This is a genomic window from Streptomyces sp. NPDC057743, from assembly GCF_042798755.1.
Classification (GTDB): domain Bacteria; phylum Actinomycetota; class Actinomycetes; order Streptomycetales; family Streptomycetaceae; genus Streptomyces.
Genome location: NZ_JBHVJX010000016.1, coordinates 1 through 56,925 on the forward strand (window position 1 = coordinate 1; position 56,925 = coordinate 56,925).

Here is a 56,925-nt window from a genome sequence, read left to right on the forward strand (position 1 = left end):
GGACCGACTCGCTTCACCCGAACGAGACATGGTCCAGCACCGTCCGAAAACCCCCAGCTCATCCGCATAGAGACACGGCAGAAGTGCCAGAGAAAGCTCCTGCCGTTCCGCCGCCTCCCGCTGCCGGCGCTCGCGGGCGGACCGCAGCTCCTCGGCGGGGTCCGTCTCGACCGCCGGCGCATCGAGCGAACTGGGCTCCAGATCCTCGTCGTGCTCGATCTCCTCGACGAGGTCGAGCAGCCGCTCGCGCTCCGTGCTGAGCATCCGGCGCTCCAGCCGCCCCAGCACGGCCTCCTGCAACTCCTCGGGGAGCTCGGCCAGTTGCAACCGAGCCCGCTTGGAACGGTCCTCCGGATCGCCCCGCAGCGACCGGAGCACGTCGCTGGCCAGCCGGTCCACCAGCGTTGCCGGGTCGAGGAGTTCCCGGCGGCGGCGGTCGGCGTCGGCGGTGGCGTAGCGGAGCCAGCCCGGTGTGGCGCGGCCCGGTTCGACCTCGGGCGCCGCCGCGTCCTCGCGTACGGTGCCGAGCATGGCGGCCCGGACGGACTCCTGGGCCGCGGACTCCGCCTCGCGTTCGACCGTCTCCTGGGGGAGGCTGACCGCGCCCAGGTCGCGGCCGGCCCGTAGGGCGCCCAGGCCGTCCGGGTTCTGGACGGTGTGCAACAGCTCGTGGGCGAGCAGGCGTTGGCCGTCGGTGGTGCCCGGGCGGTAGCTGCCCTCGCGGAAGAAGATGTCCTGGCCGACGGCGAAGGCGTCGGCGCCCATCAGCTCGGCGAGCCGCCCGGCGTCCCGCCCGGTGTGCAGGCGGACCCGGCCGAAGTCGTGCCCGAGCTGCTCCTCCAACTCCCGCCGGACGCCCGGGTCGAGGGGGTGGCCGGCGCCGCTGACGATGTTCTTCGGCTCGGGCGTCGCGGACTTGGCGGACCGCTCCCTGCGCCGGCGGCGCCGCTCCTCCTGCGCCGACCGGGCGTCCTGCGACGCCGACCGGGACGGGCCGCTCATCGCGCCGCCCCCCGCCCCGCCAGGCCCGCGTGGACCGCCCGGGCCAGGGCCTCGCCCAGCCGTACCGGGTGGGTGGTGGCCGGCAGTGGCGGCAGGCCGCCGAGGGCGTCGAGCGCCAGGCCGTCGCCGTCCGCCGCCAGCGGGACGCCGCGCTCCCGCACCAGCCGGGTCAACTCGGCCCGGAACGCGGCTGCTACCCGCCGCGGATCGACACTCCGGGCGTCGAAGCCGTCGAGGACCAGTTCCCCGATGTCGATGCGGAAGGTGCCGGTGGGTGAGGCGGGTTCCGACGGCGCCTGCGGCCGCGCCTGCGGCGGTGGCTGCGACCGCGGGGCGGCGGACCCCCGCGCTCCGTCACGGCCGTCCCGCGTGCCGTCGCCGAACTCGTGGCTCACGTGCTTCACGGGGCTCACGTGGTTCACACCCATCCGTGCACCTCCGACGGAGTCAGAGAGCGTTCCAGCTTCAGATACTCGGTGCGGGCCGCGGCCAGCATGTGGCGCATCTGGAGGCGGTCGCCCTCCTCCGCGGCGAGGAAGGCGCCGGAGAGCGCGATGTTGCGGATCGAGCCGCCGGCGACGGTGAGTTGGGCCAGCAGGGCCGGGTCGATGCCCTTGGTCGGCGCCCGGGCGGGCAGCACCCGGCGCCAGATCTCGGCCCGTTCGCGCTCGGTGGGGAAGGGGAAGTCGACGACAAAGCGGATGCGGCGCAGGAAGGCCGAGTCCAGGGCCTTCTTCATGTTGGTGGTCAGCACGGCCAGGCCGCGGTACGCCTCCATGCGCATCAGCAGATAGCTGACCTCCAGGTTGGCGTAGCGGTCGTGGCTGTCCTTGACCTCGCTGCGCTTGCCGAACAGCGCGTCCGCCTCGTCGAAGAGGAGCAGCGCCCCACCGCGCTCGGCGGCGTCGAAGACCCGGCTGAGGTTCTTCTCGGTCTCGCCGATGTACTTGCTGACGACCTGCGAGAGGTCGATCAGGAAGAGGTCCAGGCCCAGTTCCTTGGCCATCACCTCGGCGGCCAGCGTCTTGCCGGTGCCGGAGCCGCCCGCGAAGAGCGCGGTCACGCCGAGGCCGCTGCGCAGCGCCCCCGCGAAGCCCCAGTCGTGGTAGACGGTGGCGCGCTGCCGCACATGCGCGACGACCTCCTGGAGGATGCGCAACTGGCGGTCGGCGAGGACCAGATCGTCCCAGCCGGCCCGCGGCTCGATGCGCCGGCCCAGCGCGTCCAGGCCCATCCGGGCCTCGGTGAGCCCGGCCCGCCAGGCGAGTTCGGCGGCGCCGGGCCCGTCGGAGGTCGGCAGGTCGCGCCGGACGGAGGCGGCGGCGGAGCGGACGATGTGCGGGGGGAGCTGGAACTGGGCGACCAGGGCGGCGAGTTGCCGCTCGTCGATCCCCGGAATATCGGCGAACGCCTCGCCCCACAGCCCCAGTTGCTCCTCGTCGGAGAGCCTGGGGACGGTGACGCGCTGGCCGCGCGGGTGGCCGGTCCCCCGCGGCTCCTGGCCGGAGACGACCAGCGGGACGGCGGCGCCGGCGATGAACGCGTCCGCGGCGGCGAGCTGTTCGCGGTCCAGCTCGCCGACCTCGATCAGGAGCGCGGCCGGCAGCAGGATCGCCTCCCGTTGCCAGAGCCGGGCCAGGCGGTCCCGTTCGGCGGGGTCGGTCGGGACGTCCTCGGCGGCCATCGCGTACAGGCCGAGGCCGCTGCGACGGGCCGCGGTCGCCGCGATGTCGGCCCGGGTGCGCAGGTCGCCGCCGACCAGCTCGACGCGTAACGGGGCGTCGGGGCCGGCGCCCGCCCACCCGGCCGCCACCCGGTCGGCGGCCCGCTCGTACGCGGGCGGCAGGCTCTCCGGCGGTGCGGTGCGCCGCAGTTGGCCGTGCAGCCGGGCGTCCAGGTACGGCGCGCCGGCGAGGAAGTGCAGGACGCGTTCGTCCAGGCGCAGCCGGCTGGTGGTCAGCCGGGTCTCGTCCGCCAACTCGATCAGCCGCCAGCGGCGCAACGGGGCGACCGGGGTCAGGGCGCTCCAGTGGGGCGCGTCGAGCGCCGCCAGGGCGAGCGAGAACGTGGGGTGCGGGCGGGCCGGATCGCCGCAGGCGGCGGCGCAGCGGGCGCCGGTGGTCGGGTCCAACTCGGCGGCCGCGGCGAGCAGGACGACCTCCCGCTCGAAGGGGGTGAGCCCGAAGCAGTCGGCGAGGGCGTCGAGAGTGCGGGGGGAGGGGGCGTCGTGGTGGCCCCCGCCCCCGCCCTCGCCCTCGTGCTCTGGCTCGTTGGCGTCGGGGGCGGCCGGTCCGTCGCCCAGGGTGCGGGCGGCATGCGCGTCCAGCCGCGCCAACACGGCCCGGATGGCGGCCGTCAGCGCCGCGCCCTCCGCCTCCGGGCCCGACGCCTCAGGGCCCAGCTCGCCGCCCGGCACGTCCTTCTTTGCCCTCGTCCCCCGCACCGCGCCTCAGCCCTCCCCGCCGTTGTCGCCGCGCGCCGGGCCGTCGGTGTCGCGCGGACCGTCCGCGTCCGCCGCCCGACCTCCGGCCGCCTTACGGGCCCGTGGCCGCGCACGTCCGCCCGAACCCCCGGTCGCGGAGGCGGACTTGCGGGGCGCCGTCCGCTTCGCCGCCTTCTTCCCGCCCGGCGTCGCCGCGTCCGGCGCCGAGGCAGCACCCGGCGTCGCGTCCTCCGCCGGCGCCGCCACCGGCTCGTCCAACGGGACCTCCGGCGGCACCTCCGGCACCACCGTCACCTCCGGCTTCCGCACCGGTCGGGCCGGCGCCGGCTTCTGGTGGCCGTCCAGCAGCACCAGCGACGCCTGGTAGGCCACCGACAGCGCGTAGGGCGTGTTGTTGAGCATCCCCCAGAGCTTGGAGGTCTCGTCCACGTCCATCTGGGTCGGCGTGAAGCGGACCTTCTGCAACGACTCGGCGAGGTCGCTGCCCGCCAGATACGGACGTTCGGCCGCCTCCTCGATCAACTCCCGTGGCAGCACCGGGATTTCGTGCAGCGTCCGCACCACGCTGCCGATCAGCCGCTGGCCGACCAGCTCCTGCTCCTCCCCGTACGCGCTGATCAGGTAGTGCAGGTCGATCGCGGCGGCGGGGCGCTTGAGCAGGGTGCCGTCGGAGGCGCGGGTGACCAGGTCGGAGTTGCGCAACGACGGGTTGTGGGTGACCTGGTAGAGGAAGACGGTGAGGGTCGGGTCGGTCGGGGGATCGGTCGGCGGCTTGCGGGTCTCCACCGAGACGGCCATGTCGATCTCGGGGTGCAGGTTGTGCTCGATCAGCAGCGCAAGGGCCTGGGTGACCGTCGCGAGGGCGAGTGCGTTGCTCATGTGGACCGTCCCCCTGAAGTCCGTTGCTGGGAAGCCAGATAGTCCCCGAGGCTCAGCGCGGGCGCGCGCCGCTCGGGGCGCGCCGGGCGGCCGCCCGCCGCGGGACGTCCGGTGCCGGCGGCGCCGGACGTGCTGACCTCAAGGCGGCCGATCTGCACATGCACCACCCGCTCGGCGGGACCGCGCGCCGCGCGCCGCCCGACCGGGGCCTGGCCGCGGGACGGCACGGGATGGCGGGGCGCCGGCACGGCGTCGGTGCGCGGGCGGAGCGCGCCGGCGGGCGCACCGGAGTCGGTCGGGACGCGCGCCGGGTCCCCGCCCCGGCCCGCTGCGGTGTCCACCGGGCCGGCCGCGCCCGCCCGTCCCCGTGGACGCCCACCCTCGCCGGCGGCCCGGGCCCCGGGCGCGGCCGCCGCCGCGGGACGCAGCAAAGGCGCGGGACCGGAGCGCTCGGCCGCGGGCCCGCGGTCGGCCTCCGACGCCGCCTCGGTGCGCAGCACCGTCTCCCGCTCGGCCCGGGTACGGATCTCCGTCCGCCGCTCGGCGCGCGGGAGTTGACCGGCGTACGGGGCCGGGGCCGGCCAACCGGTCGCCCGGGGAATCGAGGGCCCGTCGTCGGCCGGCTCGCCGTCGGTCGGGCCGGGCAGCGCCGTCACCCGCTCGAACGGGCCGGGCAGCCGCGGCCGGACGAGCGTCGGCCGGCCCGGCCCGGCGGCCACCGGCGGGCCGAACGGATCGTCCGGCGCCGGTGCCGCGGGGGCGTACCGGGCCAGCAGCCGGCCGAGGTAGTCGCCGGACGCGGCAGGTCCACGATCGGGTACCTCGGGCATCTCAGGCATCCGCGCACAGCTCCAGGTAGTAGCGGCGCCGCAGCGGGCTGAGCGCCAGGATCTCGGGCTCGCTCCAGCCGTAGGCCGAGGCGAGCAGGTGGACGTCGAGGAGCAGGTCCCGGGCCCAGGCGTCCAGTTCGGTCCACAGGTAGGCGGCGATGTCCAGTTCCGCCGGGGTGGTCGCGCCGCACTCCGGGCAGGCGATCCGATACGTCAACTCCGCGCCGGCGTCGGCCGCTTCGGCGGCCTCGGCGAAGCGCTTGAGCACCGGCTCGGGCAGTTGGGTGAGCTCCTCCGCGGTGGCCTCCCGACCGGCCCGGTGGGCGGCGAGGGCGCAGCGGGCCGCGAGCAGCCGCCGGGCGTGCGCGTCGTCCGACGGCCGGGCGGCGGCCACCGCCGCGAGGTCGCCGGGCGCGGGCAGCCGGAACCGCACCACCCAGGCGCCCTCCGCCACCCGCAGCCCGCCCTCGGGCGGTCGCGGGCGGGCGGCCGCCAACTCCCCGGCGTCCAGCTCGAACTCCATCGCCGCACCGCAGTCCGTCGCCGCGCAGTCGAGCATGACCTCCAGCCGGTCGCCGAACAGCGCCCGGCGCAGCGCGAAGAGGTCGGCCGCCCGCTCCCCGAGCGGTGCCGACAGCAGGGCGTCGGGGGGCTCGCCGGGGCGAGCCACCCGGTGCAGCAACAGGGCCCGGCCGTCCGCCCGTTCGGCCAGCCCGGCCTCCCAGGTGGCCAGCAGTTCCGCCGGCCCGGTGACCGCCATCGACTACCTCGCCACCACCTCGTCGCCACTCAGGCCGGGTGGGTGAACGAGGGCTCCTGCGGTTCGGGGACCTCCCAGTCGCGTTCCCAGCCCTCGCATTCGAGCTTCAGGCTCTGGATGGCCACCGCGTTGGCGTTGGCGTCCATCTCGCCCAGGACCTGGTACTCGCTCGGCCAGGACCGGTAGATCTTGTGCGAGACGGCGACCTGGCCGGCCTCGTTGAGGACCTGGATGACGAGGTCCTTGCGGAAGTCGGCGAGCGACACCTCCGAGCCGAGGCCGGCGCCGACCTGCCAGACCTTGTTGGCCCAGCGGTCGAACTCCGGGTCGTGGGTGACCCCGCGCTCCAGGGTGATGCCCTCGAACTCCGAGCGCCCCGGGGACTTCCGCGGCGAGCTGGGGTCGCCGCCGTTGCGGTGCTTGACGACCTCGGTGGTGCGCTTGAGCGGACTGATCTTGCTGACCCCCGCGACCGTACGACCGTCCCACAGGACCAGGAACTTGAAGTTCTTGTACGGGTCGAAGCGATGGGCGTTGATCTTGAACTCAGCCATCGGATTCCTTCACGTCGGATTCCTGCACGTCGTTCCTGCGCGCCGTTCTTGCGCGTCGTTCCTGCGCATCGACGCCGCGGCGCGGACCGGCTGCCGACACCGTCCGCCCGCCGCGCCCGGCGCCCGCGTCCTGGAGCTAGAGGTCGAACTGCCCGGCCAGCTGCTGGATCTTGACGATCACGAACTCGGCCGGTTTGACGGGCGCGATGCCGACCACGACGTTCACGATCCCGTTCTCGACGTCCGCCTCGGTCGTGGTGTCCTTGTCGCACTTGACGAAGTACGCCTGCCGCGGGGTGCCGCCCTTGAAGGCGCCCTTCTCGAAGAGGGAGTGCAGGAACGCCGAGGCGTTGAGCCGGATCTGCTGCCAGAGTTGCTCGTTGTTGGGCTCGAAGACCACCCACTGCAGACCGCGCAGCAGGCTCTCCTCCACGTGCAGCGCCAGCCGCCGCACTGGGACGTACTTCCACTCGCTGTCCAGGGCGTCCGAGCCGGCGAGCGTGCGGGCGCCCCAGACCAGCGGGCCGGCCATCGGGAAGGTCCGCAGGCAGTTGATGCCGAGCGGGTTGAGCAGCCCGTTCTCGCGGTCGGTGAGCTTGACGGTCAGCCCGTGCACGCCGGCCAGCCGCGCCCCGGTGCCCGCCGGGGCCTTCCACACCCCGCGCTCGCCGTCGGTGCGGGCGATCACGCCGGCCAGGGCGCCGGACGGCGGGAAGGAGCGCAGCCGGCCGGTGAGCGGGTCGGTCAGCTGGAGGTGCGGGAAGTACAGGGCCGAGTGGTCGTCGCGGACCGCGTCGAAGGCGCCGATCCCGGCCCGGGCGGCGTCCACCCCGGCCCAGGCCGCCGGCGCGTCCACCAGCAGGAACATCCGCCGCTCCCGGCACAGCCGTTGGGCCGCCGAGAGCACCGTGGTCATGTCGTCGACGGACTCGTACGACGCCAGCTCCGGCAGCGCCAGCAGATTGACGTCCGGGAGGTCGCGCAGCGCCTGGAGGCCGCTCTTGCGGGCCTCGCTGCCGATGAGGTCGCGCGGCCCGGGCGGGTCGCCGTCCGCGCCGCCGCACAGCGCGAAGACCGGCGGGTTGACCGACGCCTCCAGCCCGAGGTCGTTGGCGCACTCGCCGACGAAGCGGACCACGTCACCGGGGTCGATGGAGCCGGCCACGACCTGGATGCGGCGCCCGAAGGGGATGACCCGGGTGCCGGCGAAGGCGTGCCGGCCGGGGGCGTCCGGCAGCGACCGCAGCTTGTGCTCCAGCAGCAGCGCCAACTCGGTGACGTCGCACGGCGGTTCGCCGTCGCAGTCCGGGTCGAAGAGCGTGAACTCCCGCTCCACCTCGCCGATCTTCACCGTCAAGTCGACGGCCAGATCGGGGAGTTCGTGGTGGAACGGCTTGGAGACGGTGCCGGACGGGTCCGGGCGGCCCTCGCCCACCGCCGCCACCCGGATCAGCGTCGAGCCGGAGTTGACCGCGGTCTCCACGAAGCGGCCGTCGCCGGGGTCCATCGACAGGCCGGAGAAGGACTCCCGGGCCGCGCCGTGCGCGTCGAGGACCTGGAGGTTGAAGGTGTCGTCCGGGCACGGGGTGTCGTAGTCGATGGCCACCCGCAGGCCGTCGCCCCAGATGCCGGGCTCCTTGGCGTGGACCTCCAGGACCGGGCACTGGCTGCGGCCCTCGGTGGACTCCAGGGTGACGCGGGCCTCCTCACCGGTGCCGGCCTTGGCGACCCGGACGATCACCGCGACGGCGCCGCCGTTGCCGAAGAACTGGTGGACGGCGTAGCCGACCGGGCTGCGCGAGGTCAGCCCCCCGAAGCGGCGCTCGAAATCGGCGAAGCTGGTGATCCGGACCGGCTGGTTGAGCGGACCGCGCCGGGTGTGGCCGACGAACGCGGTCACCGACGTCGTCACGGTGGTGATGCTGCGGATGCTGCTGGGAAGCTCTTCGACATAGACGCCGGGATAGGTCGTGTGTGTCGGCATTCCCCCTCCAATCCCTTCAGGCACCGAGTGTGAGGACACCAAGAAATCGAGATAAGCCAGGGCGGGGGCGGGAGCGGGGCTGTGGGGCGGCGCGAAGAAGGGGGAGGGTCGGCGGGCGCGGCAGGGCCCGCGACGCGCACCGCGCCGATCGTGGCCGGGCATCCCCCGCTACCCATCAAGTTCCCCCGTCTACATCCGGTGCGGGGCGGCCCGCGATCCGCGGCCCCACCCGCACGGGATCAAGCCCGAAGCACGCGACTTTGGCCTGTGACTCCTGATGCGTAAGTTCTCAACGCAGTTTCTTTCAGGGCGAGTTGAGGGGTCAAGAAGCTTTCCGGACACCCCCTGCAAAGGTCCCGTGCGCCTGCCTCGCACGTTCTTCCCGAACGGTTTTCCGCGCCCCCGCAACCGGAACCCGACGACGCGGATAGCGGCGGCCGCGGGCGGGCCCGTCGACGCCTCCGGGGCGGCACACGCGAACGGCGCACGGTCGCGGAGTGCACGGTGGGCGACGGCGCGGTGACCCGCGCGCCCGGACGGCCCTGCGAAACGACTGCGGCGGCCCGCGGCGTTCCTGCGGAAAAGGGGGCCGCGGAGCGACTTGGCCGAAAGATCTGTGACCGTAATCACCGCCGGAGTGTGATCTGCGATTTAGGGACCCATGTCCTGCGGCGATACGCTGCGAGACGGACATGCCGCGTATCCGGACACCGTGCATACGCCTCCCCAGTGACAGCGCCGTCACGTTGCCCTTCGCGGCACGCCCATCGCAGACGAACGAACCGCGATCACTACGGCGATTCTGAGAAGACAAGGGACGGACGCGCGTGGACCTGTTCGAGTACCAGGCGAGGGACCTCTTCGCCAAGCACGGTGTACCGGTGCTGGCCGGTGAAGTCATCGACACGCCTGAGGCGGCCCGCGCGGCGACCGAGCGCCTTGGCGGCAAGTCGGTCGTCAAGGCGCAGGTGAAGGTCGGCGGCCGCGGCAAGGCCGGCGGCGTGAAGCTGGCCGCCACGCCGGACGAGGCCGTCGCCCGCGCGACGGACATCCTCGGCATGGACATCAAGGGCCACACGGTCCACAAGGTGATGATCGCCGAGACGGCTCCGGAGATCGCCGAGGAGTACTACGTCTCCTACCTCCTGGACCGCACCAACCGCACCTTCCTGGCCATGGCCTCCGTCGAGGGCGGCATGGACATCGAAGAGGTCGCGGCCACCAAGCCCGAGGCCCTGGCGAAGGTCCCGGTCGACGCCAACGAGGGCGTGACCAAGGAGAAGGCCCAGGAGATCGTCGCCCAGGCGAAGTTCCCGGCCGAGGTCGCCGACCAGGTCGCCGACGTCCTGGTCACCCTGTGGCAGACCTTCGTCAAGGAGGACGCCCTCCTCGTCGAGGTCAACCCGCTGGCCAAGGTCGCCTCCGGCGACGTCCTGGCCCTCGACGGCAAGGTGTCTCTGGACGCCAACGCCGAGTTCCGCCAGCCGGAGCACGAGGCCCTGGAGGACAAGGCGGCGGCCAACCCGCTGGAGGCCGCGGCCAAGGCCAAGGGCCTGAACTACGTCAAGCTGGACGGCCAGGTCGGCATCATCGGCAACGGCGCGGGTCTCGTCATGAGCACCCTGGACGTCGTCGCCTACGCCGGTGAGAACCACGGCGGCGTCAAGCCCGCCAACTTCCTCGACATCGGCGGCGGCGCCTCCGCCGAGGTCATGGCGAACGGCCTGGAGATCATCCTCGGCGACCCGGACGTGAAGTCCGTGTTCGTCAACGTCTTCGGCGGCATCACCGCCTGCGACGAGGTCGCCAACGGCATCGTCCAGGCCCTGGAGCTGCTGAAGTCCAAGGGCGAGAACGTCTCCAAGCCGCTGGTCGTCCGCCTCGACGGCAACAACGCGGAGCTGGGTCGCAAGATCCTCTCGGACGCCAACCACCCGCTGGTGCAGCGCGTGGACACCATGGACGGCGCGGCCGACAAGGCCGCCGAGCTGGCCGCCGCCAAGTAAGGGACGAGGACTCCAACAACCATGGCTATCTTCCTCAACAAGGACAGCAAGGTCATCGTCCAGGGGATGACCGGCGCCACCGGTATGAAGCACACCAAGCTGATGCTCGGTGACGGCACCAACATCGTCGGCGGCGTGAACCCGCGCAAGGCCGGCACCAGTGTCGACTTCGACGGCACCGAGGTGCCGGTCTTCGGCTCCGTCAAGGAGGCGATGGAGAAGACGGGCGCCAACGTCTCCGTCCTCTTCGTGCCGCCGGCCTTCGCCAAGGCCGCCGTCGTCGAGGCCATCGACGCCGAGATCCCGCTGGCCGTCGTCATCACCGAGGGCATCGCGGTGCACGACTCCGCCGCCTTCTGGGCGTACGCCAAGGCCAAGGGCAACAAGACCCGGATCATCGGCCCGAACTGCCCCGGCCTGATCACCCCCGGCCAGTCCAACGCCGGCATCATCCCGGGCGACATCACCAAGCCCGGCCGCATCGGTCTGGTGTCGAAGTCCGGCACGCTGACCTACCAGATGATGTACGAGCTCCGTGACATCGGCTTCTCGTCGGCCGTCGGCATCGGTGGCGACCCGGTCATCGGCACCACCCACATCGACGCCCTGGAGGCGTTCGAGGCCGACCCCGACACCGACCTGATCGTGATGATCGGTGAGATCGGTGGCGACGCCGAGGAGCGGGCCGCCGACTTCATCAAGGCGAACGTCACCAAGCCGGTCGTCGGCTACGTGGCGGGCTTCACCGCGCCCGAGGGCAAGACGATGGGCCACGCCGGCGCCATCGTGTCCGGTTCGTCCGGCACCGCCCAGGCGAAGAAGGAGGCCCTGGAGGCCGCGGGCGTGAAGGTCGGCAAGACCCCGTCCGAGACCGCGCTGCTGGCCCGCCAGATCCTGGGCGGCTGAGCGCAGCCGCCGACACCGGGCCCGCTCCCGCGCTTCTCGCCGAGCCTGCGCGCGGACCCGCCCAACGGCGGCACCGCATGACGGCCGTGGGCCCGCACCCCGAAGAGGGGTGCGGGCCCACGGCCGTTCGCGCGCGACGGCGAACGGGCGCCAAGCTCACCGGAGATCGGGGACGAGCCGGGCGCGCTGGTGGTGGTGCTGCCTGTGGTGCTGCTTGTGCGTCCGCTTACGGGCCCGCTGAGAGGCTTGCTGACGGGGCCGCTCACGGGCCTGCTCGCGGGCCTGTTGGAACGCCGCCGCCGGCGCGGCCGGGTGCCCGGCTTCCGCGGATGGCGCGGAGGACGCCGCCGCCACCGCCGGCCGGGGCGGCCGGTGGCCGTCCGGTGCGCTGAGCGACACCGCCAGCGCCGTCGCCGCCAGCAGCCCGGCGGCCCCGAACCCTGCCCGGGTGGTCAGCCGGGCGCACCGCTCCGCGCCGGCCCGGACCTCCCGCGCGGCCGGCGGCGCCACCGGACGGGCCGCCGCCAACGCGGCCAACCGGGCGTGCAGCACCGCCCCCTGACGATCCGGCGGCAGCCCCCGCAGCCCCAACTCCGGCACCTCCTCGGCCAGGCACTCCCGGGCGTGCGTCAGCCGCCCGGTCGCCGCCGCCGTGCTGGCCTCCACCTCCACCGCGGTCGCGTGCAGCCCCAGCCCGACCCCGTCGTGCAGCAGCAGCGCGCGGCGGTACGGGGCGGGCAGCGCCAACACGGCCGCCAGCAGCGCCCGGTCCGCCGGCGCGGCCGGCGGCGGCGCGGGCGTCCCGGGCCCCGGCCGCTCGGTGGGCCGCCACCGGGCGAACGGCCCCCGCCACGGCGCCAACGCCCAGTCGTACGCGGCCGCCCGCACCCACCCCGGCGGATCGGGGTCCGCCGCCACCTCCGGCCACCGCTGCCAGGCCACCCGGAACGCCCGCGCGACGGCCCGCCGGGCCAACCGGGCCCGCCCGGTGAGCAGCACCACCTGCCGGACCAACGACCCGGCATGCGCCGCGTACAACGCATCGAAGGCGTCCGATGGGCGGTCAAATTCCTTCGTTTCAGGCTCATTTGATGGCTCGTCGAGGGTCGGGTCGGGGCGTCGTCGGCGCTGCTCGCTCATACCGGAAGTCTTCAAACGCCGGGCGGGGAGTGCGCGCGACACGGCGGACGGATGCCCGTTACGTGGTGGAAACGGGCGTTATTGGCAGCATGACCGTGTGAGCCAATTGACCGAACGCGGCACCACGTTGTCCTCACACGGCCGGGACGCCGCGCAGCGCTCCGCCGCGATCGGCACCGCCGTCGTCAGCGGGGTGACCGCCGCCGGCCTCGGCCTCGGCGCGCTCGCGGTCGCCGTCCTGCTGCTCTGGGTCGTCTCCCCGTACCCGGACACCGGCCCCTCCCGGGCGCTGCACCTGGCCGCCGGGCTCTGGTTCATGGCGCACGGCGGGGGCCTGGTCCGCGAGGCGACGTCGACCGGCACCCCGGCGCCCGTCGGCCTGACCCCGCTGCTGCTCGCCGCGCTCCCGGTCTGGCTGCTGCACCGCGCCGCCCGCGACACCCTGGCCGCGGCCGCCGACCCCCGCCCCGCGGCGCCGGGCCCGACGGTCGCCCCGCGCACCCTGCTCGGCGCCCTCCTGGCCGGCTATCTGCTCGTCGCCGCCGGTGCGTTGCTCTACACCTCCACCGGCCGACTGCCCGCCGCGCCGCTGTCCGTGCTGCTCGCCGTACCGGGCACCGCCCTCGCCACCCTCGCCGCCACCGCCTGGCACGCCCTGGGACCGGACGCCGTCGCCCTGTTGCCGGCCCGCCTCCCGCGCGCCCTCGGCGCCCTGCCGGCCGGGCTGCGCGCCGCGTTCCCCGGCCCCCGGTTCGCCGCCGCGGGCCGGGCGGCGGCCGCCGCCACCCTCGCCCTGCTCGCCGCCGGCGCGCTGCTCACCCTGAGCGGACTGGCCCTGCACGCCGGCCGGGTCGGCGCCGAGCTGGCCCGGCTCGCCCCGGACTGGGCCGGCCGCTGCACGGTGCTGCTGCTCTGCCTCGTCCTGCTCCCCAACGCGGCCGTGTGGGGCGCCGCTTACGGCCTGGGGCCCGGCTTCACGGTCGGCGCCGGCAGCACGGTGGGCCCGCTGGGCAGTTCCCCGCGCCCGCCGCTGCCGCACCTCCCGCTCCTCGACGGCTTGCCGGAACCGGGGCCGGGGTCCTGGCCGGCGGGCGTGCTGGCGCTGCTGGTGCCGGCGGCCGCGGTGCTGCTGCTGGCCCGGTACGCGGTCGGGGACGGCCACCGGTCGTGGCGGTGGACCGCCGGGACCGCGGCGGTGGCGGCGGGGCTGTGCGGGGTGGCGACGGCGGTGCTCGCCGGGTTGGCCGGCGGCGCGCTGGGGCGGGATGCGCTCGGCGCGTTCGGCCCGCTCTGGTGGCTCACCGGCCTGGCGGCGGCGGGGTGGACGGCGCTGGCCGGGGTGCCGGCGGCGCTGGGACTGCGGGTCTGGCGGCGGCGGGCCGCGGCGCGGCCGGCGCGCGGGCGGGCCCCCGGCCGCCGGGGACTGCTTGGCCTCCCGTTCCGCCGCGGCCGGGCCGGCTGACGGCGCGCACCGCGGAGCGCCGACGCGCGGAGGACGGCGGGCCGGCCCCAACGGGCCCGGCCCGCCGCCCCGTTACGGCTGCTGCTGGCTGAGCAGCGGGCGCAGCCCCGGCGGCAGCAGCTTCTCGCAGGACTTGCTCGCCGCCTGGGTCAACGCGTCGTTCACGCAGGTGAAGTAGGAGCGGTAGACGATCTGCACGGTGAACGTCGCGGCCACCATCATCAGCGCCAGCGAGGCGGTCACCAGGCCGCCGATCGCGGCGGTGGTCTGCGGCTTGACGCCCGGACCGGGGGCGCCGCCCGGCCGGCCCGGCGCGGCCGCGGTGCCGCCACCGGCCGCACTTCCCTCCGGGGCCGCGTCGGTCGCCTTCTTCGCGGCGGGCTTGCCGCGCAGCGCGCTGACGCCCCAGTAGAGGGCGAGCGCGCCCAGCAGCAGGGCGACCTCCGGCAAGCTGAACAGCACGAAGAAGAACGCCCACATGCCGGCCAACAGGGCGTAGCGGGCCCGCCGTTGCGAGGGGTCGGTGGGGTCCCAGCGCAGCCCGCCGGGGCCGCCGCCCGGTCCGCCGGGCCCGCCCTGACCGCCCTGGCCGCCGCCCCGGCCCGGCCGGGTGCCGAACTCGCCGCCCTGCCGGCCCGGTTGGCGGCTGCTCCACTGGCTGCCCCAGGCGGGCGGCTGGTCCTGTGGACGCCGCTCCTCGCCGTCGTCGCCCGTGCCGTTGTCGTCGTCGCCGTCCCGGGCCTGTTCGACGGCGGGCTGGCGCGGGCGCCACTCCTGGTCCGGGGCGCCGGCCGGCGGCGGCGCGAAGGGGTTGTCGTCCCGGCCGGCGTCCGACCGTTGGGCGGCGAGGGCCGGGCCCGAGGTGCCGGACCCCGGCGCATCCGGGGCGGACGACGACATGCGCACGCGCGGCAGGAGGACCACTCCGGGGGCGGTGGTGGGCTGGGGGTACCACCCAGCGGCGGCTGGGGGAGTCAGGAGAGCCGCGCGGCGGCGTCGGTCCGGCATCTGGAGTGAGTCTTCCCCTTGTCGTGGGCGTCCGTACGGCGGGTCGGCCGGGCGGGCGGTCACCATGAACTGCATGCGTTCTCCCGCCCGACGCTACCTGGCGTGCTCGCCCCCGTCCCGTGGGGGCCGCGCGGTGTGCCGGTATCGTTGCTGACGGTCGGCGCGTTCGTAGGGTTCCCCGTATCCGTGAAACCCCTCGCTTTGTGCGACCACACAAACCCGCACGCAAGCAGCCCCCCAGTCCCGCAAGCCCCGGCGAGAAAGACCGCATCGTGGCCCCCTCCTCCGCTCCCGCCCGCTCCGCCCCCGCCCGGATCGTGGTCCTCGTCTCCGGCTCCGGCACCAACCTCCAGGCGCTGCTCGACGCCATCGCCGAGCAGGGCGCCGACGCGTACGGCGCCCAGGTCGTGGCGGTGGGTGCCGACCGCGCCGGGACCGTCGGCCTGGAGCGCGCCGAGCGGGCCGGGCTGCCGACGTTCGTCTGCCGGGTCAAGGACTACGCGGACCGCGCGGCCTGGGACGCGGCGCTCACCGAGGCGACCGCCGCGCACGCCCCCGACCTGGTGGTCTCGGCCGGCTTCATGAAGATCCTCGGCAAGGAGTTCCTGGCCCGCTTCGGCGGCCGGACGATCAACACCCACCCGGCGCTGCTGCCCAGCTTTCCCGGTGCCCACGGCGTCCGCGACGCGCTCGCGTACGGCGCGAAGGTCACCGGCTGCACCGTCCACTTCGTCGACGACGGGGTCGACACCGGCCCGATCATCGCCCAGGGCGTGGTCGAGGTCCGGGAGGAGGACGACGAACCCGCGCTGCATGAGCGCATCAAGGAAGTCGAGCGATCGCTGCTCGTCGAGGTCGTGGGGCGCCTGGCCCGGCACGGCTACCGCATAGAGGGACGAAAGGTACGTATCTCGTGACCGCCACCGAAGGTACGCGGCGCCCCATCCGGCGCGCGCTGGTCAGCGTCTACGACAAGTCCGGCCTGGAGGAGCTGGCCCAGGGGCTGCACGCGGCCGGCGTCCAGCTCGTCTCGACCGGCTCGACGGCCGCGAAGATCGCCGCCGCCGGGGTGCCGGTCACCAAGGTCGAGGAGCTCACCGGCTTCCCGGAGTGCCTCGACGGCCGGGTCAAGACCCTGCACCCCAAGGTGCACGCCGGCATCCTCGCCGACCTGCGCCTTGAGGACCACCAGCGGCAGTTGGCCGACCTCGGCGTCGAGCCCTTCGACCTGGTGGTCGTCAACCTCTACCCGTTCCGGGAGACCGTCGCCTCCGGCGCCACCCCCGACGAGTGCGTCGAGCAGATCGACATCGGCGGCCCCTCGATGGTCCGCGCCGCCGCCAAGAACCACCCCTCGGTCGCCGTGGTCACCAGCCCCGAGCGGTACGCCGACGTGCTCGCCGCGGCCGGCGGCGGCGGCTTCGACCTGGCGACCCGCAAGCGGTTGGCCGCCGAGGCGTTCCAGCACACCGCCGCCTACGACGTCGCCGTCGCCACCTGGATGACCAACGTCCACGCCCCGGCCGAGGACGGCGCCGCGCTGCCCGAGTTCCTCGCCGAGACCTGGGAGCGCCGCGCCACCCTGCGCTACGGCGAGAACCCGCACCAGGCCGCGGCCCTCTACGTCGACGGCCAGCCGGGCGGCATCGCCAACGCCGAGCAACTGCACGGCAAGGAGATGTCGTTCAACAACTACGTGGACACCGAGGCCGCCCGCCGCGCCGCCTACGACCACGACGAGCCCTGCGTGGCGATCATCAAGCACGCCAACCCCTGCGGCATCGCCGTCGGCGCGGACGTCGCCGAGGCGCACCGCAAGGCGCACGCCTGCGACCCGCTGTCCGCGTTCGGCGGCGTGATCGCGGTCAACCGCCCGGTCACCGTCGAACTCGCCGAGCAGGTCGCGGAGATCTTCACCGAGGTCATCGCCGCCCCGGCCTACGAGGACGGCGCGGTCGAGGTGCTGGCCCGCAAGAAGAACATCCGGGTCCTGAAGGTCGAGGGCACCCCGCACCAGCCCGGCGACCTCAAGCTCCTGTCGGGCGGCGCGGTGCTCCAGCACACCGACGTCTTCCAAGCCGAGGGCGACGACCCGGCCAGCTGGACGCTGGCCACCGGAGAGGCGCTGTCCGCGCAGGAGTTGGCCGAGCTCGCCTTCGCCTGGAAGGCGTGCCGCGCGGTGAAGTCCAACGCGATCCTGCTCGCCAAGGACGGCGCCTCGGTGGGCGTCGGCATGGGCCAGGTCAACCGCGTCGACTCCTGCAAGCTGGCCGTGGAGCGCGCCGGCGAGGAGCGGGCCCGCGGCTCCTACGCGGCGTCGGACGCCTTCTTCCCGTTCCCCGACGGCCCTCAGATCCTGATCGAGGCCGGCGTCAAGGCGATCGTCCAGCCCGGCGGTTCGATCCGCGACGAACTCGTCGTCGAGGCCGCCAAGAAGGCCGGCGTGACGATGTACCTCACCGGCACCCGGCACTTCTTCCACTAGGGCCGCCGGACATGCCAGAGGGCCGCACCCCCGACGGGGTGCGGCCCTCGGCCGTGCTGCGCGCGGGTCAGTAACGCGGCCGGTTGAACCAGGCGTTGCCGTCGTCCCGGCTGACGAAGACCACCACCAGGATGCCCAGCACGGTGTGCACCAGGCCGATCGGGAAGCTGAGGAAGCTCAGCACGATGGTGCCGACGCCGAAGACGATGGTGCCGACGCGAACGCCCTTGCCGCCGTTGCCGAACTGCGCGGCGAGCGTGATCGCGGCCACCGTGAACGCCACGATGACCACGATCGCCGCGATCAGCAGGCCCTTGCCGACGTTGAACGCCGACATGTCCGCGTAGGGCGACGACGATGCCTGGTGCGACGCCTTGCTGATGCCGCCCAGCCCGACCACCGCCAGGACCAGCCCGACGACGTTCAGGGCGGCGAGCACGAACAGCAGCACCCGGGCCGCCTTCACACCGCCCGGCATCGCCGTCGGGTACGGCAGCTGCGCCGGCTGCATCGGACCGCCCGGGTACGCGCTGTACGGGGCCATGGGCTGCTGCGGCTGCTGCGGCTGCGGGGGCTGCTGGGGGTAGCCGTAGCCGGGCTGCTGGCCCGGGGGCGGGCCGTAGGGATTGGGGTTGGGATAACTCACGAGCGGTGTCCTTCAGGCGACTTGAGGCGGTATCGACGAGCGCCACGAAGGCCCCCGGTCGCTGCTGCGCGGGGGCCTTCGTGGGCTTTTGCGGGCGTCCGTTCGGCCCGTAACGGCATTACTTGGGAGCCTGGACGACCACGGTGGTGACGATCTTGTCCGCGAACGTCTGGTTCTTCTCGTCCCACAGCGGCCACAGGTAGCCGATGTAGCAGGGCAGGCCGTCGACGATGTGGCAGAGCTTGCGCACGAAGGCCATGCCGAAGCCGATCGGCTGGCCGGTGGCCTCACTGACCACCTTGATGCCCAGGGCCTTCTTGCCCGGGGTCTGGCCGGTGCTGCCTTCCTTGACCAGGATGAAGATGCCGCCGGCCAGGGCGATCAGCGCACCGAGCAGGATGAGCAGGATGGCGCCGACCGGCGTGCTGCTCGACGACTGCGCGGCGGTGGCCGCGTTGTGGATGCAGTTGAAGTCGCCCGGCGGGCAGCTGGAGTAGTCCGGGATGGACGAGGCGGCCGAACTGGCCGTCATCGCCATGCCGATGCCGTAGAGGATGCTCGGGATGAGCCCGACGATCAGGCCGTCGAGGAGGGCCGCACCGACCCGCGCGCCCCAACTCGCGTACCCCGTAGGCATTCCAGGCATCCCCGGCATGCCCTGCATCCCCGGCTGGCCGTAGGGGCTCGCCGGCTGCTGCGCGTAGCCGTAGCCCGGTTGACCGCCCTGCTGCGGGGGGACCTGGCCCTGCTGCGGGTAGCCGTACTGCGGCTGGCCCTGCGGGGCGCCCTGCTGGGGGTAGCCGTAACCAGGCTGACCACCCTGCGGGGGGACCGGGGGCTGCTGGCCGTACGGCCCCTGCGGGGCCTGCGGCGGCTGCCCGTAAGGGTTGTTCGGGTCACCGAAGCTCATGCTGTTGTTTTCCTCCGTTGAATGCCAGTGGGGGACGACGCGGCGCGACTCGGAGGAAACACAGGTTGATTCATGCGATGCATGGCCCGCCCCCGACGATGCCTGCGGCACTGCGCGTCAATCCTTCTAGGTGAGGATTCCGTCTGTCCAGTCAAGGCGGTCAGCTTTTGTCCAACCGCAATGATCGTTTCCGGACAACTGCCGTTCGCGCGCCCTGATTGGAACACGGGTGCCTCCATCCGGGAGGATGGGGGTATGACTGCCCAGATTCTGGATGGCAAGGCCACCGCCGCCGCGATCAAGTCCGAGCTCACCGCCCGCGTGGAGGCGCTGAAGGCCAAGGGTGTCACCCCGGGCCTGGGCACCCTGCTGGTCGGCGACGACCCCGGCAGCCGCTGGTACGTCAACGGCAAGCACCGGGACTGCGCCCAGGTGGGCATCGCGTCCATCCAGCGCGAACTGCCCGCGACCGCCACCCAGGAGGAGATCGAGGCCGTCGTCCGGGAGCTCAACGAGAACCCCGAGTGCACCGGCTACATCGTCCAACTCCCGCTCCCCAAGGGCATCGACGCCAACCGCGTCCTGGAGCTGATGGACCCGGCCAAGGACGCCGACGGGCTGCACCCGATGAGCCTGGGCCGCCTCGTCCTCGGCATCGAGGGCCCGCTGCCCTGCACCCCCTACGGCATCGTCCAGCTGTTGCGCCGGCACGACGTGGAGATCAAGGGCGCGCACGTGGTGGTCGTCGGCCGCGGCATCACCATCGGCCGCCCGATGCCGCTGGTGCTCACCCGCAAGTCCGAGAACGCCACGGTCACCCAGTGCCACACCGGCACCCGCGACCTCTCCGCGCACCTGAAGCAGGCCGACATCATCGTCGCCGCCGCCGGCGTGCCGCACATCATCAAGCCCGAGGACGTCAAGCCGGGCGCGGCCGTCCTGGACGTCGGCGTCAGCCGCGACGAGCACGGCAAGATCGTCGGCGATGTGCACCCCGGCGTCGCCGAGGTGGCCGGCTGGGTCGCCCCCAACCCGGGCGGCGTCGGCCCGATGACCCGCGCGCAGCTGCTGGTCAACGTCGTCGAGGCGGCGGAGCGCGCGGCCGCCGGCCGCTAGCCGGCGACGGGCCGGCCGGGGCACCGGCCGGGACGTGCGAGCCTGGAAGGGCCGCCGCCCGCGCGGCACCACACCCGTACGACGACTTGATCCGCGACACCGACCAGGACACCGGAAGGGGCTGACCGCCAAAGATGGCTGCCGAAGTGCACTCGGAGGGCGCATCCGAGCCGCAGCGCACCTCGCGCCGCTTTCCGCAGCTGACCCGCGACACGGCCCGCCCTGAAGGCGGCGGCCGGGCCGCCTCCGGCGACTACCCGGCGCCGGCCCGGCAGTGGCCGCTGCTCAGCGTGCTGGGCGGGGTCGGCCTCGGGCTGCTGCTGGTCGCGCTGGGCGCGTTCCGGATCGGCAGCATCGTGATCGGGCTGTCCCTGATCGGCGGCGCCGTGCTGCGCCGGATGCTGCCGTCGGTGGGGATGCTGGCCGTCCGGTCCCGCTTCACCGACCTGCTCACCTACGGCGGGCTGGGGTTCGTGATCGTGATCCTGGCGATGATGGTGCAGCCCAAGCCGTGGATCCACGTCCCGTTCCTGGACGACATCGTCCACTTCACGGTGCGCTAGCCAGGGCGCTTCCGAGACCCTCCCGCGGCGCCGCGGCACGCCTCGTGCCGTAGCGCCGCGGGCTCGTGTGACGCGGGTAACTTGGCGACGTCCGGGGGGTGCCCCAACCGCGAGAGGGACGTCTCATGGCCAAGATCAAGGTTGCCCGTCCCGTCGTCGAGATCGACGGCGACGAGATGACCCGCATCATCTGGTCGTCCATCAGGGACCGGCTGGTCCTCCCGTACCTCGACGTCGAGTTGAAGTACTTCGACCTCGGCATCGAGAACCGGGACGCCACCCGTGACCAGGTGACCGTCGACGCCGCGCACGCCATCCAGGAGCACGGCGTCGGCGTCAAGTGCGCCACCATCACCCCGGACGAGGCCCGGGTCGAGGAGTTCGGCCTGAAGGCGATGTACCGGTCGCCGAACGGCACCATCCGCAACATCCTCGGCGGCGTGATCTTCCGGGAACCGATCATCATGGCGAACGTGCCCCGGCTGGTGCCCGGCTGGACCCGGCCCATCGTCGTCGGCCGCCACGCCTTCGGCGACCAGTACCGCGCCACCGACCTCAAGGTCCCCGGCCCCGGCACCCTCACCCTGACCTTCGCCCCGGCGGACGGCGGGGAGCCGACCGAGGTGGAGGTGCACGACTTCCCGGGCCCCGGGGTGGCGCTCGCCATGTACAACCACGACGACTCGATCCGCGACTTCGCCCGGGCGGCGTTCCGTTACGGCCTGGACCGCAACCACCCCGTCTACCTCTCCACGAAGAACACGATCCTGAAGAAGTACGACGGCCGCTTCAAGGACCTCTTCCAGGAGGTCTTCGACGCCGAGTTCCGGGCCGAGTTCGAGGCCCGCGGCCTGACCTACGAACACCGGCTGATCGACGACATGGTGGCCGCGGTCCTGAAGTCCTCCGGCGGCTACGTCTGGGCCTGCAAGAACTACGACGGCGACGTCCAATCCGACATCGTCGCCCAGGGCTTCGGCTCGCTCGGCCTGATGACCTCGGTCCTGATGACCCCCGACGGCCGGACCATCGAGGCCGAGGCGGCGCACGGCACCGTCACCCGGCACTACCGGCAGCACCAGCAGGGCAAGGCCACCTCCACCAACCCCATCGCCTCGGTCTTCGCCTGGACCCGCGGCCTGGCGCACCGCGGCGAGCTGGACGACACCCCCGAGGTGACCCGCTTCGCGCACACCCTGGAGCGGGTCTGCGTGGAGACCGTCGAGGGCGGCCAGATGACCCGGGACCTGGCGCTGCTGATCGGGCCGGCCCAACCCTGGCTCACCACCGACCAGTTCCTGGAGGCGCTGGACGCCGGCCTGCAGAAGGCGATGGCGCCCGCCTGATCCGCGGCGGGAGGCGGGGCGTTCACATCTGGCCGGGATTCGCCGCCCCCGGCGGGCCGTCGGGAGAGAAGGGGGATTGCCCGGCCCGATCCCGGGCATGCGCTCCACAACCCCCCACGGGTGTGGCACAACCGCCGGCCGCCCGCGCTACCCCTCCGAGAGCGGGCGGCCGCCGCGCCCGACCGGGCCGCCGGCCACCGCGCGTACGCGGGCGGCGAGGCGGCCCGGTCGGTCCGCCCGTGACGTCCGGTGAGGTGTCCCACACCGGCCCGTCGTCTGGGCGGGACGGGGGTCCGATAGCCTGACGGCCAGGTCTCTCGATACCAAGAGACCTTGATAGATGGGCAGGGACACCCACCGCCACCCAAGGTGGTCCAGGGGCTTGCCCCCGGAATACCGCGCAGGAGATCGCCATGACCCGCACTCCCGTCAACGTCACCGTCACCGGCGCCGCCGGCCAGATCGGTTACGCCCTTCTCTTCCGCATCGCCTCCGGCCAGCTCCTCGGCGCGGACGTGCCGGTCAAGCTGCGCCTCCTGGAGATCCCGCAGGGCCTCAAGGCCGCCGAGGGCACCGCGATGGAGCTGGACGACTGCGCCTTCCCGCTCCTCCAGGGCATCGAGATCACCGACGACCCGAACGTCGCCTTCGCCGGCGCCAACGTCGCGCTGCTCGTCGGCGCCCGCCCCCGCACCAAGGGCATGGAGCGCGGCGACCTGCTGGAGGCCAACGGCGGCATCTTCAAGCCGCAGGGCAAGGCCATCAACGACCACGCAGCGGACGACATCAAGGTCCTGGTCGTCGGCAACCCGGCCAACACCAACGCGCTGATCGCCCAGGCCGCCGCCCCGGACGTGCCGCGCGAGCGCTTCACCGCGATGACCCGCCTGGACCACAACCGCGCGCTGACCCAGCTCGCCAAGAAGACCGGCACCCCGGTGTCCGAGATCCGCCGCCTGACCATCTGGGGCAACCACTCGGCCACCCAGTACCCGGACATCTTCCACGCCACCGTCGCCGGCAAGAGCGCCGCCGAGCAGGTCAACGACGAGGCGTGGCTGGCCGACACCTTCATCCCGACCGTCGCCAAGCGCGGCGCGGCGATCATCGAGGCCCGCGGCGCGTCCTCCGCCGCCTCGGCCGCCAACGCCGCCATCGACCACGTCCACACCTGGGTCAACGGCACCGCCGACGGCGACTGGACCTCCATGGGCATCCCCTCGGACGGCTCCTACGGCGTCCCGGAGGGCCTGATCTCCTCCTTCCCCGTCACCACCAAGGACGGCAAGTACGAGATCGTCCAGGGCCTGGAGATCAACGAGTTCTCCCGCACCCGCATCGACGCCTCCGTCAAGGAGCTGGCGGAGGAGCGCGAGGCGGTCCGCGCGCTCGGCCTCATCTGACGCCACCACCGGCGCACCGCCGCAGCACGCACGAGCCCGCACGGCCCAACGGCCGTGCGGGCTCGGCGCTTTGACGTCCCCTCGGGTACGGAACCGCGCTGACAGTGTGCCCTCGGCTCCTCTATGCTGCGGAATCCTTCACACGTCCGGGTGAAGACGGCCGCCGGTGGAACTGGCCCGCCGCCCGGGCGCGTTGAGGCGGATAGACGCGGCGACGCGCACACGGCAGCTACGGGGGAGGCCGATGAACGGTAACGACGTGCCCGCACAGTCAGAGGGGCCCGCACAGCCAGGCGGTTCAGAGGGGCCGCCACGGCTGAGCAAGGAGCCCCCGGCCGCCCCGCCGCCCGCGCCGCTCCCCGCCGTCCCACCCGGTGCCAGCGAGGCCACCCGCCTGCTGTGCGCGGGGACTTACCTCGACGACGCCTACCGCGACGCCGTCATCGACGAGCTCTACGTCCACGAGGAGCGGTTCGCCGCGCCCTCCCTGGGCATCGACGCGGCCCGGGTGCTGGCGCACGCCCTGCGCGCCCGCCGGCTCGAACTGGGCTGGGCCGCGGCCGTCCTGGGCGTCTGGGTCCTGGCCGCCCTGCTCTCCCAGGGGCTGGCGATGGCCTATGTCATCCCGGTCGCCCTGACGGGCCTGGGCCGCTTCGTCCGCCGGGCGCCGGTGCCCGCGTGGCTGGCCCTGGGCCTCTCCTTCCTCTTCCGCTGGTACGGCCGACTGACGCTGCTGATGCTCCTCGCGGTGTTCATAGCGACCGCGTTCGGCGGTGGCTCCCTGGGGAGTTGGACGGACTGGTCGGGGACCGGCCTGCTGCCCGGCTCCTCGCCCTCCGAGTTCTCCGGCGGCGGGCTGTCCGGCGACTACGCGGGCCTGGGCGGCAGCCCGTCCGACGGCGGGTCCGCCTTCGCGGTCTGGGTGGCGCTGCTGCTGCCGGTGCTGATCGCCGCCCTGGTCGCCCTCCAGCGGGGCCAGTTCGCCCGGTCGCTCGCCGGCGAGCTCTCCCCACAGCGCTTCCCGGACGTGATGGCCGACCCCGCCGAGCGGTCCGAGGGCATCCGCTTCCTGCGGCTGCGGCAGCGCATCCGCACCGAGCAGCACGGCCCGATGGTGCTGTACCGCGCCGCCGACCCGTTCTGCGGCGCCGGCGAGCCGTTCAAACCCTGGTCGCTGTCGGTGGAGTTGGTCCCCGCGCAGGACCGCCCGACCGAACCGCTCGACAACGGCGCGATCCTGGCCCGCATCGTCCCGCGGGTCGAGGCGCTGCGCGCCCCGTCGGGCCCGCCGAGCACCGCCTCGCTGGTCCGCGACCGGCTGCGCGGCCTGGAGATCGACGAGTGCGTCTTCCTGCCCGCCGACGGCCTGTTGACCCGCGCCGACGCGCCCTACGACGCCACCGGCTTCGAGGAGCACCGGGCCGCGGCCGTGGAGGAGGGCGGCGAGACCCGCCGGCACTTCCTGCGCATCCGGGTCGGCGGTTGGAACGAGGGCGTGGTCACCACCGTCTTCGTCCGGGTCCACACCCAGGGCGGCATGCTGATGCTGGAGGTCGCGCCGCACGTGCTGTGGCCGCTGCGCCAGCTCTACCAGGACGCCGACCGGATCGCCCACCGCCACCGCCACCACGACCACTTCGGCCGGGCGGTGTGGGCGCTGACCCACGCCCCGCGCGCGTCCGGCGAGGCGGTCCTGAGCCTGCTGCGCGGCGCGCGCTCCACCTGGCGGCTGCTCACCGGGGGCCACCGCGCCGCCCTCCCCGAGGGCCCGGCCCGCTCCGTCCGCGAACTGGGCTCGAACGGCGATGCCTCGCTCTTCCAGGACATGGACGTCGCCCGCTACCTGCGGACGATCCAGGCGCGGGTGGCGGCCGGCGTCACCACCGCGCTGCGCGACGCCGGTTACCGCACCGAGGAGTTCGAGCAGCGGATCGTGCACGTCGCCGACGGCGGGGTCTACGTCGAGTCCGCCCAGGGCGCCGTCGGCATCGGCGACCACAACACCGTCACCCACCACGGCGCCCCCACCTCCGCGGGCGACCCCGCATCCCAGAAGGGCAGGTCCTGACGTGGCACCGTCCGACGCCTCCGACAAGGGCATCCACATCGAGAACGCGCAGGGCGCGATCTCCATCGGCAACCACAACACCGTCACCCACATCGGCGACAACGTCCGGGGCGCCCCGCCCGCCGTCGACCCGGCCCAGGAGGAACTCCTCCGGGTCGTCCGCGAGCTCCGCGCGGATCTCGACCGGTTTGTGCGCACCCCCGAGGCGCAGGCGCTGAGCACCGAACTCGCCGACACCGAGGGGGAGATCACCGGCACCGGCGCCGCGACCCCCGGCCGGCTGGCCCGGCTGCGCACCGCGCTGGCCGACGCCAGCGCCGTGGTGGGGTTGGCGTCGTCCGGCGCCGCGGCGGTCCAGGCGGTCGGCGCCCTGCTGGGGGGCTGACCGACCGTGCCCCAAGGCCCCAAAGCGCGCTGGAATCCCGACACCCAGTCCTGGGAGACCGGCCCGTCGCGCCCCGCCCGGCCGTACACCGGCCCGATGCCGCCCCGCCCCGCCGCGCCGCCACCCCCGTCGCACGCCCCCGGCCCACCCGCGCCCGAGTACCCGCCGGCGCACCCGTACGCCACGGAGCAGCCGTACGCCACGGGGAGCGAGCCCGCGGTGGTCTCCGGCCGCCGGACCCGGGCGCTGATCGCCGCCGCGGTCGTCGCCGTCCTCGCGGCCGGTGCCGGCGGCGGCTACCTCCTGTGGGGCGGCGGCCCGGCCGCCCCACCCGCCGCCCACCCGAAGGTCTCCGCGAGCATCGCCACGACGGGCAGCACCGCCACGACGGGCCCCGCCGGGCCCGGTTCCGCGACGCCCACCGCCGACGCCTCGGCCTCCGCCACGGCGATCCCCAGCGGCTACCATCTCGCCCACGACGAGAAGGGGTTCAGCCTCGCCGTCCCCGACGGCTGGCAGCGCGAGGTCCGTTCCACCGGCGTCTTCTACACCTCGCCGGACACCCGCAGCCTGCTCCAGATCTTCCAGATCACCGAGCCCGGCCTCAGCCCGCAACAGGCCCTGGAACAGGCGTCGAAGGGCCTCGCCGGCAACCCCGGCTACGAGGAGATGGGCATCGAGCCGCGCCAGGGACCCCCGGGCCCCACCGGCTACCAACTCACCTACGCCTACAACAGCGACCGCCTCGGCCTGCGGGTGCAGGCCGTCGACTGTGCCTTCACCGCCTCCGACGGCCGGCAGTTCGCGGTGCTGGTGCTGGGCCCGGCGTCCGACTGGCCGCGGCAGCAGGAGATCCAGCGGATCGCGCTGGGCGCGTTCACCCCCGCCTCGTGAGCCGCGGACCCGCCTCGTGAGCCGCGGCCCGGCCGCCCGGGCCGCGGCCACCGGCCGTCGCTATCCGGGGAGTTCGGTCCGCTCCCACCACTCGTAGACCGGCAGCCGCCCGTCGGCGGTGTCCCACTCCCGGGGCGTCGGCCGGAAGTGCTCGTAGCCGCCGCGGTAGGGGACCTTCAGGTCGCCCCCGTCGGGATCCACTTCCACGATCCGCTCGCTGATCCCCTCGGGACCGCCCTGGAGAACTGCCTTGGGTGCCTTGCTCGCCATGGCGGCAGTTTCTCGCGCGCCGCTCGGGGGCCGGGGGCGGCTCGCCGGGGGCGGCGGTCAGTCCCGGGGGAAATCCGCCGTCGAGAGGGTCATCCCGAGGGGGGTGTCGGTGAGGTTGATCGATTCGCCGTAGGTGACGGTCAGGTCGCGCTTGTACTCGCCGTCCTGAGGGTGACTGAAGACGCGGCAGCGGCCGGTGTAGGGGTCGGCGATGAGGTAGACGGGCACCCCGGCGTCGGCGTACGCGTGCTTCTTGGGGTCGTAGTCGTTCATCCCGGTTCCCTTGGAGACGACCTCCGCCACGAACTCGACGTCCTGGTAGCGCCAGCGGCCGTTCTCCGTCTTGGCGTTGTCGGCCAGCTTGAGCATGTCCGGGCAGAAGCCGTTGCGATCGCCGGGGAAATCGATCCGCACGTCCGAAAGCAGCTTGGCCTGCCGGCCGAAGTGGTCTTCGAGCGCCCACAGAATCCGGCGGATGGTCTGCCAATGGACGTCCCGCTGCGGCGTCATGAACACGTTCCCCTCGACGATCTCGACCTTGTATCCCTCGGGGACGGGCATCCGCTCCAGCCGATCGAAGAGATCGTCCAATGTCAGCTCACCGGGCAAGGCCATCTCGATCCTGTCGGTCCGCTCAAGGCTGATGGTCATCGTGCCGCTCCTCCCCGCTCCGCCGCGGGATGCGGGGAGCCGCACGGTTCAACGATACGTGTGTGCGAACGACACGGCGTGGAGCGGGAGTTGGGGGTGTCAGACGCTGTGCTGTTCGCCGCCGCCCTCCAGGACGGAGATGTCGGCCGTCTTGGCGGGGTCGGGGGTGTGTGAGGGGACCGGGCGGTCGTAGTTGCTCAGCAGCACGGTGCCGGTCTCGCCGTCGACCTCGGTGGTGAGCTTCCTCGGGTAGTGGGTGCCCTCGATGGTGACGTAGACGGTCTGGGTGGCGTCCTTGGCCTTCTTGATGATGGGCAGGACGCGGGTGCCTTCCTGGGTGGTGGGGCGGCCCTTGGTGAGGGTGACGGAGGGGTTCGACGGGGCCTGTGGGGCGGTGGGCTGCGGGGCCACCGACTTCTGGAAGGCGGTGAGGTCGCAGGCGGTGGCGAGGCTCTTGAGGAAGTCGTCGTCGGTGGTGCCGTGGAGGTAGCGGTCCCGGTAGGTGCGGGCCGCCGTGTTGCCCTCGTCGCCGGGCAGCTGGCTCTTCCAGAAGGCGGCGTCGGGCTTGAGCCAGACGTCCTTGCCGCGCTTGATCAGGTCGACCCGGCCGAGCGGGCCCTTGCTGATGTTGCCGGCGCAGTTCCCGGCCCGGTCGAGGGTGAGGTCCAGCTTGGTGGCGTCGGCGCTGGACTCGGTGCGCAGCCGTAGCGACTTCGCGCCGAGCAGGGCGTGCAGGGCGTCGTCGGAGACCTGCTGGGCGGACTCGTGCGCGAGGTCGCCCTCGTCGCCCGAGCCGTCGGCCGGGGTCGCGGGGCCGGCGGCGCACACGGCGGCCACGGTCGCGGCGGCCGCTCCGCAGGTCAAAGCGGTGAAGGTGCGGCTTTTACGGGGCATCTCGGCACCTTTCAGTAGGAAAGGCGCTCCCAGGGGACCGCTGCGGGCCGTCCGGAAGGCTCCTTGGCGGGCATACGGCTATTCAGGGTACTTTCCGGGCTATTCGGGCGCATGCGGAGAAGTCTGGCACCTTCGGGTGACTCGGGTCACTTTCGATGAATGTTTGGGCATAGGAGCGCGGGTTTGGGTTAGGGGTCCCCGTTGCTGGCGGGCCAGAGGTTGAACCAGTGCATGCACTGCGCAGCCGGGTCCGCCGGCCGCGCAGATCGAAAACGGAAGGCAGAAGGACGTCGTGTCGGCAACTGAGACAAACGAGACCATTCACGTAGCTGGCGAGTGGCGGGCGGCCGCCGCAGGTGCCACGCGGGAGGTCCTGGACCCCGCCGACGCGACGACGCTCCAGGTGGTCGCCGAGGGTGGCGCCGAGGACGCGGATGCGGCCGTCGCGGCGGCCAAGGCGGCCTTCGCCGGCGGTACCGGGGAGTGGCCCCGCACCCCCGTGGCCGAGCGGGCGGCGCTGCTGCGCCGGGTCGCCGACCTGCTCCAGCGCGACCGCGAGCAGATCGGCCTGATCGAGAGCCGGGACACCGGCAAGACCCTGGAGGAGGGCCGGGTCGACGTCGACTGCGTGACCGACGCCTTCCGGTACTTCGCCGACCAGGTCGTGGGCGAGAGCGGCGGCCGGGTCGTGGACGCCGGCTCCGCGGACATCCACAGCATCGTGGTGCACGAGCCGGTGGGCGTCTGCGCGATGATCACCCCGTGGAACTACCCGCTGCTCCAGGCGAGTTGGAAGATCGCCCCGGCGCTGGCGGCCGGCAACACCTTCGTCATCAAGCCGAGTGAGGTCACCCCGCTGTCGACGGTGTACCTGATCCGGCTGCTGGTCGAGGCGGGCCTGCCGGCCGGCGTCGCCAACATCGTCACCGGTGCCGGCCTCCCGGTCGGCCAGCGGCTGGCGGAGCACCCGGACGTGGACCTGTTCTCGTTCACCGGTGGCCTGGCCAGCGGGACGAAGGCGGGCGCGGCGGCGGTTGCCGGCGCCAAGAAGATCGCGCTGGAGCTGGGCGGCAAGAACCCCAACGTGGTGTTCGCCGACGCCTGCGCGACCGACGAGGGCTTCGACACCGCCGTCGACCAGGCGCTGAACGCGGCCTTCATCCACAGCGGTCAGGTCTGCTCGGCCGGCGCCCGGTTGATCATCGAGGAGTCGGTCCGGGACCGCTTCGTCGCCGAACTCGCCCGCCGCGCCGAGAAGATCAAGCTCGGCCGGGGGACCGAGGAGGGCGTGGAGTGCGGCCCGCTCGTCTCCCAGCAGCAGCTCGACAAGGTCGAGGCGTATGTCGCCTCCGCGCTGGAAGAGGGTGCCAAGCTGCGTTGCGGTGGCGCCCGCCCCGAGCCCAGCGACGTCCGGCCGGCCGGCGGCTACTTCTACCAGCCCACCGTGCTGGACGGCTGCCACCGCGAGATGAAGGTCGTCCGTGAGGAGACCTTCGGGCCGATCCTCACCGTCGAGACCTTCACCACCGAGGACGAGGCCATCGCGCTCGCCAACGACACCGAGTACGGGCTGGCCGGGGCGGTCTTCTCCGCCGACACGGCCCGCGCGCGCCGGGTCGCCGCGCGGCTGCGGCACGGCACCGTGTGGATCAACGACTTCCACCCCTACCTGCCGCAGGCCGAATGGGGCGGTTTCGGGAAGTCCGGCATCGGGCGCGAGCTCGGCCCGACCGGACTCGACGAGTACCGGGAGAGCAAGCACATCTACGAGAACCTGCGCCCCGAGCCGGTCCGCTGGTTCGCCGGCTGACCCGTACGTCCTGGCCCCTCCCCCCGGCCCGGGGCCGCTCAACACCCCGGGCCCCGCGCGCACTTCGCAGTAAGGAGCACCTCCCCATGCCCGTGTACGACTACGTCGTCGTCGGCGGTGGAACCGCCGGTTCCGTCATCGCCTCCCGACTCGTCGAGGACCCGAACACCACCGTCGCGGTGATCGAGGGCGGCCCCTCCGACATCGACCGCGAGGACGTGCTGACGCTGCGCAAGTGGCTCGGCCTGCTCGGCGGTGACCTGGACTACGAGTACACGACCACCGAGCAGCCCCGCGGCAACTCGCACATCCTGCACAGCCGCGCCAAGGTCCTCGGCGGCTGCTCGTCGCACAACACCCTGATCTCCTTCAAGCCGCTGCCGTCCGACTGGGACGAGTGGGAGGCGGCCGGCGCCACCGGCTGGGGCGCCGAGGCCATGGACCCCTACTTCGGCAAGCTGCGCAACAACATCGTGCGGGTGGCCAAGAAGGACCAGAACCAGATCGCCACCGACTGGATCGAGGCCACCAAGAACGCCCTGGGCGTCCCCGAGGTCGTCGGCTTCAACGACCAGCCCTTCGACGAGGGCGTCGGCTTCTTCGACCTCTCGTACCACCCGGAGAACAACAAGCGGTCCTCCGCCTCCGTCGCCTACCTCCACCCGCACATGGAGGCCGGCGACCGCCCCAACCTCACGCTGATGCTGGAGACCTGGGCGACGAAGCTGGAGCTCGACGGCACCCGCGCCAAGGGCGTCCACGTCCGCACCAAGGACGGCGAGGAGGTCTACGTCGAGGCCGCCCGCGAGGTGCTGGTGTGCGCCGGTGCGGTGGACACCCCGCGGCTGCTGATGCACTCCGGCATCGGGCCGCGGAAGGACCTGGAGGCGCTGGGCATGGAGTGCGTGCTCGACCTGCCGGGCGTCGGTGAGAACCTGATCGACCACCCCGAGTCGGTCATCGTCTGGGAGACCAACGGGCCGATCCCCGGCAACTCCGCGATGGACTCGGACGCCGGTCTGTTCGTCAAGCGGGACCCGGACCACAAGGGCCCGGACCTGATGTTCCACTTCTACCAAATCCCGTTCACGGACAACCCGGAGCGGCTGGGCTACGAGCGCCCCGAGCACGGCGTCTCGATGACCCCCAACATCCCCAAGTCCCGCGCCCGCGGCCGGCTTTACCTGACCTCCGCCGACCCCGAGGTCAAGCCCGCGCTGGACTTCAAGTACTTCGAGGACGAGGGCGACTACGACGGTCAGACCCTGGTCGACGGCATCAAGCTGGCCCGTAAGATCGCGCAGGCCGAGCCGTTCAAGAAGTGGCTCAAGCGCGAGGTCTTCCCCGGCCCCGAGGTCACCGACGACGCCGAGATCAGCGAGCTGGTCCGCAAGGCCGCGCACACCGTCTACCACCCCGCCGGCACCTGCAAGATGGGCGCCAAGGACGACGCGCTCGCGGTCGTCGACCCGGAGTTGAAGATCCGCGGCCTGTCCGGCATCCGGATCGCCGACGCCTCCGTCTTCCCGACCATGCCCGCGGTGAACCCGATGCTGGGCGTGCTGATGGTGGGGGAGAAGTGCGCCGAACTGCTCCGCGAGGCCCCGGCTCAGGGGGGTGAGGCGTGATGGCCAGCGCGCCCGCCGATACCACCGCCGAGAAGAACGGCGAGAAGAACGCCGACAAGGCCGCCGACAAGGCCGCCGAGAAGGTCGCTGACCAGGCCGTCGAGAAGAACGTCGAGAAGAACGTCGAGAAGAACGTCGAGAAGAACGCCGAGAACGGTGTCGAGGCCACTGCGGTCCCCGATCTCCGTGCCGGGGACGCCGGTTCGGCCGCCGACGAGCAGCCCTCGGTGTTCTCCGTCCGCAACCTGTGGAAGGTCTTCGGTCCCAAGGCCGAGCGGATTCCCGAGGACGCCTCGCTGACCGGGCTCAGCGCCCAGGAGCTGCGCGAGCAGACCGGCTGCACCGCCGCCGTCCGCGATGTCTCCTTCGACGTCCGCAAGGGCGAGGCGTTCGTGGTCATGGGGCTCTCCGGCTCCGGCAAGTCCACCCTCGTGCGCTGCCTGACCCGGCTGATCGAGCCGACCAGCGGCACCCTGGAGATGGACGGCGAGGACGTCCGCGCCATGGACCGCACCGCGCTGCGCGAACTGCGCCGCCGCCGGGCCGCCATGGTCTTCCAGCACTTCGGACTGCTGCCGCACCGCACGGTGTTGGACAACGTCGCCTACGGCCTGGAGATCCAGGGCATGGGCAAGGCCGAACGCCGCGAGCGGGCCGCCGAGATGGTGCAGAAGGTCGGCCTGGCCGGCCTGGAGAAGCGCCGTCCCGGGCAGCTCTCCGGCGGTCAGCAGCAGCGCGTCGGGCTGGCCCGCGCGCTCGCCGTGGACCCCGAAGTCCTGCTGTTCGACGAGCCGTTCAGCGCCCTGGACCCGCTCATCCGGCGCGACATGCAGGAGGAGGTCGTCCGCCTGCACGTCGAGGAGGGGCGGACGATGGTCTTCATCACCCACGACCTCTCCGAGGCGCTGCGGATCGGCGACCGGATCGCCCTGATGCGGGACGGCGAGATCGTCCAGCTCGGCACCCCCGAGGAGATCGTCGGCTCGCCGGCCGACGACTACGTCCGCGACTTCGTCCGGGACGTGCCGCGCGAGCAGGTGCTGACCGTGCGCCGCGCGATGCGCCCCGCCGAGGCCGGCGAGGCCGCGGAGGGCCCCGCGCTCACCCCCGACACGCTGATCTGCGACGCCATCGAGGCGGTCGCCCGCACCGGCGGCCCCGTCCGGATCGTCGACAACGGCCGCTGCCTGGGCATCGTCGACAGCACCTGCCTGCTGAACGTGGTGGCCCGGAACTCGGCGCCGTACGACGAGCCGGGGGAGGTGGCCGCCTGATGTACGCCGCCGCTCCCTACCGCGGTGCCGTCCGCGCCGTCATACCCCGCGCGCCCGCGGCCGGCCCCCGGGCCCGGCTGCGCGCCGTCCTGCTCCGCCAGTGGCGCCACGCCCAGCGCGCCGCCGCGATGAACGTGCCGGCCGGCACGGTGAAGCGGGGTCGGGCATGAGCACCGCCGCACCCCCCACCGCCGGCGGCCTGGGCGCCGTCGGCAAACCCGGGCTCCTCCAGGGCCTGTTGCGCCGCCGTGGCCTCGCCAAGCTCCTGCTGCTCGCCGTCGCCGCGGCGGTGTTGATCCCCCTCATCGAGGCCAAGTGGCCGGGCGCCGGCTGGCCCAGCGCGCTGACCGTCGACGTCTCCGGGCCGCTCGACCACGCCAGCAACTGGATCATCGACAACCGCGACAGCAACTGGCTGTTCGTCTACGTCCTCGGTCACCTCAGCAACGCCGTGGTGCTCTCCGTCCGCGCCGTCTATCTGGTGCTGCTGGCCCTCGGTTGGACCGGTGTGACGGCCGGCGTGACGCTGCTGGCCTGGCGCGTCGCCGGCCTGCGGATCGCCGCCGTCGCCCTGGTGTCCTTCCTGGTCAGCGGGGCGCTGGGGATGTGGGTCCCCACCATGCAGACGCTGGCCCTGATGATCGTGGCGGTGCTCGCCTCGGTCGTGGTCGGCGCCCTGCTCGGCCTGGCCGCCGGCCTCTCGCCGCGGCTGTTCAAGGTCCTGCGTCCGGTCCTGGACACCATGCAGGTGCTGCCGGCCTTCGCGTACCTGCTGCCGGTCGTCATGATCTTCGGCATCGGCGTGCCGGCCGCGCTGCTGGCCACCGTGATCTACGCGGCGCCGCCGATGGCCCGGCTCACCGCGCTCGGCCTGCGCGGCGCCGACGCCGGCGTGCTGGAGGCGGTCTCCTCGCTCGGCGCCACCGGGCGCCAGCGCCTGTTGACCGCCCGGCTGCCGCTGGCCCGCAAGGAGCTTCTGCTCGGCCTCAACCAGACGATCATGATGGCGCTGTCCATGGCCGTGATCGCCTCGATGATCGGCGCCGCCGGCCTCGGTGACCGCGTCTACCAGGCACTCGCCTCGGTCGACGTCGGCACCGCGCTCGCCGCCGCCATCCCGATCGTGCTGCTGGCCATCGTCATGGACCGCACCACCGCCGCGGCGGGCGAGAAGCTGGGCGCGAACCCGTCCGCCGGCCGTCACCGGCTGCTGACCGGCTGGCCCGCCTGGGTCGGGATCGCCGTGCTCACCGCGGCGTTCGCGCTCGTCGGCCGGCTGGCCGGTTCCACGATCTGGCCCTCCGGCGCGACGTTCGCCATCGCCCGCCCGGTCAACGACGCCAAGGAGTGGATGGTGGGCCACCTCTACTCCGGCGTCCCGGTCGTCGGCGGCACCGCCGACTGGGCCGCGCACTTCACCAACTGGGTGCTCAACCCGCTGCGCGACGGCCTGACCGCCCTGCCCTGGTACGGCGTGCTGCTCATCGTCGCCGCGCTGGCCTGGCTCATCGGCACCTGGCGCACCGCGCTGACCGCCGTCCTGGCCATGGCCGTCATCGGCGCGCTGGGCGTGTGGGGCCCGTCCATGGACACCCTCTCCCAGGTCATCGCCGCCCTGGTGGTGACCCTGGTCCTGGGCGTCGGCATCGGCGTCCTGGCCTCCGGCAGCAAGCGCTTCGAGGCGTTCCTGCGGCCGATCCTGGACGTCATGCAGACCATGCCGCAGTTCGTCTACCTGATCCCGGTCGTCGCGCTGTTCGCGGTGGGCCGCGCCCCGGCCGTCGCCGCGGCCGTGGTCTACGCCCTGCCGGCGGTCATCCGGATCACCACCCAGGGGCTGCGCCAGGTGAACCCCGGCGCGATGGAGTCCGCCAGTTCGCTGGGCGCCACCCGTTGGCAGACCCTCCGCCAGGTCCAACTGCCGCTGGCCCGGCCCGCGTTGCTGCTGGCCGTCAACCAGGGCGTGGTCCTGGTCCTCGCCGTCGTCATCATCGGCGGCCTGGTCGGCAGCGGTGCGCTCGGCTACTCGGTGGTCGCCGGCCTGGCCCGCGGTGACCTCGCCACCGGCCTGGTCTCGGGCATCGCCATCGTCTGCCTGGGCCTGATGCTGGACCGGGTCACCCAGCCCACGGAACGGCGCACGACCGGGAAGGGAGCCTGACCATGTCCCGCACCTCGAAGCGCACCCGGACCCTGGTCAGGGCGCTCGCCGCCACGGCCGCGACCGGCGCGCTCGTCGCGTCCCTGTCCTCCTGCGGCAAGGCCGACATGACCAAGCAGGGGTCGCCGTTCGCGGCCGCCGCGGGGTCCAAGTCGGTCACCCTCTCCGTCCAGACCTGGGTCGGCGCCCAGGCCAACGTGGCGGTGGCGAAGTACCTGCTCGAACACGAGCTGGGCTACCACGTCGACACCGTCCAGGTGGACGAGATCCCCGCCTGGGACGCGCTCAGCCAGGGCCGGGTCGACGCCATCCTGGAGGACTGGGGCCACCCCGACCAGGAGAAGCGCTACGTCCAGGACAAGAAGACGATCACGGCGGGCGGCCCCAACGGCGTCACCGGCCACATCGGTTGGTGGGTGCCCAAGTACTGGGCCGACGCCCACCCCGACGTCACCAACTGGAAGAACCTCAACAAGTACGCCGACCAACTCCGCACCTCGGAGAGCGGCAACAAGGGCCAGCTGATGGACGGTTCGCCGTCCTACGTCACCAACGACAAGGCCCTGGTGAAGAACCTCAAGCTGAACTACCAGATCGTCTTCGCGGGCTCCGAGGCCGCGCAGATCACCCAGATCCAGCAGTTCGCCAAGCAGAAGAAGCCGTTCCTCACCTACTGGTACGAGCCGCAGTGGCTCTTCAACCAGGTGCCGATGGTGGAGGTCAAGCTCCCGAAGTACACCGACGCCTGCGCGGCCAAGGGCACCAAGGACCCGAACTCCATCGACTGCGCGTACCCCACCACCCCCCTCCAGAAGTACTTCAACACCGACTTCGCCAAGGGCAACAGCACCGCGGCGCAGTTCCTGAAGAACTTCCGCTGGGACAAGAAGGACCAGAACGAGGTCTCCGAACTCATCGCCTCCAAGGGCCTGTCCGCCGACGAAGCGGGCAAGCAGTGGGTCCAGGAACACCCGGACGTCTGGAAGCAGTGGCTGCCGAAGAAGAAGTAGCCACCACACTGCCGCCGCGACGACGGCAGCACCGGACGTCGCGCACGTGACGTCGTGAACCGCATCGGGCGGGTCCGTTGATCAACGGACCCGCCCGATGCGTGTGGTGGCCGCCCGGTGACGTCCCGGCCTCAGTCCGCCAGCAGTTCGTTGACCAGGTCGACGGCGAGGTCGTGGGTGTGGTGGACCGGGAGGCTCTCGTCGAGGAACCAGTCGTCGGTGGCCTCGGGGTGGGGGCCGACCACGGCGATGCGGCCGGTGCCGCAGGGGGCGACGACGGCGGCGATGGTGCCGTTGGGGTAGGTGGCCAGGACGGTGGCGTCGGCGCCCGGGTCGAGGAGGAAGTGCGGGCCGTCCTGGAAGAAGACGGTGCGGGGTTGGCCGCGCCATCGGGTCTCGACGACGGTGTCGCGGTCGTGGGTGACGGTGGCGCCGGGCGTGACGATGTACTGGTCGGTGTTGCCGGGGAGCAGGTCGAAGCCCGGGTCGTCGCCGGCGAGGTAGCCGCCGAGGCAGAAGCCCAGGTAGCGGCCGCCGCCGTGGACGTAGTCGCGGATCTGGTCGGCGTGCTTGTGCATGCGGCGGTAGGCGGGGGCCAAGGAGCCGCCGCCGGGCTGGGCGTAGAGGTGGGCGTGGGCCAGGGACGTGGCGGAGAGCGGGATGTCCTCGTGCGGGCCGGTGTAGCGGACGTCGAGGTTCCAGGGGCCGGCGGCCAGCAGCTCGGCGACCGCCTCGGAGCAGCCGGCGGGGCGGGCGGCCGGGCCGCGGTAGACCAGCGCCAGGGGGCGGTCGCCGGGGGCGGGCAGCGGGGGCGTCTTCGGGGTGGCGAGGGTGCGGCGCAGGGAGTCGAGGAAGCGGGTGGGAGGGGTCATGGCGTTCACCGTGCGGGAGTGGGGGTGGGATGGTCGGTGGTGCGGAGGGCCAGGCCCTGGGCGGGGACGCCGCGCCAGGCCGTGCCGGGGGTGAGGTACTCGCCCTTCATGACCAGGGAGAGGGCGTCGAGCCAGACGCCCTCTCCCACCACGCCGTCGTAGAGCACGATCGCACGGCTCCCCACGGTGGCGCCCGCCCGAACGGTCACCTTTGACATCTTCATGACCCGGTCCTCGAACAGGTGCGTCTGGAGGCTCACGCCCGGGCCGACCGCCGCGTCGTCGCCGACGTCGACCAGGTCGAACTCGGTGAGGAAGGTGGTGCCCAGCCACGTCCGGCGGCCGATCCGGGCGCCGAAGAGGCGGAGGGCGGGCGGCAGGAACGGGGTGCCGGTGAGGGCGGCGAGGCCGGCGGGGACGGCGGCCGCCTCGTAGAGACCGGTGACGAACTCGGTGCGGCGGACGAACCAGCTCCACAGCGGCTCGACGCGGGGCCGGTAGCGGCCGACGACAAGGAACTTGAGCGCTGCGCAGGCGACGATGACGGCCAGGCCGGCGGACATGAGGAGAAGCGGGGCCAGGAGCAACGGGGCGGTCGGGTGCGGGGCGTGGGCGAGGCCGGAGAGGGCGAGGAGGAAGAGGAAGGTGGCGGCGCCGATGAGGGCCGCCGGCGCGGTGGCGCGGAGGTACTCGATGGCCAGGCGGTGGCGGACCGCCCGGCGGGTGGGCCGGAAGGTCAGCTCCTCCGGGTAGCTGCCGCTGCTCTGGCGCCGCGGGAGGTGGATGGCGGGCGAGCCCAACCAGGAGGTGTCGGGCGGCACTTCGGCGCCGGGCGGGACGGTGCCGACGCCGATCAGCGAGCCCGGCCCGGTCCGGGTGCCGGCCGGCAGGTACGCGGCGTTGCCGACGAACGCGCGGCGGCCGACCTCGGTGCGCCGGCAGTCCACCCGGCCGCCGGCGAACGCGGCGCCGCCGACCCCGGCCATGTCCGCGACGAACGAGCCCTCGCCGAGCGCCAGCAGGTCCGGGTCGAGGTGGGCGGCGGTGGAGACCTCGGCGCCGCGGCCGATCCGGGCGCCCAGCAGCCGCAGCCAGGGGACCGTGTAGAGGGTGGCGTAGAGGGAGTTGGTGAGGGCGAGGCTGGACTCCAGCAGCTTGTCGGAGAACCACTTGCGGACGCCGAGCGCCGAGCGGACCGGGTGGCTGCCGACCGGGGTGCGGGCCAGCACCACCCGCTTGGCCAGCGCGATCGCGGCGCAGACGGCGAGCACGTAGAGCGGGGCGGCGACGACCAGGGTGGCGGCCAGGGCGGGCCCGCTGCCCCAGACCAGCCAGCAGCACCACACCAGCGCGGCGCCCGGCGCCACGACGACCAACGGGAGGACCTCCAGGAAGGCGGTCCCCAACAGCGCGGCGGCGACGTACCGGGGCCGGCCGGGTTCGGTCGTGCCGCCGGCCCGCAGCAGCTCCTCGACGGCCGGGGCCAGCGCCGGCACCGGGGACGGCGGCGAGCCGGCCCACCGGGCACCGGGCGGCACCACCTCGCCCTGCCCGAGCACCGACTGCTCGCCGAGCCCGGAACCCGCCGCCATCCGGGCGCCCGGCTCCAGCACGGCGTGTGCCCCGACGTAGGCGCGCGGGCCGATGTCGATCGGGGCGACGATGACCCAGCCGTCGGCCACCCGCCAGGCGCGCAGCGTCACGCCGTAGCCGACCGAGGCGTCCGCGCCGATCCGGACCAGGGACGGCAGCGGCACCACGCCGGTGGCGATCGTCGTCCGCGGCCCGATCCGGGCGCCCAGCAGCCGCAGGTAACGGCCCATCAGCGGGGAGCCGCTGAGCACCGGCAGCGGGCCGAGGCTCAGCAGCAGGCCGAGCGCCCACAGGCGCAGGTAGGTCCCGCCCCACAACGGGTAGCGGCCCGGCCGGATGCCGGCCGCCAACGGGCGGGCCAGGGCCACCGGCAGCAGCCAGCGGACCCCGAAGTAGCCCACCAGGGTGGCCAGTACGGGCCGCACCGGGATCGGGGTGCGGCCGGTGAACTGCCCGCCCTGCCGGCTGAAGACGACCGCGAGGGGGAGGGTCATGAGGAAGAGCAGGAGGTAGAGCGCGGCGGCCTGGACCAGGCCGGCGGCGGCGATCCGGGCGCCGCGGTGTCGTAGCGGGCGGGGGCGGGTGGTCGGTGAACCGGCCGCGGCGTAAGGGGCGTTGGCGGCGCCCGCGCGGTCGTCGTCGGCCCGGTCGCCGCCGTCCGCGGCCCCGGCGGCCGCCTTCGGGGCGCTCGACGCGTCCAGGTGGGCCGCGAGGCCGCGCACCGTCGGGTGGGCGTAGACATCGCGCAGCGCGACGCCGGTGTCGCCCCCGATGCCGCGGGTGCGCAGCAGCGAGACGACCTGGGCGGCGAGCAGCGAGTGCCCGCCGAGGTCCCCGAAGAAGTCCGCCTCGGTGGAGAGCGCGTCCGGACCCATGCCGAACACCTCGGCCCACACGTCCCGCACCCGGGCCTCCATGTCGCCCCGCGGCGGCACCACGTGGCCGACCACGCCCAGCCGCCGGCCGGTCGGCGCGGGCAGCGCCCTGCGGTCCACCTTGCCGCTCGGCAGGGCCGGCAGTCGGGGGAGGACGTCCAGGAACGGCGGCACCATGTAGGCCGGGAGCCGGCTGCGCAGCCGCCGGTGCAGCCGGGCCGCCAGGGCGTCCCCGTCCGTCGTCCCGGCATCGCCGGTGTGGCCCGGCGCCAGCACGACATACGCGGACAACTCCCGGTCCCCGCCCCGGCCGTCCCGCCGTTCCGGCGTCACCAGCGCGGTCGCCGCCTCGGCCACCGCGGGCTCCTCCAACAGGACGTTGTCGATCTCGCCGAGGTCGACCCGGTAGCCGCGGATCTTCACCTCGTCGTCGGCCCGCCCCAGGAACTCGATCTCCCCGTCCGGGGTGCGCCGGCCCAGGTCGCCGGTGCGGTAGAGCCGGCCGCCGGCGGGGGCCAACGGGTGCGCGACGAAACGCTCCGCGGTCAGTTCCGGGCGCCCTACATAGCCGCGGGCGACGCCGGGGCCGCCCACGCAGATCTCGCCGACCGCCCCGTCCGGAACGGGGCGCAGCCGGTCGTCGAGCAGCGCCACGGTGTAGGTGGGCAGCGGTCGGCCGATGGTGACCGGGCGGCCCGGCCGCAGCTCCGCGACGGTGGCGGTGACGGTGGTCTCGGTCGGCCCGTAGGTGTTGAGGATCCGGCGCCCCGGCCGGCTCCAGCGCGTCACGAGTTGGGCCGGGCAGGGCTCCCCGCCCACCACGAGGGTGCGGATCCGCGGCAGCTCCCGGGGGATCGTCGCCAGCAGCGTCGGCACGCAGTAGAGGATCGTGATGCCCAACTCCTCCAGGGAGTCGGCGAGTTCGGCGCCGAGCCGGCCCGGGCCGGCGCCGGCCGGGCCCGCGACCAGGGTCGCGCCGACCGTCCAGGTGGGCCAGATCTCCTCGATGGAGAAGTCGAAGGAGAGGGTCATGCCCTGGTAGACCCGGTCGTCCGGCCGCACGCCGTAGGCGGCCGGCACGACGGCGAGGAAGGTGCAGACGCTGGAGTGCGCGATGGCCACGCCCTTGGGCCGGCCGCTGGAGCCGGAGGTGTACATGATGTAGGCGAGCGGGTCGTCGGGGGTGTCGTCCAGGTCCGCGGACGGTGCCGGTGCTGTCGGCGGTGTCGGCATCGGTATGGGCCGGGTGTCCGGCGCCGATGCCAGTTCCCCGGCCAGCGCGTCGAGTTCGATCACCGGCGCGGGCACGCCGGTCAGCTGCGGCGCCAGCTCCGGGACGGTCAGGACCGCGTCCACCCCGGCGTCCGACGCGATGAAGGCGACCCGCTCGGCGGGCGCCGCCGGGTCGATCGGGACGAACGCCGCGTCCGCCTTGCCCACGGCCAGCAGCGCGGCGTACATCCCCACCGACCGCGGCACCAGGACCGCGACCCGGGAACCGGCGCCGATGCCCCGCGCGCGCAGGCGGTGGGCGAGCCGGTTGGCGCGGGCGTCCAGCTCGGCGTAGGTCAGGGAGTGCCGCCCGCACTCCAGCGCCGTCGCCCACGGCGCGCGGTCACAGGTCGATTCGAAGAGGCGGTGCAGCCGCGCCGAGCCCCGCCTGCACATGGCCATGTCTCCATCGCATCGCTGATCACCCGTGATCGCATGTCCGGTCCGGGCCCGGGCCGGCGCGACCAAGGTGACCTGCGCATTCGCCGGGAAGCGGGGCGGGGGCGAGGGGTCGGACGGCCGCGTCACCCGGCGATGCCGGCGGTCACCCGATCGTATGGCGCGCCCGCGGCCCCTGCCACCGCGCACCCCGCGGCGCTCCACGCTGGAAGTCGCCCAGCCACCCCCGGGGTTCCGCTGCCCCGACCGCCCACGGAAGGTCCGGCCCGCCATGTCCCTGCCGCCGCCGCACTGCCCGACCATCGACTGCGACGACCACCTGTGGAAGGACACCACCACCACCGAGGTCCACTGGGACAACTGGCGCTGGTGGTGCCACCGTTGCGACAAGAAGTGGTACCCGACCCGCGAGCAGATCGAGCAGTACCGGCACGGGGTCGGGACGGGCCGCAGAGATCCCCGGGTGGCGGCCCGTCCGCACTGACGGCGCGGGCCGCCACCCCCGCCTCAGGCCGGCTGCCCCGGCCAGGGCACCTCGGTGGCGACCGGCGCCGCGTAGTCGACGCCGGGCACCGCGAAGCCGTAGAGGCGGTGCACCTCGCCGTGGAACCAGTCGAGGTCGGCGAGTTGCCCGATGTTCCGTGTCGTCGCCGCCCGCCACCGCTCGCCGACCGCGGCCTGCACCTCGTCGGTCAACTCCCAGGTGTCCAGCCGGATCCGGCCCTCCCCGTCCAGCGCCAACGGGCGGACGCCGGTGAGCTGGTCCCACAGGTCGCTGAGCTGCGCGGTCGGCGGCACCATCTGCGCGCCGAGCACCCCGCGCAGCAGCCCGACGTAGAGCGCGATGCCGGGGATAGCGGTGGACGACTGGGTCACCGCGGCACCGTTGACGGAGGTCACCGCGCGCCCGCCGACCAGCTCCGACAGCCGCTTGTCCAGGGTGCGGGCGGTGGCCTCCAGGTGGGCCTTGGCGGCACCGATGGTGCCCTTGCGGTAGATCGCCTCGGTCAGCGACGAACCGATGTAGGAGAGCGCCGCGGTGGCGAACCCGTCGGCAAGCAGCCCCCGGTCGGCCAGGTGCTCGATCCACCGCTCCCAGTCGGCGCCGCCCATCACCGCCACGGTCTGCGCGATGTCGTCCTCGGCGGCCGGCGCCGTCTCCACCTCCTTGACCTCGGGCGCGCCCGCGTCGTCGAAGGCCAGCGTCCTGGTGCGGGAGGCCGCGCCGATCGGCCGGAGCACCGACGCGTAGGTGGTGCCGGTCTCCGGGTCGGTCCGGCGCGGCGCGGCCACCGAGTAGATCAGGTAGTCCAGCCGCCCGCCGAACCGCTCCACCAGCACCTCGGCGACCTGGTCCTTGAGCGCGTCGGAGAAGGCGTCGCCGTTGAGGAAGACGAAGTCCCGGCCGGCCGCGCGGGCCAGTTCGGCGGTGGCGGCGGTGCGGTACCAGCCGGCGGTGGCGGTGCGCCGCGCGGTCGCCGGCTTCTCGAAGCAGACGCCGATGCCGCGGATCCCGGCGCGCTTGAGCCCGGCCAGGGTGGCGGCCAGGCCGTAGCCGGCGGATGAGCCGATGACGAGGGCCACCGGGCCGTCGGCCGGCGGCGAAACGGTCGGGGCGGCCACGGCCTCCCACATGTCGCTCACCAACTGCCGGCACCCGGCGGGGTGGGAGTCGAGGAAGAGGAACCCGCGGCTGCGGGGACGGTCGATGACGCGGTCGGTCACGGTGGGTCCTTGGGATAGGTCGGTCGATATCGGGTGGTCTCGGTCCGGACGGGGCAGGACACCACTGATTGTCCGGATCCCGTCACCGCCCTGGCCTGCCGGCCCGCCCGAGGCGGTGGAACGGCATAGTAGGGCGCGCCCCAACAGGGGCATGACAGCAACACCGCGGCGGACCGGGCGCCCCGGCCCGCCGCCCGCACGTACGCACCAGGGGGGACCTCACCATGCCGCACACCCGGCCCACACCGCCCGATCCGACCGCACGGCCCGGGGAGACGGCGCCGCGCACCCGCTCCCGCCGCCGCGCCGCCCTCGCCGCCGCCGCGACCGCCGCCCTCCTCGCCGTCACCGCCACCGCCTGCGGACCCGACGCCAACTCGGCGGCGGCGTCCGGCGGTTCGGCCGGCTCCGACCAGAAGAAGGCCGCCGGCCCGCACCTGCCCGACACCGCCCCCACCAGCCTCGGCGACCTCAAGAAGTGGAAGGACGGCGGCTGGAAGGACTGGGGCCGCTGGGCACACCGCGCCCAGGACTTCATCAACCCGATCATCAAGAACCACTGGGAGTCGGACCGGCTCGCCCAGGCCAAGGCCGCGCCCGACATCAACGTCAACGCGACCGCGGCGGGCGGCGGTTACGGCGCCACCGACCCCACGCCGCCCCGGGTCACCGCCCAGGAGGTGGCCCGCCCCTACCACCGCAACATGGCCCCGGTCGGCAAGATCTTCTTCGACAGCCCCAAGGGCCCGATGGTCTGCTCCGGCACCATCGTCGAGGACCCGGCGCACCCGGGGAAGTCCAACCTCGTGTGGACCGCGGGCCACTGCGTGCACTCCGGCCGGCAGGGCGGCTGGATGCGCAACATCATCTTCGTGCCGTCGTACAACGACAACGGCGTCCCCATGAGCCAGATCGGCCGCACCCCCGCCCAACAGGTCACGCCCTACGGCAAGTTCTGGGCCGACTGGATCACCACCTCCGGGGAGTGGATCGACCGCGGCAGCGAGACCGACGCCGGCTCCGGCGCCCCCTACGACTACGCGGTGCTGCACGTCCGCCCGGAGAACGGCGGCGGCAGGTCCCTCCAGGAGACCGTCGGCGCGGCCGCCCAGGTCTGGTTCAACCCCCCGCCCGCCGGTCGCATCGGCCAGCTCCAGGCGTTCGGCTACCCGGCCGCTGCGCCCTACGACGGCGCCCGGATGATGTCCTGCCTCAGCCCCTCCGGACGCCTCGCCGCCGTCCAGGGCGCGCCGCCCATGGACCGGATCGGCTGCTCCATGACCGGCGGTTCGTCGGGCGGCGGCTGGTTCGTCAACCGCGGCGGCAAGCTGACGCTGGTCTCCAACACGTCGGTCGGCAACCCGACGGAAGGCTGGCAGGCCGGGCCTTACCTCGGCCCGGTCGCGCAACGCGTCTTCACGACGATCAGCGAGAAGTTCGCGTAAGCGCTGCGCTTGGTTGGCTTCCCACGTTGGTGGCTTTCCCGCCGTGGGGGTTGCTGTTCTTTCGCCTTCGGCGGAGGGGTGTGTGGGGCGGGGCGCCCGGTGTGTGGGTGGTGCCGGGTGCGGCCCTCCGGGGGCGGGTTTCCGGACTGCTTCGCTTTACGTCCGGAAACCCGCCCCCTCCGGCCCACACCCTCCCGTGAGTTGCGCGCCTCCGCCCGGTGAGGGGTGAAGGGGGCAGTACCTGGTTGCTGCTTGTACCTCTCCTCCCACCGGGGCGGGGGTCCGTCGACATGCGGGAGGGTTTGGTGCCGGAGGGGTGGGTGTTTCGGACGTAAAGCGAAGCAGTCCGAAACACCCACCCCGGAGGCACCGAACCCGGCACCACCACCCAGCAGGGCCCCCGCCCCACACCCCCCTCCGCCGAAGGCGGAACCCCACCACGGCGGGGGAGCCGACGACGTACGGGACCTGCGGCGTCAGCCGCCTACGCGTCAGCCGCCGGAGGCATACCATGGGACCAAAGGTCTATAACTACCCTTAGTGCGACGTATCGGCGCAGTTCAGGGGGCCGTGATGGTCGGAGAACTGGTGGCGGCCGGCGTGGGGCTGGTCTCCGCGGGCGTGGTCTATGTGATGGCCGCGGCGCGGGTGGTCAAGCAGTACGAGCGGGGCGTGGTGCTCCGGCTGGGGCGGCTGACCGCCCCGGTGCGTGGCCCGGGCTTCACCATGATCATCCCGGGCGTGGACCGGATGCGTAAGGTCAACATGCAGATCGTCACGATGCCGGTGCCCGCGCAGGAGGGCATCACCCGGGACAACGTCACGGTCCGGGTCGACGCGGTGGTCTACTTCAAGGTCGTGGACGCCGCCGACGCGGTGGTCCGGGTCGAGGACTACCGGTTCGCGGTCTCGCAGATGGCGCAGACCTCGCTGCGCTCGATCATCGGCAAGAGCGAGCTGGACGACCTGCTGTCCAGCCGCGAGAAGCTCAACCAGGGCCTGGAGCTGATGATGGACAGCCCGGCCATCGGCTGGGGCGTGAGCGTCGACCGGGTCGAGATCAAGGACGTCTCGCTGCCGGAGACCATGAAGCGCTCGATGGCCCGCCAGGCGGAGGCCACCCGGGACCGCCGGGCCCGCGTGATCAACGCCGACGCCGAGCTCCAGGCGTCGAAGAAGCTGGCCGAGGCCGCCGCGGCGATGTCCGGTCAGCCCGCGGCGCTCCAACTGCGGCTGCTCCAGACCGTGGTGGCGGTCGCCGCCGAGAAGAACTCCACCCTCGTCCTGCCGTTCCCCGTGGAGCTGCTGCGGTTCCTGGAGCGCTCCGGGCTCCAGGCCCAGGCACAGACCGCGCAGGCGCAGGCGGAGACCGAACGGGCGCGTGCGCGGCGGCCGTCCACGGCGCAGCGGCCGTCCACGGCGGAGCGGACGGCTCCGGCGGACGCCGCCCCGCCCGCGCCGCCGGTCCCGGACGGCGCCGTCGAGGACGCCCTTCCGGTCCTCGAAGACCTGCCACGGGCCGAGAACCTCCGCAGCGGCTCGCCGTAGCCCGCACCGCCACCGAGGACGACCGCCGCACCCGGGTACGGCGGTCGCCCGTTGTGCGCGCCGCCGTAGCCGCGCGCCCTGTTCCCCGCGCGAGGGCGCTGGGAGGATGCGCCCGTGGGGGATTCAGGGGAATCGACCGTGCAGTGGTTATGGGACCGCCAGAGCGTCTGGTCGCAGGCGGCCGACCGGGCCAAGCGCGCGATCGGGCGGGCCAGGACGGTCGCCCTGGTGCTGGGTGTGGCGGGGGCGTGCGCCGGCACCGCGGCCGCGCAGGTGATGGCCGTCAGCGCGGGGGTGGGCAGGGGCCTGGCGCTGCTGGCGGCCGTCGCGGTGGGGCTGGTGCCGCTGGCCGCCGGGGCGGCCGGCCCCCAACGGGTCCGCGACTGGACGCGGTTGCGTGCGCTCAGCGAGGAGTTCAAGAGCGAGCTCTACGCCTATCTCGCCCGGGTCGGCCCCTATCGGGACGGGGACGCGCCCCAGGTGTTGCTGGACCGCGCCGAGCGGGCCCTCGCGGACACCGGCGATCTGGCCGGCCGCACCCTCGCCCTCGCCCCGCGGCGGCGCCCGCTGCCCGCCGTCACCGACGTCGAGTCCTACGCGCAGGTGCGGGTCGCCGGCCAGATCGAGGACTACTACCGGCCCCGGGCCGTGCTGATGAGTCGGCGCGGCGCCCAAGTCCGTTGGGCGGAGCTGGTGTTGGCGGCCCTGGCGGTGGTGCTGGGCGCGGTGTCCGTCGTCTTCGGGGCGGACTGGGCCACCGCCTGGGTCGCGACGGTCACCACCGTCGGCGCCGCGGTCACCGCGCACGCGGCGGCCGCCCGATACGCCTACCAGGAGCTGGAGTTCTCCCGCACCGCCGCGGAGCTGGAGCGCCTGACGGCCCGCCGCGCCCAGGAGGCCGACCCCGCCGCCAACGATGCCTTCGTCGGCCGGTGCGAACGGGTCATCTCCGCGCAGAACGAGGGCTGGACGGCGAAATGGCGCAGCGAGTAACCCACTTGGGGCGCTGACGCCACCAACGGCGGGACTTTTTCCGGACAGCCGCGATCCTCACACTTCGGGTGGCCGCCGACCGCGCCATCCGCCCTCTGATGTCCGTACTCAGGAGTACGGCGGGCGGATATCGGTGTGAACAAGATGTGGTGAAAACGTGAACTCCCGCACCCGAGACCGGAACCCGGTCTTGTGCACGAGTGGGACGGGTGGGAATACTCGGCTCCGTTGGCATGGACGCGACTCCCCGAGGCGGCCGCCACGGGGTGGCACCGTCCGTGCTCGGTACCTCACACCTCACTCTCGGGCCCGCATGGACTCCCCACGGTCCGGGCCCAACCCCCCACGGGAGGCCCTGAGTTGAAGCACCGACGCATACCCCGCCGCCGCACGATGCTGGCCGGTGCCGGCGCGCTCGCGCTGGCCGCCACCGCGACCGTCACCCTCGCCAACGCCCACGCCGCACCGGCGCCCACGACGGCCACGCTCTCGCCGGCCGCTGCGACCACCCTGGCGTCCCAGCTCAAGTCCGGTAGCGCCGGCGCGTACTACGACGCCCAGGCCAAGAAGCTGGTGGTCAACGTCGTGGACCAGGCGTCCGCGGCGAAGGTCCGGGCCAAGGGCGCGGAGCCGAGAATGGTCAAGCACACCATGGCCCAACTCGACGCGGCCCGGCAGACGCTGAAGGACAAGGCGACCATCCCCGGCACCGCCTGGGCGATGGACCCCAAGGCCAACAAGGTCGTGGTGACCTCGGACCGCACGGTCACCGGCGCCAAGCTGGACCGGCTCACCAAGGTCGCCAAGGGCCTCGGTGACACCGTCGAACTCCGCCACACCAACAGCCAGTTCCGTCCGCTGATCGCCGGCGGCGACGCGATCTGGGGCAGCAGCGCCCGCTGCTCGCTCGGGTTCAACGTCGTCAAGGGCAGCGACCCGTACATCCTGACCGCCGGCCACTGCGGCAACGCCGTCAAGGAGTGGTCCGACAAGCAGGGTGGCCAGACGATCGCGACCACCGAGACGTCCAAGTTCCCGGGCAACGACTACTCGATCGCCAAGTACACCGGCAACACCGAGCACCCCAGCGAGGTCGACCTCTACAGCGGCAGCCCGCAGAAGATCACCAAGGCCGCGGACGCCACCGTCGGCGAGAAGGTGAAGCGGTCCGGCAGCACCACCCAGGTGCACGACGGCACCGTCAAGGCGCTGAACGCCAGCGTCAACTACCAGGAGGGCACGGTCAACGGGCTGATCCAGACCGACGTCTGCGCCGAGCCCGGCGACAGCGGCGGCGCCCTCTTCGACGGCGAGAGCGCGCTCGGCCTCACCTCCGGCGGCAGCGGCGACTGCAGCCAGGGCGGCGAGACCTTCTTCCAGCCGGTTCCGGCCGCCCTCCAGGCGACCGGCACCAAGATCGGCTGACCGACCCGGCCGACCGGCCCCCCGGTCGACGGCACGAACCGGCCCCCGGACGCTCTCCTCGTCCGGGGGCCGGCGCCGTCCACGATCCGCCGTGTCCTGACCCCAGGTCAGGGACGGCCGGTGGCCGGTCAGAACTCGAAGACCGAGCCCTTGCCGTCCGTCATCACACAGGAGTTGGCGAAGGTGTGCGTGTACGAGACCCGACGGCCCTGCCAGACCCCGTCCGCGGTGACCACGACCGGGTCCCACACCATGCTGCACATCCGGGAGCTCTTCGTCGCACCCTCGGTCACCGCGCTGAAGTCACCGCCGACCGCGCGCAGTTGGGTACAGGCGGCCTTCGGGGCCGGGTGGGTGCCGGTCGCCATCGGCATACAGCTCAGCGTCGCCGCGCGCTCCACCGTGGCGTCCGCCCGGGTCTCGCCCCGACCGACCGTCAACACCAGCTCGGACTGGGCGTAGAGGCCACCGGTCCGGGCGGGCTGGGCCGGTGCCGTGGCGGCCTGCGCGGTGGTGGACAGCGCGCCGAGAATCAGCGCCGCCCCGAGCGCAACCGCCCCAGTGATGTACCGCATGACGAACACTCCTTTGCTCGTAGGTCCAGATACCGGACGGGAGTCTGGCCCAACCGCATCTCAAACGCACGCGCCCCGATCACTTTTGGTCGATAGGTGAAAGCTGAGGGTAATGGCGCGAAAGTTTCCGGGAGTTGGGGCGTGGGGCGCCGGGCTGCGGGGCGCTGCCAGCGCCGATGGGGGCCGTCCGGAGGCCCTCGATTTGCCCCCGCAAGGAGGGAATCCGGCCGCCGACCGTCCGTTCGGCCGGGAGTCGATCTCCGCCGATTGTCCGAAGGGCGGGGCCTGAGCGCCGCGGGGTCCGCCCGATGGATCAGGGGTGGTACGCGCCAGGGGCTGCCCGATGGGGCGGGCCCTAGCGCGCGTCCTGCTCCGCGTCGCCGAAGTCCCCCTTGCCGCCCGGCCGTTGGTCGAGTTCGGGCAGGCCCGCGGTGAGCGCCCGCATGCCGCGGGCCACCAACTCCGCGGGGCCGTGCGGCCCGTCCGCCCGCGCGTTGCCCGCGGCCCACTCCTCGACCGCCACCCGCATCGCGGTGTTCGCCGCCGCCGCGGCCAGCCGCACCTGGAGCCGGCCGGCACCGGTGAGCCGCGCCAGGACCGGGCGCAGCGCCTCCTCGGAGTCGTGGTGGACGCGGTGCCAGACCGCGCGCAGCGCCGGATCGTCGGGCATCGCCCGCAGCAGCCCGCGGGTCCAGCGCAGCGCCTCGGTGGCCCGCTCGTCGGTGGGGGTCAGCGCCCGACGGGCGGCGTGCTCCAGTGCCGCGCGGGCCGGCGGGGCGTCCGGCCCGGTGGTGGCGGCCGCCAGATCGTCGATCCACTGCCGGACGCCGACGGCCAGCAGCGGAGCCACCGCGTCCTCCTTGGTGCGGAAGTACCGGTAGAAGGTGCGCAGCGCGACGCCCGAGGCGCGGGCGATCTCGTCCGCGGTGACCCCGGGGCCGCGCTCCGCGAACAGCGCGGCCGCGGTGCGGGCGATCTCCAGCTGGGTCTCGGCCTTCCGGCGCTGGGTGAGCGAGGGGCGGGGTGCGGTGGACATGCGCCCAGCTTACGGAGCGCGTGCCGGATCGGCACTCTGTGCGAATATGGCACAACGTGCCAAGTAGGCGTACGGTGCGGACATCGCCCCCCTGAGGCACTTCACGAAGGAGCAACACCATGAACCGCTTTGACGGACGCCGCGCACTGATCACCGGGGCCGGCTCGGGTATCGGACAGGCCACCGCCCACCGGATCCTCTCCGAGGGCGGCCGGGTCGTCGCGGTGGACGTCGACGAGGCGGGCCTGGCGGCCACCGCCGAGCGGGCCGCCACGGACGGCACCGCCGACCGCCTACAGACCGCGCGGCTGGACATCTCCGACGAGGCCGCGGTGCGCGCCGGCGTGGCCGCCGCGGTGCAGCGCCTCGGCGGGCTGGACGTCCTGGTCAACGCGGCCGGCATCCTGCGCTCCTCGCACACCCACGAGACCACCCTGGACTTCTTCAACAAGGTCATCTCGGTCAACCTCACCGGCACCTTCCTGGTGATCCGCGAGGCGCTGCCCGCCCTGCTGGCCGGTCAGGCCCCGGTGATCGTCAACTTCAGCTCCACCTCGGCCTCGTTCGCGCACCCGTACATGGCGGCGTACGCGGCGAGCAAGGGCGGCATCCAGTCCATGACGCACGCCATCGCCAGCGAGTACAGCAAGCAGGGGCTGCGCGCGGTGTGCGTGGCGCCGGGCTCCATCGCCAGCGGGATGACCACCGGCCGCGGCCCGGGGCTGCCGGAGGACGCCGACATGAGCCTGTTCGTGAAGCTGGCGCCGGCCCTGGGACGGGGCTTCGCCGGCCCGGAGACCGTCGCCGGCGTGATAGCGATGCTCGCCTCGGAGGACGGCGCCTTCGTCACCGGCACGGAGATCCGGATCGACGGCGGTACGCACATGTGACGGCCGGCATGGCCGGAAGGCGACGGCCCGCGGGGGAGCCACCGCGGGGCGGAGCGGGAGAATGGACGGCGCCCCGTGCGTGCCGCGTCGGGAGGGGCGTGGCAGGCACGGGGCGCCGTCGTGCGCCGGGTCGATTCAGGCGGGCAGCCGCTTCTCGCCCTCGGGTGTCGGCCCGCCGCTGCGCTCGTCGGCCGTGCGGTGCAGCGTCGCCAGGAGGACGGTGACCAGGGTGCCGCCCACCGCCCAGGCGGAGAGCACCAGCAGCGGCGCGGTCAGCGACTGGCCCCGGAAGTAGGTGATCGAGCGCGCCGCCCAGGTGCCGGCGCCCGGCGGCAGCGCGGGCCCGATCGCCCGCCAGAACGGCGGCAGCAGCGGATACGGGTAGGCGCCGCCCGCGCTCGGGTTGCCGAACACCACGATCACCAGGATCGCCAGGCCGATGCCGATGATGCCCAACAGCCCTTGGAAGGCAAGGGTGGTGGCGCCCACCGCGAAGACCACCAGCGCGCCCAGTCCCCACAGCCCGAAGAGGCTGCCGGACAGCGCGCCGAGGACCGGGCCGACCACGATCGCCCCGGCCAGCCCGGCGGCGATCGAGTACAGCGCCAACGCGGCGAGCCGGATCACCGCCCGCGGCCCGTTGGCCGGGCGCGCCCCGGCGCTGATCGCCAGGATCGCGGCGCACAGATAGCCGCCGACGCACCACCCCACCACCAGGTAGAAGGACGACAGGCTGCGGCTGTCTTCGGCGCCGGTGGGGACCACGTCCTCGGTGCGGACGGTCCGTTGCTGCTGCTTCTCGGCCGCCGTCACGACCGCCTCGACCGCCTGGGAGAGCGCGGCGCCGCCACCGCTGGCGACCAGCAGCCGGTCGGTGGTGCCGCGCGGGTCGAAGAGCAGCGCGGCGTCGATCTCGCGGTCCGCGAGCTGGCGCCGGGCGATCGCCTCGGAGGCCGCCGGGCGCGGGTCCAGCGGTGCGCCCGGGAGCCGGTCCAGCTTGTTCACCAACTCCCCGCGGGCCTGGGCCGGGGCGACCACCGCCAGCGTCATCCGGTCCGGTTTCGGGTGGTGGAAGGCGCCGGTGTACGACGTGATGAACGCGACCATCAGGCCCAGCACCCCGATCACCAGGAGCGCCGCCCGGGTCGTCACCGCGCTCTTCACCTCCCCGATGAAGGTGAGGCGGGTGCCGTCGTCGCTCGTGGCCATGCGCCGCTCCGTTCTGGGTTCGCAGCTATTCCACGGGCTTTATATCCGTTTTGGTCGATAACTCCCGTTCGGCGGGCTCCCTGGGCGTGTGTTCGTACGAGTGTTCGAGAAAGGCGTTATGGTGGAGGAAGCGAAACAAGGGACGCGAATACAGCCGGGGGGCGTATGAGGTGCAGGAGGTGCGGATGCCCGGGTTCACGCATCTGCACACCGCTTCGGGCTTCTCGCTGCGCTACGGCGCCTCCCACCCGGAGCGGCTGGTCGAGCGCGCCGCCGAGCGCGGCCTGGGTGCCCTCGCGCTGACCGACCGGGACGGGCTCTCCGGTGCCGTCCGGTTCGCCAAGGCCGCCGCCGAGGCCGGCGTCCGCCCGCTGTTCGGCGCCGAACTCGCCGTCGCGGACGGGGAGTCGGCGCCCCGACCCACCGCCCGCCCCCGCACCCCGGTGCGGGGTGGCGCCTTCCTCGACGAGTCCGCCGCCCGCGTCGTCTTCCTGGCCCGGGACGGCGCGGCCGGCTGGGCCGCGCTCTGCCGGCTGGTCTCCGCCGCCCACGCCGACCGCGGCGAGCAGCCCGTCCTGTCGCGCGACGCCCTGGAAACCGCCGCCGACGGGCTGACCGTCCTGCTCGGCCCGGACTCCGACGTCGGCCGGGCGCTGGCCGCCGGCCGCCCGGACCGCGCCGCGCGGCTCCTCGCCCCCTGGCGCGAACGGTACGGCGACGCGCTGCGCCTGGAGGTCGTCGACCACGGGCGCACCGGCAGCGGCCCCGGCTCCCTGCGGCTGGCCGCCCGCACCCTCGGCCTCGCCGTCGACCAGGGCGTCCGCGCCGTGCTGACCAACGCGGTCCGCTACGCCGACCCCGGCCAGGGCCCGGTCGCCGACGTCCTGGACTCCGCCCGCCGCCTGGTGCCGGTGGACCGGCGCCGCCCCGAGACCTGGGACAGCGGCGAGCGCTGGCTCAAGGACGCCGCCGCGATGGGCGCCGCCGCCGAGCGGATCGCCGAGGCGGCCGGCTTCCGGCGCGACCTCGCCCACCGGCTGCTGACCATGACCGAGGAGAGTGCGGGGGAGTGCCGGGTGGACCCGCGGGCCGACCTCGGGCTCGGCCGCATCCACTTCCCCGAACCCCGCCTCGTCGGCGCGGAACACCGCACCGCCGCCCGGGTGTTGCGCTCCCGCTGCGCCGCCGCGATGGTGCTGCGCGGTTACGACCGCGACCGCGCCTACTGGACGCGGCTGGAGGACGAGTTGCGCACCGTCGAGCGGCTCGGCTACCCCTCGTACTTCCTGACGGTCGCCCAAGTCGTGGACGATGTACGGAAGTTGGGCATCCGGGTCGCCGCCCGGGGCTCCGGCGCCGGGTCCCTGGTCAACCACCTGCTGGGCATCGCGCACGCCGACCCGGTCGCACACGGGCTGCTGATGGAGCGCTTCCTGTCCGCGCGGCGGGCCGCGCTGCCGGACATCGACATCGACGTGGAGTCGGCCCGCCGGCTGGAGGTCTACCGCGCGATCTTCGACCGCTTCGGCGCCGAGCGGGTGGCGACCGTCTCGATGCCCGAGACCTACCGCGTCCGGCACGCGGTCCGCGACGTGGGCGCCGCCCTCGGCATGGACCCGGCGCGGGTGGACCGCCTCGCCAAGGCGTTCCCGCACATCCGGGCCCGGGACGCCCGCGCCGCGCTGGCCGAACTGCCCGAGCTGCGCGGGGTGCGGGAGGGCGCCGACGAGCGGCTGTGGCAGCTGGTCGAGGCGCTGGACGCGCTGCCCCGCGGGATCGCCATGCACCCGTGCGGGGTGCTGCTCTCCGACGCCACCCTGCTGGACCGCACCCCGGTGGTGCCCACCGCCGGCGACGGCTTCCCGATGTCCCAGTTCGACAAGGAGGACGTGGAGGACCTGGGGTTGCTCAAGCTGGACGTGCTGGGCGTGCGGATGCAGTCCGCGATGGCGCACGCGGTCGCCGAGCTCGGCCGGGCCACCGGAACCCGGCTCGACCTGGACGATCCGGCGCAGGTGCCGCCCGGCGACCCGGCCACCTACGACCTGATCCGCTCGACCGAGACTCTGGGCTGCTTCCAGATCGAGTCGCCCGGTCAGCGCGACCTGGTCGGCCGGCTCCAACCCGCCACCTTCCACGACCTGGTCGTCGACATCTCCCTCTTCCGGCCGGGGCCGGTCGCCGCCGACATGGTGCGGCCCTTCATCGAGGCCCGGCACGGCCGCCGGCCCGTCCGCTACCCGCACCGCGACCTGGAGGGACCGCTGCGCGAGACCTACGGGGTGGTGGTCTTCCACGAGCAGGTCATCGAGATCCTGCGGATCATGACCGGATGCCACCGGGACGAGGCGGACGAGCAACGGCGCGCCCTGGCGGACCCGGAGCGGCAGGGGCGGGCGCGCGACTGGTTCGCCCGGCGGGCCGCCGCCCGCGGCTACGCCCCCGACGTCATCGCGCACACCTGGGAGATCGTCGAGGCGTTCGGCGCGTACGGCTTCTGCAAGGCGCACGCCGTCGCGTTCGCCGTGCCCACCTACCAGTCCGCCTGGCTCAAGGCGCACCACCCGGCGGCCTTCTACGCCGGGCTGCTCACCCACGACCCCGGGATGTACCCCAAGCGGCTGCTGCTCGCGGACGCCCGGCGGCGCGGGGTGCCGGTGCTGCCGTTGGACGTGAACCGGTCCGCGGTCACCCATCGGATCGAACTGGTGTCCGGTAACGGGGGTGCCCCGGACACCTGGGGGCTGCGGCTGGCCCTCTCCGACGTGTACGGAATCAGCCAGGTCGAGGCCCGGCGGATCGCGGACGGTCAGCCCTACCGCTCGCTCCAGGACCTCTGGCAGCGGGCCCGGCCCGGCCGCCCGGTGGCCGAACGCCTCGCCCGGGTCGGCGCGTTGGACGCCTTCGGCGCCAACCGGCGGGACCTGCTGCTGTACGTCGCCGAACTGCACCACCACGGACGGAGCGCCCCCGACGGGCAGTTGACGCTCCACACCGACCGGGAGGCGCAGGAGGTCGAGCCGGTCGAGCCGGCCGGGCTGCCCGACCTCACCGACGTGGAGCGGCTCAGCGCCGAGCTCGGCGTCCTCGGCATGGACGCCTCCCGCCATCTGATGGCCGACCACCGGGAGTTCCTCGCCGAACTGGGCGCGGTGCCGGCCCGGCTGCTGCAAGGCGCCCGGCACGGCGAGACGGTGCTGGTCGCCGGCGCCAAGGCGGCCACCCAGACGCCACCGGTCCGCTCCGGCCGCCGGGTCATCTTCACCACCCTCGACGACAGCACCGGCCTGGTCGACTGCGCCTTCTTCGACGACAGCCACGAGGCGTGCGCCCGCACCGTCTTCCACTCGTGGCTGCTGCTGGTGCGCGGAGTGGTGCAGCGGCGCGGCCCGCGCAGCCTCAGCGTGGTCGGCAGCGCCGCCTGGAACCTCGCCGAACTGGCCGAACTCCGGCGCACCGGCGGCCTGGAGGCGGCCACCGCCCACCTCGCCGCCACACCGGAACCGGACCGCACGGCACCCCCGCCCGCCCCCGACGGCGCCCCGGCGGACGCGCCCGGGCCCGCACCCTCCGGCGCGGGCGCCGGCCCCGGCCGCACCCTCCGCCTGGAGACCGGCTACGAGCTGCACCCCTGGGCGGACCTCCAGCCGCCCGGCGAACGCGCCGCCACCGGCCGGAAGTTGTGGCACGCCAGCCCCGGGAGCGCCGGATGAACCGCCCCGGTGCAGGCACGCTGTACCTCCGCTTCCGGACCGCCGGCGAGCCCGGCGAGCCGGTCAGCGCACGGCAGTACGAGCAACTGCTCGGCCTGCTGGGGAAGTTCACCCCCGTCATCCAGGCGCTGCCGCCGGACGCCGCGCTCGCCGACGTCCGCGGCGCCCTGCGCTACTTCGACCGGGACGCGGCCGGCGTCGCCGCGCTGATCCGGCTGCGCGCGCTGGCCTGGCACGGCGTGCGGTGCACCATCGGCGTCGGCTCCACCCCGCAACTGGCCCGGCTGGCCGCCCAGGACGCCCCGCCCGGCGGGATCCGCGCCGTACCCGCCGACCCCCGGGCCGTCGCCGCCTTCCTCGACCGCCGCCCGGCCTCCGCGCTGTACGGCGTCGGGCCCGCGGCCGCCCGCGCGCTGTCCGCCTACGGGCTCGACAGCGTCGGCAAGATCGCCGCCGCGCCGCCCGCCACCCTCCAGCGCATCCTGGGCGCCCGGGCCGGCCGGGCGGTCCTGGAGCGCGCCCGCGGCATCGACCCCACCCCCGTCACGCCCAACGCGGCCGCCCGCTCGATCGCCGCCGAACACCGCTTCGCCCACGACGAGTTGGACCCGGACCGGCGTCAACGGGCACTGCTCTCGCTCGCCGACGAACTCGGTGCCCGGCTCCGGACCTCCGGGCAGGCGGCTCGCGCGCTCACCCTCACCGTCCGCTACGCCGACCGCTCCACCACGACCCGCACCCGGCGACTGGACGCGCCGACCGCACACGGCCCCGCGCTGACCGCGGCGGCCTACGCGCTGCACGCCGCGCTCGGCCTCCAGCGGGCCCGGGTGCGCGCGCTGGCCCTGCGCGCCGAGGACCTGTGCC

General features: G+C 73.6%; 47 protein-coding genes (1 of these 47 only partly in view). 26 read left to right on the forward strand and 21 right to left on the reverse strand.

Features of this window, described 5'->3' with window-relative positions; translation table 11 throughout:
- From ACFVFQ_RS19565 to ACFVFQ_RS19600, 8 genes are all read right to left on the reverse strand, one after another.
- The coding region (locus tag ACFVFQ_RS19565) for a DUF4157 domain-containing protein (protein ID WP_383417410.1) at positions 1–1,002 on the reverse strand (1,002 nt) is incomplete at its 3' end.
- The gene (locus ACFVFQ_RS19570; protein ID WP_383417412.1) at positions 999–1,406 is read right to left on the reverse strand and encodes a hypothetical protein; all 408 of its coding nucleotides are present in this window, start codon (positions 1,404–1,406) and stop codon (positions 999–1,001) included. The genes ACFVFQ_RS19570 and ACFVFQ_RS19565, both read right to left, overlap by 4 nt.
- A gap of 14 nt (positions 1,407–1,420) precedes the next feature.
- Complete coding sequence (locus tag ACFVFQ_RS19575; RefSeq protein WP_383417963.1) at positions 1,421–3,418, reverse strand: AAA family ATPase; 1,998 nt, start codon at positions 3,416–3,418, stop codon at positions 1,421–1,423.
- A 33-nt stretch (positions 3,419–3,451) separates the two neighbouring features.
- Complete coding sequence (locus ACFVFQ_RS19580) at positions 3,452–4,324, reverse strand: DUF4255 domain-containing protein (RefSeq protein WP_383417415.1); 873 nt, start codon at positions 4,322–4,324, stop codon at positions 3,452–3,454.
- Complete coding sequence (locus ACFVFQ_RS19585) at positions 4,321–5,163, reverse strand: hypothetical protein (protein WP_383417418.1); 843 nt, start codon at positions 5,161–5,163, stop codon at positions 4,321–4,323. The genes ACFVFQ_RS19580 and ACFVFQ_RS19585 overlap by 4 nt, the downstream gene beginning before the upstream one ends.
- On the reverse strand, positions 5,156–5,914 hold the full coding sequence (locus ACFVFQ_RS19590; protein WP_383417421.1) for a hypothetical protein: 759 nt from the start codon (positions 5,912–5,914) through the stop codon (positions 5,156–5,158). The genes ACFVFQ_RS19585 and ACFVFQ_RS19590 overlap by 8 nt, the downstream gene beginning before the upstream one ends.
- A 29-nt stretch (positions 5,915–5,943) precedes the next feature.
- Positions 5,944–6,468, reverse strand: coding sequence for a phage tail protein (locus ACFVFQ_RS19595; RefSeq protein ID WP_383417429.1), 525 nt, complete (start codon positions 6,466–6,468; stop codon positions 5,944–5,946).
- Positions 6,469–6,604: 136 nt separating this feature from the next.
- Entirely contained in the window at positions 6,605–8,452 is a 1,848-nt protein-coding gene (locus tag ACFVFQ_RS19600) for a phage tail sheath family protein (RefSeq protein WP_383417436.1), read from the reverse strand.
- An 827-nt stretch (positions 8,453–9,279) separates the two neighbouring features.
- On the opposite strand from ACFVFQ_RS19600, the gene sucC reads away from it, so the two are divergent.
- Positions 9,280–10,458 (forward strand): ADP-forming succinate--CoA ligase subunit beta, encoded by a 1,179-nt coding sequence (gene sucC / locus ACFVFQ_RS19605; RefSeq protein WP_383417442.1) that lies wholly within the window; start codon positions 9,280–9,282, stop codon positions 10,456–10,458.
- 21 nt (positions 10,459–10,479) lie between these two features.
- Complete coding sequence (gene sucD, locus ACFVFQ_RS19610; RefSeq protein ID WP_383417445.1) at positions 10,480–11,364, forward strand: succinate--CoA ligase subunit alpha; 885 nt, start codon at positions 10,480–10,482, stop codon at positions 11,362–11,364.
- Positions 11,365–11,520: 156 nt separating this feature from the next.
- Here the strand turns inward: sucD and ACFVFQ_RS19615 are convergent, their stop codons facing one another.
- On the reverse strand, positions 11,521–12,504 hold the full coding sequence (locus tag ACFVFQ_RS19615; RefSeq protein WP_383417448.1) for a hypothetical protein: 984 nt from the start codon (positions 12,502–12,504) through the stop codon (positions 11,521–11,523).
- Between the two features lie 97 nt (positions 12,505–12,601).
- Between ACFVFQ_RS19615 and ACFVFQ_RS19620 the strand changes: the two genes are divergently transcribed.
- Positions 12,602–13,966, forward strand: a complete 1,365-nt coding sequence (locus tag ACFVFQ_RS19620) for a DUF6350 family protein (RefSeq protein ID WP_383417451.1) — start codon at positions 12,602–12,604, stop codon at positions 13,964–13,966.
- Between the two features lie 72 nt (positions 13,967–14,038).
- Here ACFVFQ_RS19620 and ACFVFQ_RS19625 read toward each other — a convergent pair whose 3' ends face one another.
- On the reverse strand, positions 14,039–14,974 hold the full coding sequence (locus ACFVFQ_RS19625; RefSeq protein ID WP_383417966.1) for a hypothetical protein: 936 nt from the start codon (positions 14,972–14,974) through the stop codon (positions 14,039–14,041).
- 272 nt (positions 14,975–15,246) lie between these two features.
- On the opposite strand from ACFVFQ_RS19625, the gene purN reads away from it, so the two are divergent.
- The gene (gene purN, locus ACFVFQ_RS19630) at positions 15,247–15,891 is read left to right on the forward strand and encodes a phosphoribosylglycinamide formyltransferase (RefSeq protein WP_383417454.1); all 645 of its coding nucleotides are present in this window, start codon (positions 15,247–15,249) and stop codon (positions 15,889–15,891) included.
- Entirely contained in the window at positions 15,888–17,459 is a 1,572-nt protein-coding gene (gene purH, locus ACFVFQ_RS19635) for a bifunctional phosphoribosylaminoimidazolecarboxamide formyltransferase/IMP cyclohydrolase (protein WP_383417457.1), read from the forward strand. The genes purN and purH overlap by 4 nt, the downstream gene beginning before the upstream one ends.
- A gap of 67 nt (positions 17,460–17,526) precedes the next feature.
- Here purH and ACFVFQ_RS19640 read toward each other — a convergent pair whose 3' ends face one another.
- Both ACFVFQ_RS19640 and ACFVFQ_RS19645 read right to left on the reverse strand, forming a co-directional pair.
- Positions 17,527–18,105 carry a hypothetical protein gene (locus ACFVFQ_RS19640; RefSeq protein WP_383417461.1) on the reverse strand — a complete coding sequence of 193 codons (579 nt, stop codon included), beginning with the start codon at positions 18,103–18,105 and terminating at the stop codon, positions 17,527–17,529.
- A gap of 118 nt (positions 18,106–18,223) precedes the next feature.
- A complete protein-coding gene (locus ACFVFQ_RS19645) occupies positions 18,224–19,015 on the reverse strand; it encodes an RDD family protein (protein ID WP_383417467.1) in 792 nt (263 codons plus the stop codon).
- Positions 19,016–19,270: 255 nt separating this feature from the next.
- Here ACFVFQ_RS19645 and ACFVFQ_RS19650 point away from each other — a divergent pair, with 255 nt between their 5' ends.
- From ACFVFQ_RS19650 to ACFVFQ_RS19680, 7 genes are all read left to right on the forward strand, one after another.
- On the forward strand, positions 19,271–20,131 hold the full coding sequence (locus tag ACFVFQ_RS19650; protein WP_383417470.1) for a bifunctional methylenetetrahydrofolate dehydrogenase/methenyltetrahydrofolate cyclohydrolase: 861 nt from the start codon (positions 19,271–19,273) through the stop codon (positions 20,129–20,131).
- Between the two features lie 134 nt (positions 20,132–20,265).
- Complete coding sequence (locus ACFVFQ_RS19655) at positions 20,266–20,694, forward strand: DUF3017 domain-containing protein (protein WP_383417473.1); 429 nt, start codon at positions 20,266–20,268, stop codon at positions 20,692–20,694.
- A gap of 125 nt (positions 20,695–20,819) precedes the next feature.
- On the forward strand, positions 20,820–22,040 hold the full coding sequence (locus ACFVFQ_RS19660; RefSeq protein WP_383417478.1) for an NADP-dependent isocitrate dehydrogenase: 1,221 nt from the start codon (positions 20,820–20,822) through the stop codon (positions 22,038–22,040).
- 413 nt (positions 22,041–22,453) lie between these two features.
- Complete coding sequence (locus ACFVFQ_RS19665; RefSeq protein WP_383417484.1) at positions 22,454–23,443, forward strand: malate dehydrogenase; 990 nt, start codon at positions 22,454–22,456, stop codon at positions 23,441–23,443.
- 244 nt (positions 23,444–23,687) lie between these two features.
- Positions 23,688–25,511: a hypothetical protein gene (locus ACFVFQ_RS19670; RefSeq protein ID WP_383417487.1), complete on the forward strand. Its 1,824-nt coding sequence runs from the start codon at positions 23,688–23,690 to the stop codon at positions 25,509–25,511.
- A 1-nt stretch (position 25,512) separates the two neighbouring features.
- A complete protein-coding gene (locus ACFVFQ_RS19675) occupies positions 25,513–25,896 on the forward strand; it encodes a hypothetical protein (protein ID WP_383417490.1) in 384 nt (127 codons plus the stop codon).
- Between the two features lie 96 nt (positions 25,897–25,992).
- Positions 25,993–26,790, forward strand: a complete 798-nt coding sequence (locus ACFVFQ_RS19680) for a hypothetical protein (protein ID WP_383417493.1) — start codon at positions 25,993–25,995, stop codon at positions 26,788–26,790.
- Between the two features lie 60 nt (positions 26,791–26,850).
- Here ACFVFQ_RS19680 and ACFVFQ_RS19685 read toward each other — a convergent pair whose 3' ends face one another.
- From ACFVFQ_RS19685 to ACFVFQ_RS19695, 3 genes are all read right to left on the reverse strand, one after another.
- Positions 26,851–27,060 carry a DUF5988 family protein gene (locus ACFVFQ_RS19685; protein WP_383417496.1) on the reverse strand — a complete coding sequence of 70 codons (210 nt, stop codon included), beginning with the start codon at positions 27,058–27,060 and terminating at the stop codon, positions 26,851–26,853.
- Positions 27,061–27,117: 57 nt separating this feature from the next.
- Entirely contained in the window at positions 27,118–27,711 is a 594-nt protein-coding gene (locus ACFVFQ_RS19690; RefSeq protein WP_383417499.1) for a Uma2 family endonuclease, read from the reverse strand.
- 99 nt (positions 27,712–27,810) lie between these two features.
- Positions 27,811–28,605 carry a hypothetical protein gene (locus ACFVFQ_RS19695; protein ID WP_383417502.1) on the reverse strand — a complete coding sequence of 265 codons (795 nt, stop codon included), beginning with the start codon at positions 28,603–28,605 and terminating at the stop codon, positions 27,811–27,813.
- 292 nt (positions 28,606–28,897) lie between these two features.
- On the opposite strand from ACFVFQ_RS19695, the gene ACFVFQ_RS19700 reads away from it, so the two are divergent.
- The 6 genes from ACFVFQ_RS19700 to ACFVFQ_RS19725 all read left to right on the forward strand — a co-directional run bounded on the left by ACFVFQ_RS19700 (position 28,898) and on the right by ACFVFQ_RS19725 (position 36,488).
- A complete protein-coding gene (locus tag ACFVFQ_RS19700; RefSeq protein ID WP_383417505.1) occupies positions 28,898–30,415 on the forward strand; it encodes an aldehyde dehydrogenase family protein in 1,518 nt (505 codons plus the stop codon).
- A gap of 86 nt (positions 30,416–30,501) precedes the next feature.
- On the forward strand, positions 30,502–32,043 hold the full coding sequence (locus tag ACFVFQ_RS19705) for a GMC family oxidoreductase (RefSeq protein WP_383417508.1): 1,542 nt from the start codon (positions 30,502–30,504) through the stop codon (positions 32,041–32,043).
- Positions 32,043–33,317 carry a betaine/proline/choline family ABC transporter ATP-binding protein gene (locus ACFVFQ_RS19710; RefSeq protein ID WP_383417511.1) on the forward strand — a complete coding sequence of 425 codons (1,275 nt, stop codon included), beginning with the start codon at positions 32,043–32,045 and terminating at the stop codon, positions 33,315–33,317. Before ACFVFQ_RS19705 ends, ACFVFQ_RS19710 begins: the two co-directional genes overlap by 1 nt.
- Complete coding sequence (locus tag ACFVFQ_RS19715; protein ID WP_383417514.1) at positions 33,317–33,487, forward strand: hypothetical protein; 171 nt, start codon at positions 33,317–33,319, stop codon at positions 33,485–33,487. Before ACFVFQ_RS19710 ends, ACFVFQ_RS19715 begins: the two co-directional genes overlap by 1 nt.
- Positions 33,484–35,478 carry an ABC transporter permease gene (locus tag ACFVFQ_RS19720; RefSeq protein ID WP_383417517.1) on the forward strand — a complete coding sequence of 665 codons (1,995 nt, stop codon included), beginning with the start codon at positions 33,484–33,486 and terminating at the stop codon, positions 35,476–35,478. Before ACFVFQ_RS19715 ends, ACFVFQ_RS19720 begins: the two co-directional genes overlap by 4 nt.
- 2 nt (positions 35,479–35,480) lie before the next feature.
- Complete coding sequence (locus ACFVFQ_RS19725) at positions 35,481–36,488, forward strand: ABC transporter substrate-binding protein (protein ID WP_383417520.1); 1,008 nt, start codon at positions 35,481–35,483, stop codon at positions 36,486–36,488.
- A gap of 131 nt (positions 36,489–36,619) precedes the next feature.
- On the opposite strand, the gene ACFVFQ_RS19730 is transcribed toward ACFVFQ_RS19725, so the two are convergent.
- Together ACFVFQ_RS19730 and ACFVFQ_RS19735 are read right to left on the reverse strand one after the other, a co-directional pair.
- Positions 36,620–37,360 carry a BPL-N domain-containing protein gene (locus ACFVFQ_RS19730; RefSeq protein WP_383417523.1) on the reverse strand — a complete coding sequence of 247 codons (741 nt, stop codon included), beginning with the start codon at positions 37,358–37,360 and terminating at the stop codon, positions 36,620–36,622.
- A gap of 5 nt (positions 37,361–37,365) precedes the next feature.
- Complete coding sequence (locus ACFVFQ_RS19735; RefSeq protein ID WP_383417526.1) at positions 37,366–41,502, reverse strand: Pls/PosA family non-ribosomal peptide synthetase; 4,137 nt, start codon at positions 41,500–41,502, stop codon at positions 37,366–37,368.
- A gap of 268 nt (positions 41,503–41,770) precedes the next feature.
- On the opposite strand from ACFVFQ_RS19735, the gene ACFVFQ_RS19740 reads away from it, so the two are divergent.
- On the forward strand, positions 41,771–41,983 hold the full coding sequence (locus ACFVFQ_RS19740; protein ID WP_383417529.1) for a hypothetical protein: 213 nt from the start codon (positions 41,771–41,773) through the stop codon (positions 41,981–41,983).
- 23 nt (positions 41,984–42,006) lie between these two features.
- On the opposite strand, the gene fabV is transcribed toward ACFVFQ_RS19740, so the two are convergent.
- Positions 42,007–43,224: an enoyl-[acyl-carrier-protein] reductase FabV gene (gene fabV / locus ACFVFQ_RS19745; RefSeq protein ID WP_383417533.1), complete on the reverse strand. Its 1,218-nt coding sequence runs from the start codon at positions 43,222–43,224 to the stop codon at positions 42,007–42,009.
- Positions 43,225–43,448: 224 nt separating this feature from the next.
- On the opposite strand from fabV, the gene ACFVFQ_RS19750 reads away from it, so the two are divergent.
- The 4 genes from ACFVFQ_RS19750 to ACFVFQ_RS19765 all read left to right on the forward strand — a co-directional run bounded on the left by ACFVFQ_RS19750 (position 43,449) and on the right by ACFVFQ_RS19765 (position 48,635).
- Positions 43,449–44,669 carry a trypsin-like serine peptidase gene (locus tag ACFVFQ_RS19750; protein ID WP_383417536.1) on the forward strand — a complete coding sequence of 407 codons (1,221 nt, stop codon included), beginning with the start codon at positions 43,449–43,451 and terminating at the stop codon, positions 44,667–44,669.
- A 573-nt stretch (positions 44,670–45,242) separates the two neighbouring features.
- Positions 45,243–46,217: a slipin family protein gene (locus ACFVFQ_RS19755; RefSeq protein ID WP_383417539.1), complete on the forward strand. Its 975-nt coding sequence runs from the start codon at positions 45,243–45,245 to the stop codon at positions 46,215–46,217.
- Between the two features lie 138 nt (positions 46,218–46,355).
- A complete protein-coding gene (locus ACFVFQ_RS19760; RefSeq protein WP_383417541.1) occupies positions 46,356–47,210 on the forward strand; it encodes a DUF4231 domain-containing protein in 855 nt (284 codons plus the stop codon).
- Between the two features lie 393 nt (positions 47,211–47,603).
- The gene (locus tag ACFVFQ_RS19765) at positions 47,604–48,635 is read left to right on the forward strand and encodes a S1 family peptidase (protein WP_383417968.1); all 1,032 of its coding nucleotides are present in this window, start codon (positions 47,604–47,606) and stop codon (positions 48,633–48,635) included.
- 128 nt (positions 48,636–48,763) lie between these two features.
- On the opposite strand, the gene ACFVFQ_RS19770 is transcribed toward ACFVFQ_RS19765, so the two are convergent.
- Positions 48,764–49,210 (reverse strand): subtilase-type protease inhibitor, encoded by a 447-nt coding sequence (locus ACFVFQ_RS19770; RefSeq protein ID WP_383417544.1) that lies wholly within the window; start codon positions 49,208–49,210, stop codon positions 48,764–48,766.
- A 355-nt stretch (positions 49,211–49,565) separates the two neighbouring features.
- Positions 49,566–50,246, reverse strand: a complete 681-nt coding sequence (locus tag ACFVFQ_RS19775) for a TetR/AcrR family transcriptional regulator (protein WP_383417547.1) — start codon at positions 50,244–50,246, stop codon at positions 49,566–49,568.
- Between the two features lie 119 nt (positions 50,247–50,365).
- On the opposite strand from ACFVFQ_RS19775, the gene ACFVFQ_RS19780 reads away from it, so the two are divergent.
- Positions 50,366–51,136, forward strand: coding sequence for an SDR family NAD(P)-dependent oxidoreductase (locus ACFVFQ_RS19780; RefSeq protein ID WP_383417550.1), 771 nt, complete (start codon positions 50,366–50,368; stop codon positions 51,134–51,136).
- Between the two features lie 135 nt (positions 51,137–51,271).
- Here the strand turns inward: ACFVFQ_RS19780 and ACFVFQ_RS19785 are convergent, their stop codons facing one another.
- Positions 51,272–52,345 (reverse strand): DUF3533 domain-containing protein, encoded by a 1,074-nt coding sequence (locus ACFVFQ_RS19785; RefSeq protein ID WP_383417553.1) that lies wholly within the window; start codon positions 52,343–52,345, stop codon positions 51,272–51,274.
- 185 nt (positions 52,346–52,530) lie between these two features.
- Here ACFVFQ_RS19785 and ACFVFQ_RS19790 point away from each other — a divergent pair, with 185 nt between their 5' ends.
- Together ACFVFQ_RS19790 and ACFVFQ_RS19795 are read left to right on the forward strand one after the other, a co-directional pair.
- A complete protein-coding gene (locus ACFVFQ_RS19790) occupies positions 52,531–56,058 on the forward strand; it encodes a DNA polymerase III subunit alpha (protein WP_383417556.1) in 3,528 nt (1,175 codons plus the stop codon).
- On the forward strand, positions 56,055–56,925 hold the 5' portion of the coding sequence (locus ACFVFQ_RS19795; RefSeq protein WP_383417559.1) for a hypothetical protein. Its footprint extends 221 nt past the window's final position; 871 of the gene's 1,092 nt are visible here — the first part of the coding sequence; its start codon is at positions 56,055–56,057; its stop codon lies off the right edge, out of view. The genes ACFVFQ_RS19790 and ACFVFQ_RS19795 overlap by 4 nt, the downstream gene beginning before the upstream one ends.

What these genes read in the sequence shown, in the direction of transcription:
- ACFVFQ_RS19590 (WP_383417421.1), bottom strand. Translation starts at nt 5,914, where the DNA reads ATGGCGGTCACCGGGCCGGCGGAACTGCTGGCCACCTGGGAGGCCGGG.
- ACFVFQ_RS19785 (WP_383417553.1), bottom strand. Translation starts at nt 52,345, where the DNA reads ATGGCCACGAGCGACGACGGCACCCGCCTCACCTTCATCGGGGAGGTG.
- ACFVFQ_RS19790 (WP_383417556.1), top strand. Translation starts at nt 52,531, where the DNA reads ATGCCCGGGTTCACGCATCTGCACACCGCTTCGGGCTTCTCGCTGCGC.
- ACFVFQ_RS19600 (WP_383417436.1), bottom strand. Translation starts at nt 8,452, where the DNA reads ATGCCGACACACACGACCTATCCCGGCGTCTATGTCGAAGAGCTTCCC.
- ACFVFQ_RS19725 (WP_383417520.1), top strand. Translation starts at nt 35,481, where the DNA reads ATGTCCCGCACCTCGAAGCGCACCCGGACCCTGGTCAGGGCGCTCGCC.
- ACFVFQ_RS19740 (WP_383417529.1), top strand. Translation starts at nt 41,771, where the DNA reads ATGTCCCTGCCGCCGCCGCACTGCCCGACCATCGACTGCGACGACCAC.
- ACFVFQ_RS19695 (WP_383417502.1), bottom strand. Translation starts at nt 28,605, where the DNA reads ATGCCCCGTAAAAGCCGCACCTTCACCGCTTTGACCTGCGGAGCGGCC.
- ACFVFQ_RS19595 (WP_383417429.1), bottom strand. Translation starts at nt 6,468, where the DNA reads ATGGCTGAGTTCAAGATCAACGCCCATCGCTTCGACCCGTACAAGAAC.
- ACFVFQ_RS19770 (WP_383417544.1), bottom strand. Translation starts at nt 49,210, where the DNA reads ATGCGGTACATCACTGGGGCGGTTGCGCTCGGGGCGGCGCTGATTCTC.
- ACFVFQ_RS19715 (WP_383417514.1), top strand. Translation starts at nt 33,317, where the DNA reads ATGTACGCCGCCGCTCCCTACCGCGGTGCCGTCCGCGCCGTCATACCC.
- ACFVFQ_RS19720 (WP_383417517.1), top strand. Translation starts at nt 33,484, where the DNA reads ATGAGCACCGCCGCACCCCCCACCGCCGGCGGCCTGGGCGCCGTCGGC.
- ACFVFQ_RS19775 (WP_383417547.1), bottom strand. Translation starts at nt 50,246, where the DNA reads ATGTCCACCGCACCCCGCCCCTCGCTCACCCAGCGCCGGAAGGCCGAG.
- ACFVFQ_RS19750 (WP_383417536.1), top strand. Translation starts at nt 43,449, where the DNA reads ATGCCGCACACCCGGCCCACACCGCCCGATCCGACCGCACGGCCCGGG.
- ACFVFQ_RS19625 (WP_383417966.1), bottom strand. Translation starts at nt 14,974, where the DNA reads ATGCCGGACCGACGCCGCCGCGCGGCTCTCCTGACTCCCCCAGCCGCC.
- ACFVFQ_RS19735 (WP_383417526.1), bottom strand. Translation starts at nt 41,502, where the DNA reads ATGGCCATGTGCAGGCGGGGCTCGGCGCGGCTGCACCGCCTCTTCGAA.
- ACFVFQ_RS19585 (WP_383417418.1), bottom strand. Translation starts at nt 5,163, where the DNA reads ATGCCTGAGATGCCCGAGGTACCCGATCGTGGACCTGCCGCGTCCGGC.
- ACFVFQ_RS19730 (WP_383417523.1), bottom strand. Translation starts at nt 37,360, where the DNA reads ATGACCCCTCCCACCCGCTTCCTCGACTCCCTGCGCCGCACCCTCGCC.
- ACFVFQ_RS19650 (WP_383417470.1), top strand. Translation starts at nt 19,271, where the DNA reads ATGACTGCCCAGATTCTGGATGGCAAGGCCACCGCCGCCGCGATCAAG.
- ACFVFQ_RS19655 (WP_383417473.1), top strand. Translation starts at nt 20,266, where the DNA reads ATGGCTGCCGAAGTGCACTCGGAGGGCGCATCCGAGCCGCAGCGCACC.
- ACFVFQ_RS19680 (WP_383417493.1), top strand. Translation starts at nt 25,993, where the DNA reads ATGCCGCCCCGCCCCGCCGCGCCGCCACCCCCGTCGCACGCCCCCGGC.
- ACFVFQ_RS19690 (WP_383417499.1), bottom strand. Translation starts at nt 27,711, where the DNA reads ATGACCATCAGCCTTGAGCGGACCGACAGGATCGAGATGGCCTTGCCC.
- ACFVFQ_RS19685 (WP_383417496.1), bottom strand. Translation starts at nt 27,060, where the DNA reads ATGGCGAGCAAGGCACCCAAGGCAGTTCTCCAGGGCGGTCCCGAGGGG.
- ACFVFQ_RS19765 (WP_383417968.1), top strand. Translation starts at nt 47,604, where the DNA reads ATGCTGGCCGGTGCCGGCGCGCTCGCGCTGGCCGCCACCGCGACCGTC.
- ACFVFQ_RS19705 (WP_383417508.1), top strand. Translation starts at nt 30,502, where the DNA reads ATGCCCGTGTACGACTACGTCGTCGTCGGCGGTGGAACCGCCGGTTCC.
- ACFVFQ_RS19665 (WP_383417484.1), top strand. Translation starts at nt 22,454, where the DNA reads ATGACCCGCACTCCCGTCAACGTCACCGTCACCGGCGCCGCCGGCCAG.
- ACFVFQ_RS19580 (WP_383417415.1), bottom strand. Translation starts at nt 4,324, where the DNA reads ATGAGCAACGCACTCGCCCTCGCGACGGTCACCCAGGCCCTTGCGCTG.
- ACFVFQ_RS19660 (WP_383417478.1), top strand. Translation starts at nt 20,820, where the DNA reads ATGGCCAAGATCAAGGTTGCCCGTCCCGTCGTCGAGATCGACGGCGAC.
- ACFVFQ_RS19670 (WP_383417487.1), top strand. Translation starts at nt 23,688, where the DNA reads ATGAACGGTAACGACGTGCCCGCACAGTCAGAGGGGCCCGCACAGCCA.
- ACFVFQ_RS19780 (WP_383417550.1), top strand. Translation starts at nt 50,366, where the DNA reads ATGAACCGCTTTGACGGACGCCGCGCACTGATCACCGGGGCCGGCTCG.
- ACFVFQ_RS19645 (WP_383417467.1), bottom strand. Translation starts at nt 19,015, where the DNA reads ATGAGCTTCGGTGACCCGAACAACCCTTACGGGCAGCCGCCGCAGGCC.
- sucD (WP_383417445.1), top strand. Translation starts at nt 10,480, where the DNA reads ATGGCTATCTTCCTCAACAAGGACAGCAAGGTCATCGTCCAGGGGATG.
- ACFVFQ_RS19710 (WP_383417511.1), top strand. Translation starts at nt 32,043, where the DNA reads ATGGCCAGCGCGCCCGCCGATACCACCGCCGAGAAGAACGGCGAGAAG.
- ACFVFQ_RS19755 (WP_383417539.1), top strand. Translation starts at nt 45,243, where the DNA reads ATGGTCGGAGAACTGGTGGCGGCCGGCGTGGGGCTGGTCTCCGCGGGC.
- ACFVFQ_RS19615 (WP_383417448.1), bottom strand. Translation starts at nt 12,504, where the DNA reads ATGAGCGAGCAGCGCCGACGACGCCCCGACCCGACCCTCGACGAGCCA.